The sequence below is a fragment of the Cecembia rubra genome, assembly GCF_003014575.1.
Classification (GTDB): Bacteria; Bacteroidota; Bacteroidia; order Cytophagales; family Cyclobacteriaceae; genus Cecembia_A; species Cecembia_A rubra.
The window spans coordinates 1-57,671 of the sequence record NZ_PYGF01000004.1 but is presented as its reverse complement, the minus strand read 5'-3'; the positions used below and the strand labels follow the sequence as shown (position 1 = coordinate 57,671).

At 39.8% G+C, this 57,671-nt stretch carries 54 protein-coding genes and 1 pseudogene (1 of these 55 running past the window's edge); 33 read left to right on the top strand and 22 right to left on the bottom strand.

What is annotated here, in order from left to right; all coding sequences use genetic code 11:
* A protein-coding gene (locus tag CLV48_RS08935; RefSeq protein ID WP_106566938.1) for a zinc dependent phospholipase C family protein crosses the window boundary here: on the bottom strand, positions 1-212 show its 5' portion. 805 nt of this gene lie to the left of the window's left edge; the window shows 212 of its 1,017 coding nt (coding positions 1-212); the start codon lies at positions 210-212; its stop codon lies beyond the left edge, outside the window.
* Positions 213-417: 205 nt separating this feature from the next.
* On the opposite strand from CLV48_RS08935, the gene rpsT reads away from it, so the two are divergent.
* The 3 genes from rpsT to CLV48_RS08920 all read left to right on the top strand — a co-directional run bounded on the left by rpsT (position 418) and on the right by CLV48_RS08920 (position 2,138).
* On the top strand, positions 418-672 hold the full coding sequence (gene rpsT, locus CLV48_RS08930) for a 30S ribosomal protein S20 (protein WP_106566937.1): 255 nt from the start codon (positions 418-420) through the stop codon (positions 670-672).
* A gap of 145 nt (positions 673-817) precedes the next feature.
* Positions 818-1,516: a RadC family protein gene (gene radC, locus CLV48_RS08925; protein WP_106566936.1), complete on the top strand. Its 699-nt coding sequence runs from the start codon at positions 818-820 to the stop codon at positions 1,514-1,516.
* Between the two features lie 4 nt (positions 1,517-1,520).
* On the top strand, positions 1,521-2,138 hold the full coding sequence (locus CLV48_RS08920; RefSeq protein ID WP_106566935.1) for a DUF1684 domain-containing protein: 618 nt from the start codon (positions 1,521-1,523) through the stop codon (positions 2,136-2,138).
* A 348-nt stretch (positions 2,139-2,486) separates the two neighbouring features.
* Here the strand turns inward: CLV48_RS08920 and CLV48_RS08915 are convergent, their stop codons facing one another.
* The 3 genes from CLV48_RS08915 to CLV48_RS08905 all read right to left on the bottom strand — a co-directional run bounded on the left by CLV48_RS08915 (position 2,487) and on the right by CLV48_RS08905 (position 5,315).
* Positions 2,487-3,041 carry a hypothetical protein gene (locus tag CLV48_RS08915; RefSeq protein WP_106566934.1) on the bottom strand — a complete coding sequence of 185 codons (555 nt, stop codon included), beginning with the start codon at positions 3,039-3,041 and terminating at the stop codon, positions 2,487-2,489.
* 37 nt (positions 3,042-3,078) lie between these two features.
* A complete protein-coding gene (locus CLV48_RS08910) occupies positions 3,079-4,326 on the bottom strand; it encodes a T9SS type A sorting domain-containing protein (RefSeq protein ID WP_170069002.1) in 1,248 nt (415 codons plus the stop codon).
* A gap of 407 nt (positions 4,327-4,733) precedes the next feature.
* Positions 4,734-5,315, bottom strand: coding sequence for a hypothetical protein (locus tag CLV48_RS08905; RefSeq protein WP_106566932.1), 582 nt, complete (start codon positions 5,313-5,315; stop codon positions 4,734-4,736).
* A gap of 300 nt (positions 5,316-5,615) precedes the next feature.
* Here CLV48_RS08905 and pheT point away from each other — a divergent pair, with 300 nt between their 5' ends.
* The 14 genes from pheT (at position 5,616) to CLV48_RS08835 (ending at position 20,489) form a co-directional block, all read left to right on the top strand.
* Positions 5,616-8,027: a phenylalanine--tRNA ligase subunit beta gene (pheT, locus tag CLV48_RS08900; RefSeq protein WP_106567160.1), complete on the top strand. Its 2,412-nt coding sequence runs from the start codon at positions 5,616-5,618 to the stop codon at positions 8,025-8,027.
* Between the two features lie 2 nt (positions 8,028-8,029).
* Positions 8,030-8,314, top strand: a complete 285-nt coding sequence (locus CLV48_RS08895) for a hypothetical protein (protein WP_106566931.1) — start codon at positions 8,030-8,032, stop codon at positions 8,312-8,314.
* Position 8,315: 1 nt separating this feature from the next.
* Positions 8,316-8,600 carry a cell division protein ZapA gene (locus CLV48_RS08890; RefSeq protein ID WP_106566930.1) on the top strand — a complete coding sequence of 95 codons (285 nt, stop codon included), beginning with the start codon at positions 8,316-8,318 and terminating at the stop codon, positions 8,598-8,600.
* Positions 8,601-8,666: 66 nt separating this feature from the next.
* Positions 8,667-10,232 (top strand): ribonuclease Y, encoded by a 1,566-nt coding sequence (rny, locus tag CLV48_RS08885; protein WP_106566929.1) that lies wholly within the window; start codon positions 8,667-8,669, stop codon positions 10,230-10,232.
* Between the two features lie 73 nt (positions 10,233-10,305).
* Positions 10,306-11,055: a zinc-dependent peptidase gene (locus CLV48_RS08880; protein ID WP_245889512.1), complete on the top strand. Its 750-nt coding sequence runs from the start codon at positions 10,306-10,308 to the stop codon at positions 11,053-11,055.
* Positions 11,056-11,269: 214 nt separating this feature from the next.
* Positions 11,270-11,905, top strand: coding sequence for a hypothetical protein (locus CLV48_RS08875; RefSeq protein ID WP_106566927.1), 636 nt, complete (start codon positions 11,270-11,272; stop codon positions 11,903-11,905).
* 62 nt (positions 11,906-11,967) lie between these two features.
* A complete protein-coding gene (locus CLV48_RS08870; protein ID WP_106566926.1) occupies positions 11,968-14,409 on the top strand; it encodes a heavy metal translocating P-type ATPase in 2,442 nt (813 codons plus the stop codon).
* Between the two features lie 2 nt (positions 14,410-14,411).
* Positions 14,412-14,594, top strand: a complete 183-nt coding sequence (ccoS, locus tag CLV48_RS08865; protein ID WP_106566925.1) for a cbb3-type cytochrome oxidase assembly protein CcoS — start codon at positions 14,412-14,414, stop codon at positions 14,592-14,594.
* 2 nt (positions 14,595-14,596) lie between these two features.
* Positions 14,597-16,729, top strand: coding sequence for a cytochrome-c oxidase, cbb3-type subunit I (gene ccoN, locus CLV48_RS08860; protein WP_106566924.1), 2,133 nt, complete (start codon positions 14,597-14,599; stop codon positions 16,727-16,729).
* A 12-nt stretch (positions 16,730-16,741) separates the two neighbouring features.
* Positions 16,742-16,933 carry a CcoQ/FixQ family Cbb3-type cytochrome c oxidase assembly chaperone gene (locus CLV48_RS08855; RefSeq protein ID WP_106566923.1) on the top strand — a complete coding sequence of 64 codons (192 nt, stop codon included), beginning with the start codon at positions 16,742-16,744 and terminating at the stop codon, positions 16,931-16,933.
* Positions 16,920-17,852, top strand: a complete 933-nt coding sequence (locus CLV48_RS08850) for a cbb3-type cytochrome c oxidase N-terminal domain-containing protein (RefSeq protein WP_106566922.1) — start codon at positions 16,920-16,922, stop codon at positions 17,850-17,852. The genes CLV48_RS08855 and CLV48_RS08850 overlap by 14 nt, the downstream gene beginning before the upstream one ends.
* Before the next feature lie 62 nt (positions 17,853-17,914).
* Positions 17,915-19,330 (top strand): cytochrome c oxidase accessory protein CcoG, encoded by a 1,416-nt coding sequence (ccoG, locus tag CLV48_RS08845; protein WP_106566921.1) that lies wholly within the window; start codon positions 17,915-17,917, stop codon positions 19,328-19,330.
* Positions 19,331-19,358: 28 nt separating this feature from the next.
* Positions 19,359-19,784: a FixH family protein gene (locus CLV48_RS08840; protein WP_106566920.1), complete on the top strand. Its 426-nt coding sequence runs from the start codon at positions 19,359-19,361 to the stop codon at positions 19,782-19,784.
* A complete protein-coding gene (locus CLV48_RS08835) occupies positions 19,785-20,489 on the top strand; it encodes a sulfite exporter TauE/SafE family protein (RefSeq protein WP_106566919.1) in 705 nt (234 codons plus the stop codon).
* Positions 20,490-20,591: 102 nt separating this feature from the next.
* Here CLV48_RS08835 and hemN read toward each other — a convergent pair whose 3' ends face one another.
* Positions 20,592-21,953, bottom strand: a complete 1,362-nt coding sequence (gene hemN / locus CLV48_RS08830) for an oxygen-independent coproporphyrinogen III oxidase (RefSeq protein ID WP_106566918.1) — start codon at positions 21,951-21,953, stop codon at positions 20,592-20,594.
* A 189-nt stretch (positions 21,954-22,142) separates the two neighbouring features.
* Here hemN and CLV48_RS08825 point away from each other — a divergent pair, with 189 nt between their 5' ends.
* A complete protein-coding gene (locus CLV48_RS08825; RefSeq protein ID WP_106566917.1) occupies positions 22,143-23,519 on the top strand; it encodes a Gfo/Idh/MocA family oxidoreductase in 1,377 nt (458 codons plus the stop codon).
* Between the two features lie 17 nt (positions 23,520-23,536).
* Here CLV48_RS08825 and CLV48_RS08820 read toward each other — a convergent pair whose 3' ends face one another.
* The 8 genes from CLV48_RS08820 to CLV48_RS08785 all read right to left on the bottom strand — a co-directional run bounded on the left by CLV48_RS08820 (position 23,537) and on the right by CLV48_RS08785 (position 31,502).
* The gene (locus CLV48_RS08820) at positions 23,537-25,168 is read right to left on the bottom strand and encodes a putative ABC exporter domain-containing protein (protein WP_106566916.1); all 1,632 of its coding nucleotides are present in this window, start codon (positions 25,166-25,168) and stop codon (positions 23,537-23,539) included.
* On the bottom strand, positions 25,161-25,877 hold the full coding sequence (locus CLV48_RS08815; RefSeq protein ID WP_106566915.1) for an ABC transporter ATP-binding protein: 717 nt from the start codon (positions 25,875-25,877) through the stop codon (positions 25,161-25,163). The genes CLV48_RS08820 and CLV48_RS08815 overlap by 8 nt, the downstream gene beginning before the upstream one ends.
* A 113-nt stretch (positions 25,878-25,990) precedes the next feature.
* On the bottom strand, positions 25,991-27,061 hold the full coding sequence (locus CLV48_RS08810; RefSeq protein WP_170069001.1) for a BF3164 family lipoprotein: 1,071 nt from the start codon (positions 27,059-27,061) through the stop codon (positions 25,991-25,993).
* Positions 27,062-27,119: 58 nt separating this feature from the next.
* Positions 27,120-27,323: a hypothetical protein gene (locus tag CLV48_RS08805; protein WP_106566913.1), complete on the bottom strand. Its 204-nt coding sequence runs from the start codon at positions 27,321-27,323 to the stop codon at positions 27,120-27,122.
* Positions 27,324-27,485: 162 nt separating this feature from the next.
* Positions 27,486-28,091, bottom strand: a complete 606-nt coding sequence (locus tag CLV48_RS08800) for a hypothetical protein (protein ID WP_146140083.1) — start codon at positions 28,089-28,091, stop codon at positions 27,486-27,488.
* A gap of 37 nt (positions 28,092-28,128) precedes the next feature.
* Positions 28,129-29,403, bottom strand: a complete 1,275-nt coding sequence (locus tag CLV48_RS08795; protein ID WP_106567159.1) for an LVIVD repeat-containing protein — start codon at positions 29,401-29,403, stop codon at positions 28,129-28,131.
* Between the two features lie 82 nt (positions 29,404-29,485).
* A complete protein-coding gene (locus CLV48_RS08790) occupies positions 29,486-29,905 on the bottom strand; it encodes a nucleotidyltransferase substrate binding protein (protein ID WP_106566911.1) in 420 nt (139 codons plus the stop codon).
* A gap of 145 nt (positions 29,906-30,050) precedes the next feature.
* Complete coding sequence (locus CLV48_RS08785) at positions 30,051-31,502, bottom strand: trypsin-like peptidase domain-containing protein (RefSeq protein ID WP_106566910.1); 1,452 nt, start codon at positions 31,500-31,502, stop codon at positions 30,051-30,053.
* A 192-nt stretch (positions 31,503-31,694) separates the two neighbouring features.
* Here CLV48_RS08785 and CLV48_RS08780 point away from each other — a divergent pair, with 192 nt between their 5' ends.
* From CLV48_RS08780 to hslU, 4 genes are all read left to right on the top strand, one after another.
* Entirely contained in the window at positions 31,695-32,861 is a 1,167-nt protein-coding gene (locus CLV48_RS08780; RefSeq protein ID WP_106567158.1) for a 1-deoxy-D-xylulose-5-phosphate reductoisomerase, read from the top strand.
* Positions 32,861-34,177: an RIP metalloprotease RseP gene (gene rseP / locus CLV48_RS08775; protein WP_106566909.1), complete on the top strand. Its 1,317-nt coding sequence runs from the start codon at positions 32,861-32,863 to the stop codon at positions 34,175-34,177. Before CLV48_RS08780 ends, rseP begins: the two co-directional genes overlap by 1 nt.
* A gap of 202 nt (positions 34,178-34,379) precedes the next feature.
* Positions 34,380-36,866, top strand: a complete 2,487-nt coding sequence (gene lon / locus CLV48_RS08770) for an endopeptidase La (protein ID WP_106566908.1) — start codon at positions 34,380-34,382, stop codon at positions 36,864-36,866.
* Positions 36,867-37,001: 135 nt separating this feature from the next.
* Positions 37,002-38,405: an ATP-dependent protease ATPase subunit HslU gene (gene hslU / locus CLV48_RS08765; protein WP_106567157.1), complete on the top strand. Its 1,404-nt coding sequence runs from the start codon at positions 37,002-37,004 to the stop codon at positions 38,403-38,405.
* A gap of 157 nt (positions 38,406-38,562) precedes the next feature.
* On the opposite strand, the gene CLV48_RS08760 is transcribed toward hslU, so the two are convergent.
* Complete coding sequence (locus CLV48_RS08760; RefSeq protein WP_106567156.1) at positions 38,563-39,309, bottom strand: NIPSNAP family protein; 747 nt, start codon at positions 39,307-39,309, stop codon at positions 38,563-38,565.
* A gap of 5 nt (positions 39,310-39,314) precedes the next feature.
* On the bottom strand, positions 39,315-39,701 hold the full coding sequence (locus CLV48_RS08755) for a transmembrane 220 family protein (RefSeq protein ID WP_106566907.1): 387 nt from the start codon (positions 39,699-39,701) through the stop codon (positions 39,315-39,317).
* A gap of 147 nt (positions 39,702-39,848) precedes the next feature.
* Here CLV48_RS08755 and CLV48_RS08750 point away from each other — a divergent pair, with 147 nt between their 5' ends.
* Complete coding sequence (locus CLV48_RS08750) at positions 39,849-40,253, top strand: hypothetical protein (protein ID WP_106566906.1); 405 nt, start codon at positions 39,849-39,851, stop codon at positions 40,251-40,253.
* A gap of 47 nt (positions 40,254-40,300) precedes the next feature.
* Here the strand turns inward: CLV48_RS08750 and rhaM are convergent, their stop codons facing one another.
* The 4 genes from rhaM to CLV48_RS08730 form a co-directional block, all read right to left on the bottom strand.
* On the bottom strand, positions 40,301-40,660 hold the full coding sequence (rhaM, locus tag CLV48_RS08745; RefSeq protein WP_245889511.1) for an L-rhamnose mutarotase: 360 nt from the start codon (positions 40,658-40,660) through the stop codon (positions 40,301-40,303).
* Between the two features lie 196 nt (positions 40,661-40,856).
* Positions 40,857-41,417, bottom strand: coding sequence for a LutC/YkgG family protein (locus tag CLV48_RS08740; protein WP_106566905.1), 561 nt, complete (start codon positions 41,415-41,417; stop codon positions 40,857-40,859).
* Positions 41,414-42,772, bottom strand: a complete 1,359-nt coding sequence (locus CLV48_RS08735; protein WP_106566904.1) for a lactate utilization protein B — start codon at positions 42,770-42,772, stop codon at positions 41,414-41,416. The genes CLV48_RS08740 and CLV48_RS08735 overlap by 4 nt, the downstream gene beginning before the upstream one ends.
* Positions 42,769-43,524, bottom strand: a complete 756-nt coding sequence (locus CLV48_RS08730; RefSeq protein ID WP_106566903.1) for a (Fe-S)-binding protein — start codon at positions 43,522-43,524, stop codon at positions 42,769-42,771. The genes CLV48_RS08735 and CLV48_RS08730 overlap by 4 nt, the downstream gene beginning before the upstream one ends.
* Positions 43,525-44,139: 615 nt before the next feature.
* Between CLV48_RS08730 and CLV48_RS20530 the strand changes: the two genes are divergently transcribed.
* The 3 genes from CLV48_RS20530 (at position 44,140) to CLV48_RS08715 (ending at position 45,488) form a co-directional block, all read left to right on the top strand.
* Entirely contained in the window at positions 44,140-44,280 is a 141-nt protein-coding gene (locus CLV48_RS20530) for a hypothetical protein (protein WP_170069000.1), read from the top strand.
* A 482-nt stretch (positions 44,281-44,762) separates the two neighbouring features.
* A complete protein-coding gene (locus tag CLV48_RS08720) occupies positions 44,763-45,071 on the top strand; it encodes a DUF3784 domain-containing protein (RefSeq protein WP_106566902.1) in 309 nt (102 codons plus the stop codon).
* A 39-nt stretch (positions 45,072-45,110) separates the two neighbouring features.
* A complete protein-coding gene (locus CLV48_RS08715) occupies positions 45,111-45,488 on the top strand; it encodes a hypothetical protein (protein WP_106566901.1) in 378 nt (125 codons plus the stop codon).
* Positions 45,489-45,634: 146 nt separating this feature from the next.
* Here the strand turns inward: CLV48_RS08715 and CLV48_RS08710 are convergent, their stop codons facing one another.
* Complete coding sequence (locus CLV48_RS08710; RefSeq protein WP_009185154.1) at positions 45,635-45,847, bottom strand: hypothetical protein; 213 nt, start codon at positions 45,845-45,847, stop codon at positions 45,635-45,637.
* A 115-nt stretch (positions 45,848-45,962) separates the two neighbouring features.
* Here CLV48_RS08710 and CLV48_RS08705 point away from each other — a divergent pair, with 115 nt between their 5' ends.
* The 3 genes from CLV48_RS08705 (at position 45,963) to CLV48_RS08695 (ending at position 50,607) form a co-directional block, all read left to right on the top strand.
* A complete protein-coding gene (locus tag CLV48_RS08705) occupies positions 45,963-47,132 on the top strand; it encodes an ATP-binding protein (protein WP_106566900.1) in 1,170 nt (389 codons plus the stop codon).
* A gap of 458 nt (positions 47,133-47,590) precedes the next feature.
* Positions 47,591-48,058, top strand: a complete 468-nt coding sequence (locus CLV48_RS08700) for a hypothetical protein (RefSeq protein WP_146140082.1) — start codon at positions 47,591-47,593, stop codon at positions 48,056-48,058.
* A 20-nt stretch (positions 48,059-48,078) separates the two neighbouring features.
* On the top strand, positions 48,079-50,607 hold the full coding sequence (locus tag CLV48_RS08695) for a S8 family serine peptidase (protein WP_106566898.1): 2,529 nt from the start codon (positions 48,079-48,081) through the stop codon (positions 50,605-50,607).
* 387 nt (positions 50,608-50,994) lie between these two features.
* Here the strand turns inward: CLV48_RS08695 and CLV48_RS08690 are convergent, their stop codons facing one another.
* Positions 50,995-51,141 (bottom strand): hypothetical protein, encoded by a 147-nt coding sequence (locus tag CLV48_RS08690; protein WP_242617422.1) that lies wholly within the window; start codon positions 51,139-51,141, stop codon positions 50,995-50,997.
* A 176-nt stretch (positions 51,142-51,317) separates the two neighbouring features.
* On the opposite strand from CLV48_RS08690, the gene CLV48_RS08685 reads away from it, so the two are divergent.
* From CLV48_RS08685 to CLV48_RS08670, 4 genes are all read left to right on the top strand, one after another.
* Positions 51,318-52,487, top strand: a complete 1,170-nt coding sequence (locus CLV48_RS08685; protein WP_106566897.1) for an ATP-binding protein — start codon at positions 51,318-51,320, stop codon at positions 52,485-52,487.
* A 618-nt stretch (positions 52,488-53,105) separates the two neighbouring features.
* A complete protein-coding gene (locus CLV48_RS08680; protein WP_170068999.1) occupies positions 53,106-55,508 on the top strand; it encodes an outer membrane beta-barrel family protein in 2,403 nt (800 codons plus the stop codon).
* 376 nt (positions 55,509-55,884) lie between these two features.
* Positions 55,885-57,243, top strand: coding sequence for a radical SAM/SPASM domain-containing protein (locus CLV48_RS08675; RefSeq protein ID WP_170068998.1), 1,359 nt, complete (start codon positions 55,885-55,887; stop codon positions 57,241-57,243).
* A complete protein-coding gene (locus CLV48_RS08670; protein ID WP_106566894.1) occupies positions 57,236-57,529 on the top strand; it encodes a hypothetical protein in 294 nt (97 codons plus the stop codon). The genes CLV48_RS08675 and CLV48_RS08670 overlap by 8 nt, the downstream gene beginning before the upstream one ends.
* A gap of 8 nt (positions 57,530-57,537) precedes the next feature.
* Here the strand turns inward: CLV48_RS08670 and CLV48_RS20905 are convergent.
* Positions 57,538-57,671 (bottom strand): annotated as a pseudogene (locus tag CLV48_RS20905) (IS256 family transposase); the annotation flags it as partial.

Below are 57,671 nucleotides of genomic sequence, written 5' to 3'. Positions count from 1 at the left end.
TCTGCTTCACCCAATACCGCATAACGCCGGCGGTCGGGATTGACAGCATTTTCGGTGATGTATTCAATATGGTGCTTGAAAAAGCCGATCATTTCCGGGGGGAGTGAATACACTGCCTGCCTATTGATTTTCCTATGGGCAAAAAATCCCCAGGCCTTGATTTCTACCGGAATAAAAAAGATCAGCAAAATGATGGATAAAAAGTTTCTCATGCATTAAAAATAATAAGCTTGCATCTAATTTTAAAACAAAATTATCTTACCTTTGTGCGCTTACGGCGGTAATCAAAAAATTATGAAGATTTCCGGACTAAACGAGGTTTTGTCAGGAATTCCTTTTGTGTTTCAAAATTAATGTATTACATTTGCACTCCATTTAGAATTGGGCGCGTAAATAAAGAATTTAAGTATATAAGATATGGCAAATCACAAATCGGCACTTAAAAGAATCCGTGCAAACGAAGCCAAGCGTTTGAGAAACAGATATCAGCACAAGACAACAAGAACCTTCATCAAAAGATTGAAGAGTACTACTGACAAAGCAGAAGCTCAGGAGTTGTTGAAGACTGTTACATCTATGATTGATAAGCTTGCTAAGAAGAATATCATTCATAAAAACAATGCAGCCAACAAGAAGTCAAAATTGACCAAATTGGTTAATTCATTGGCTTAATTTGAATATTATCCGATTAAGTAGTCCTGACCGTTAGGTCAGGACTTTTTTTGTTATTGGACATCTGGTATTTTTAGGTCTGACCTGATGTGCCCATATAATCAGGCTTTTCAATGGATTTTCAATTTTTATAACGCTGGTTTTTATGGAAGATTATCTTTCTATCAAAATTTCTCAGCTTGCCGAAGAAGATAGGCCAAGGGAAAAGTTGCTTTTGAAAGGGAAATCTGCACTTTCCGATGCAGAACTCTTGGCTATTTTGTTGGGATCGGGAACCAGATCCCTAAGTGCGCTTGACTTGGCAAGGCATATTCTTAACTCTGTGAATCATGATCTTTCCCAGCTCGCCAAAATGAGTGTCATGGATCTTAAGAAATTCAAAGGGATAGGGGAGGCAAAAGCGATTACAATTGTATCAGCGCTTGAAATGGGAAGAAGAAGAAAATTGATCAATGAGCTGCCTAAAAGATTCAAGATTGGGTCATCTGCAGATGTGTATCAATTCATGAAACCTGACCTGATGGATGAACCAATTGAGCATTTTTATATCCTGCTTTTGAACAGAAACAATCAGGTGATTAAAAAGCAGTTGATAAGCCATGGCGGAACTGCAGGCACAGTGGCAGATCCCAAGGTTATTTTTAAATATGCCATTGATGCCCTGGCCAATTCCATCATTTTGGTCCACAACCATCCTTCAGGAAATTTAAAACCTTCTGAACAGGACAAGCGTTTGACGAATAAGCTCAAATCTGCTGGGGATAGTTTGGATATTGCTGTGATTGATCATATCATTTTCACAGATGTTGCCTATTTTAGCTTTTCAGATGAAGGTTTGATATAGAATCATGCAAAAAAGAAACATTTTGATCATTGGGATCCTGTTGGTTATTGGTTTGGCCATCATGTATACCCTAACCGCTACCGATAATGAGGATGTCTATGTAGAAAACATCCAAAAAGAAAGGGACAGACAATACAAGTTTTTGCGTTTCAATATAGAGTCGCCTTTGGAAGAAGCGCAAAGGAAAGAACTCAAAGAACTTGATTACTATCCCATTGATATCAACTATCGGGTCAGGGCAAAAATGGTTCCGGTGGAAGACCGAAAAATGATAGAGCTGCCTATGACGGACGGTTCAGTGGAGAAATACTTAAAGCACTCTTTTGCAGAATTTGAACTCAATGGGCAAAAACAAAGGCTTTTATTGCTTCAGGCCGCCAAAGAATCAGACAAAAGGGTGTTCTTCCTTGCATTTGCGGATGGAACGAGTGGGGAGGAGACTTATGGCGGGGGAAGGTATATCAACTTGCGCCAGGACGGGAAAAATAGCATCAGTATAGATTTTAACCTGGCTTATAATCCCTATTGTGCGTACAATCCGGATTTTGCCTGTCCGCTACCCCCAAAAGAAAACATTCTGGAAATAGCGATCAGGGCAGGGGAGAAGGATTATAAGAAGTAGGTTAGAGGTGAGAGGCGAGAAGCGAGAAGTGGGGTTATTGTACCAGGTACCAGGTACCAAGTACAAAGTACCATGTACAGAGTAATATTGGATTTCGAATTGGGATTTGGGAACAATTGATATCCTGTGTCATTAAGCTAATTTTCTAATATGCTGATTTTAAAACCCTGAAAGGGGTTTAATCCCTTTAGGGTAATAGCCCGGGTGAAACCCGGTGGGTGAAGGTGATGTTAATTTTTGATCATCCCAACCCTAAAGGGGTTGAATTATTTGGGGAAAAGAACAAAAAGTGTCAAGTAAAATCAGGACGTGATGCTCAAGGTAGTCCAAAGTCCAGTCAATTTCCCTTCAAAAACTTTTTCCCAAGCTGATCCCACCCCAAAGAGGAAAGAAAACAGGTGGAGGGCTTACATCCAAATTAAGATTGAAACCTGGTGTATAACCAATGCGGAAAAAGAATCCTCCTTCCGGTTTTTGGTACCGATATCCAAGCCTGAAGAAGATTAATGAATTAAAAGAAACATTTTCCTGAAGGGTATTGGTTTCATTATCAAGGCTTATGCTTTGTGCAGTGAACAAGGAAGTGCCTGTTCCTAGTTCAAGATGGTGGCTTGTTTTTCCCCAAAGAACGCTAGCTTCGATTGGAATGAGAGGCGTCCAGTGTGTAGTAGTAACTTGTTTGACATACGAGAAACCTGCACTTCCCGAAAATTTATATGCACCTTTTTGATTAAAAATGCGGCTATAATTGATGCTGTATAAAAATCCGTTTCCACCAAGTTCCGCATAAATTGAATTCTTGGCTGTAATTACATCAGCCTTTTCCTGTGCTGATACTTGGTTTATGACACCACATGTAAAAAGTAGAATTAACAGTAGCGAGATTTTATTTGAGATTCTCATGATAGAAATGGTTTTATGACTAATAGAAATCTATAGGTTAGTTTATTTTAATCTGTTTTCTTAAAATTTCATTGCCAAAGTGAATATGAAGAAAATAGGTGCCTGGTTTAAAATTATATGTTTCCATTCGGATTTTTCCTGATTTGGAAATTTCTTCTTTTACTATTTTTTGGTCTATGTCAAAAATTTCTATTAAAAACTCAGGTAAATTTTCAGCTTTTAAATCCTTGAATTCAATGTCTGATTTAATTACATCAGACCAGTCATATTCCACATTTAATTCTCCATCCGAAGGATTGGGATATATTTTGAAATTCTCCGCCATCATAAAGTTGCAGTTCATACCAGGGAAAGTTGTGATTCCTGTCAATTGGGAAGGACCACACCCGTTATTTACTGATACCCGTACAGGACCGTAAGAATTGTTATTTGATGGAACAAAAAGTCGAATCGTATTCTGGGAGGTGTTTTGAACTATCCACCCCGAAGGATAAGTCCAACTGTATGAATAATTACTTTGGTGTCCCTGTGGAACGTTAGCTGTGTAAGTATAAGCATTACCATTACATATCTGAACTGCACCTTGTACCTGAACTACCGAGGAATTAAACGGGCCAATTGTGATACTATAGTTTCTTGGGTCACTAAGAAATGAATTATTAGGAGGAGGTGCTGTACTTTGGGGTTTGGGTATAGTTGCTTGGATTGAAATGTTATAGGTGCCGTTTGGAGTATTTGCCGGAGGAGTAATTTCTGCCGTATTACCATGTCCAAAAAATGTATCTCCACCTCCGTTAATGCTCCAACCGGCTGGCGCAGTCCAATAGTACTCATAATGGTAAACACAAGCTGGGTCACTCATGTCAAGTCCAGGATAGCTTTCAAATGACAAAGTTTGGCCAGGGCTGCAAATTAAATTTGGGCCTGTTATTGGATTTGGCATTTTAACTGAAGAATTAACATTAATTGTTCCAGTAACAGTTCCAAATATACTACAGCCTGAACCAGTGAATTGTACTGTGTATTGGCCAACATCTAAGAAATTATAATTAAAACTATTACCATTACCACCAGCAATAGCAAATCCATCATCTATAACCCACCATTGCCACATAAAACAATTAACCACAGACCCAAACTGTCGAAATTCAGCACTGTAATGGTGTCCACTTGGACCACCGGGAATAGGTGAGGTATTGTTGGGGCAAACTTCAGTCGGACCACTAATAATAACACCGTTTTGAGCAAATGAAGTAAAAATAAAAACCATACAAAAGTTAATCATAAAAAATACCTTTAAAAGGTTAAGATATAACTTTATAAGGTTGAACCCTTTCATAATATGAATATTTGAATTTTAAACAAGTATAAAGAATAAAAATTTAAAATGCAAGTACTTTTAGTTGATTTTGGAGTTAATTTTCATCGATACGCTTTTCTTAAAGAAAAAATAATATTTAGTGGTGAATACATTTTAAAAAATGAATTACCGTTTGGAATTTTATCGAGATAAAAGATTTTAAGACATTAAGAATGGCACATTTAATTTATAGTTTAAAACATTAGGTTATCTTGTTTGTTTTTATTTTAATTTTTGCTTTTTAAATTTTTCAGGTCATGAGAGCCAACTGGTACACACCAAGGAATTTAGGAACGCGGGTAAGTAGAATTAATTCACAAAGATCTTATCCCTCAAAAACTTTTTCCCAAGCTGACGCCTATACTGAATGGAATAAATCGAACCTGTTCTTCTGCAAATTCGAAACTCGTAATATCAACCCTGGGGGTATATCCTGCCCTGAAAAAAAATCCTCCTTCAGGTTTTTGATATCTATAGCCAATCCTCATGATTACAGATGTGTACCAATATTCTACTTCTCGTACATTTGTCGGAGGAAATTCAGGATCAAACAAATATTTGCGGTCTTGAAACACAAAACAACCTGTCCCTAATTCCAAATGATGCCGTGATTTTCCCCAGAAAGCCGAGAATTCGACAGGGATCAAAGGTGACCATGAATTAGGATAAAATGGCTCAAAGCCTTCAATAGGAATAATTGAAAAACCTACGCTTCCCGAAAGTTTCAATCTGTCTTTCTGGTATAAAATTCTGCCATAATTCACTGCATATAAACCTGCATTTCCCAAAAATTCCGCATAAACTACATTCTTGGCTGTAATCATCTCAGCCTCCTTTTGGGCAGCTACCTGGTTTAAAAAACCGGATATTACAAGCAAAATAAAAAGCAGCGAGATTTTTTTTGATCTTGACATAGTGGATTAGGTTATGTTGGAATTAATTAACAATACCAGTGCAGTCAATTCGCAAAAGATATAACTAAAAATTAAAAAAAACAAGAGTTTTTAGTTTTTACCACGGCTTTTTACATTTTTCGGGCATCCACTTCTTACCTAAGGCAATTCTCTTAAATTTGTGCCTTATTCTGAACTGAAGTTATTCCGTGAAATCGAGCTTAAGGTGAAGCTCAAACAGATGGAGGATTAATGTGGCGAGATTCTCCCGAATTGAGTTCGGGACAGGCAATCTGGCCTTTAAAAAACAATTATAATCAGATGAAAATATCAATCAATAGATTAAAGCATTTTATTCACCTCGACCAGTCTCCTGAACAAATAGCGGCCATGCTTACAGGAAGTGGATTGGAGGTTGAAGGCATTGAAATTTTTGAATCCATCAAAGGGGGATTGGAAGGAGTGGTGATTGGAGAAGTGCTGACCTGTGAGAGACATCCCAATGCGGACAAACTCAGTGTCACTACAGTGGATATCGGAGACCAGATAGTCCCAATCGTGTGTGGGGCTCCCAATGTGGCCAAAGGCCAGAAAGTGGTGGTAGCCAAAGAAGGCTGTACCTTATATCCCATTTCAGGCGAACCCTTTGAAATAAAGAAAGCAAAAATCCGGGGAGAAGTTTCCCAGGGAATGATCTGTGCTGAGGATGAAATAGGCATTGGTGAAAGCCATGCAGGTATCATGGTATTGGATACGGGCCTTCCTAATGGTACTCCTGCTTCTGAATACTTCGACGTTGTCAGAGATCATGTGCTGGAAATCGGTCTGACGCCAAACAGGGCAGATGCCGCTTCCCATTTGGGTGTGGCCCGTGACCTGAAAGCCCTATTGAAAAGAGAAATCTGTATCCCATCAGTAGATGGGTTCAAGCCCGACAATAATTCCCGGGTAATTCCTGTAACAGTGGAGAATGCTGCCGACTGTCCAAGGTATGCGGGATTGACCATTTCCAATGTAAAAATTGCCCCCTCTCCAGAATGGCTACAGAATTACATCAAAGCGCTGGATTTAGAGCCTATCAATAATGTTGTTGATATCACCAACTTTATCCTTCATGACTTAGGGCAGCCTTTGCATGCATTTGATGCCGATAAAATCATTGGAGGAAAAATCATTGTCAAGAAACTCCCGAAAGACAGCAAGTTTGTTACTTTGGACGAAAAAGAAAGAAAGCTTTCCGGAGATGAACTGATGATCTGTGATGAAAAAGGAGGGCTTTGTATAGCTGGTATTTTTGGTGGGAAAGGTTCAGGGGTTTCTGATGCCACTACTTCCATTTTCTTGGAGTCTGCTTATTTTTCTCCTGATGTCATCCGTAAAGGGTCTCAATTTCATGGACTAAAAACCGATGCCTCCTTCCGTTTTGAAAGGGGAACAGACCCGAATATGCCGGTTTATGCTCTGAAAAGGGCGGCCATGCTGATCAAGGAAATTGCCGGAGGGGAGATATCTTCCGATATCATTGATGTGTATCCCAATCCCGTGGCTGATCGGGATATAGAGGTGAGTTTTGCCAATATCAAGAGATTGATCGGGAAAGAGTTGCCCAAAGAGCTGATCAAGGAGATTCTGGAAAACCTTGAGATCAAATGTCTGGAGGAAACAGCAACACATCTGAAAGTATCTGTGAAACCATACAGGGTGGATGTGGAAAGAGAGGCGGATGTGATTGAGGAGATTTTGAGAATCTACGGATTTGACAATGTAGAGCTTTCCGAAAACCTTAAGGCGGATTACCTGGCAGAGCATCCGATTAAGGATTTCAACAAGATCCAATACAGGTTGAGCGAATTGCTTTCCTCTTTGGGTTATTATGAAATCATCACCAATTCCCTCACCAAACCTGTTTATGCTGAAAAATCAGGTTTCTTGGATGCCGGAAAAAACGTAGAAATTTACAACAAACTTTCTGAAGATCTAGGTGTGATGCGTCAGACTTTGTTGTTCTCTGGATTGGAGGTATTGGCTTATAATATTAACCGAAGACAAAAAGACCTTAAAATATTCGAATTCGGAACCGTTTATTCCAAAGATCAGGAAGGATACCAGGAAGGAAAGCGATTGGCTTTGTTCCTGACTGGAGATGCCGGTTCAGAAAGCTGGAGGCAAGCTTCCAAGCCAGTGTCATTTCCGGATTTGTTTGCTGTGGTGGAACTGATTTTGGAAAAATTGGGAATTGACAATCCAGAGGTGGAAATTGTACATTCAGCTCCCTTTGATTATGCCTTGAAGTTAAGCATTGGAACCAAAGAACTTGGTCAGATAGGTTTGCTTCAAGAAGAAATTGCCAGGTTGGCTGAAGTGAAGCAAGAAGTACTTTATGCTGAATTGGATTGGGATTTGCTGACGAAAAAGGCAAAAGGCTTGAAAAAGTACGGAGAAATTTCCAAATTCCCGGAGGTAAGAAGAGATCTGTCATTGGTCATAGACAAGTCTGTGGCATTCGATCAGATCAAAAAAGTAGCCATCAAAGCAGGCGGGAAATTATTGCAGCGTATCGGGGTATTTGATGTGTATCAAGGGGATAAAATAGAAGCGGGTAAAAAAGCCTATGCTTTAAGTTTTTACTTGCAGGATACCGAACAGACCCTGACTGACAAAGTGATAGACAAAGCCATGAGCAGATTGATCCAAAGCTTTGAAAATGAAGTAGGTGCCTTTATCAGAAAATAAAAATGATTCACGAAGAACTCCAGCATTTGGAAAAGCTTGTCTCCCAAGTGGAGAAAAAGTTAAATCAACTTGAACAGGACAATCATGCCCTGAAAGAAGAGGTATTTGTGCTTCGCAACAAGCTGGAAGAAAAAGAGAGAATGTTGGAGGATTTTAAAAATCAAATTAAAATAGCTAAACTTGTAAATAGCTTACCGGTGGAAGATGCAGAATCTGCCGAATTGAGGGAAAAGATCAATAATTATATAAAGGAAATCGATAATATCATCGCCTACTTGTCTGAATAAAATGGAAACACTTTCTATTAGGTTAAAAATCGGCGACAGGGAATATCCCATGAAGGTGAAGACTGAGGATGAAGCCAAAATCAGACATGCAGGCAAATTGATTAATGAAAAAATCAAAAGATATAGAGAGGAGTTTGGTTTGGATGATAAGCAGGACTTATTGGCTATGGTAGCCTTCGATTGTATGATCGAGTCCATGGAACAGGACAAAATCAACGCAGAAGACAGCGAATTGGCCCATTCTAAAGTCATGCAGATCAATGAACAGCTCCGTTCACTTTTATAATTAACCCATCACTCATTTCGAGGGCTTTTTTCTTTTCCGGTAGGTAGAAATATATATCATATACCTATGGGAGATTCATTGTACATTATTATTTCAGGTGTAATAGGACTTGGAATAGGGGCCCTTTTAGCCGGCCTGTTTATCAAAAATAACAGTAAAAAAATTGAGGCTGATGCCAAAGAGAAAGCTAAAAGCATCATCCGGGAAGCAGAGATCAATGCAGAGGCATTGAAGAAAGACAGGATACTGGAAGCCAAAGAAAAGTACCTAAAATTGAAATCTGAGTTTGAGGAGGAGGTAAACAAGAAGAAGAATATCATCATTACCAACGAGAACAAAATCAAACAAAGGGAACAGTCACTTTCTAAGGAGATCGAAGTTATAAAAAGAAAAGAGGCTGAACTTGACAGTAAAAAAGAAAACCTAAGTGCGCAGCTTCATGCCGTTCAGGTGAAAAAAGAAGAACTGGATAAAGTAACCAATCAGCGTATTTCGGATCTTGAAAAGATTGCCGGTCTCACTAAGGATGAAGCCAAAGAGCAACTGGTGGAAATGCTGAAAGATGAAGCTACGACCAAGGCCTCTTCTCAGATAAAGGACATATTGGATCAGGCTAAGCTTACGGCAACCAAACAGGCCAAAAAGATTGTGCTTGACACCATACAGAGAACGGCTACTGAACATGCCATAGAGAACTGTGTGTCGGTATTCAATATCGAGTCTGATGATATCAAAGGAAAAATCATCGGTAGGGAAGGAAGAAATATCCGTGCATTGGAAGCAGCTACAGGAGTGGAAATCATCGTGGATGATACCCCGGAAGCGATCATCATTTCAGGCTTTGATCCTGTTAGAAGAGAGATTGCGAGATTGTCTCTTCACCGACTGGTACAGGATGGAAGGATTCACCCGGCCAGGATTGAAGAGGTAGTAGCAAAGACCGAGAAGAATATTGAAGAGGAAATCGTTGAGATCGGTGAAAGGACCTGTATTGATCTTGGAATTCATGGGCTTCACCCCGAATTGATCAGAATGGTAGGAAGAATGAGGTTCAGATCTTCATATGGTCAGAATTTGTTGCAGCACTCCAGAGAGGTAGCCAAGCTTTGTGCTACCATGGCAGCAGAGTTGGGACTGAATGCAAAATTAGCCAAAAGAGCCGGTCTGCTTCATGACATCGGTAAAGTTTGGCCTGAAGAGGCTGAATTGCCACATGCGATTTTGGGTATGGAGCTTGCCAAAAAGTACAAGGAGCATCCAGAAGTAGTGAATGCCATTGGTGCCCACCATGATGAAATCGAAATGACCTCTATGATTTCACCAATCATTCAGGCCTGCGATGCCATTTCCGGCTCCAGACCTGGAGCAAGGAGGGAAATCATGGACAGCTATATCAAGCGTCTGAAGGAATTGGAAGACCTTGCGCTGAGTTTTGATGGGGTGAACAAATGTTTTGCGATGCAGGCAGGCCGCGAATTGAGGGTGCTGGTAGATGCAGACAATGTGGATGATCAGACTGCAAGCAAATTGTCTTTTGATATTTCCCAAAAAATAGAAAAAGAGATGCAATACCCTGGACAGATCAAAATCACTGTGATCAGGGAAATGAGAGCGGTGAATTACGCCAAGTAATTTTACATTCATAGATTTACCTTAAGGTGCTGCAGTATTGTGGCACCTTTTTTCTTGTCTTGATATGTTTTTCATGTTTCAACTGTTTAAAAACTTTCCGGGTCTCATTCAGGAGATCAAATTGCTGTTTGGCACAAAGCCACTGGAAAAAGAAGACATTGATCTCCTGAACCGTTTTTTTCCTTATTACGAAAAATTGAAGCCAAAGCATAAGGATGAGTTCAAAGAAAGATTAGCCTATTTTATTGCCTCCAAGAAATTTATTCCAAGAGGTGAATTGAAAGCAATCAGCAGAGAAATGGAACTGTTAATTGGAGCCACCGCAGTAATGGTGACTTTTGGATTCCGGAATCTTAAGCTTAAAAATTTCTCGAAAATTCTCCTTTATCCTGACAACTACTATTCCACGATCAACAAAACCTACCATCAAGGAGAGGTCAATCCAAGGCTCGGAATAATTGTAATTTCATGGAGAAGTTTTGTGGAAGGATTTATGGAGCCCAACAATGGGATTAATCTGGGGGTCCATGAAATGGCGCATGCACTCAAACTGGAAAACCAGATACAAAATGAGGAAAGCAATTTTTTCAATGTAAGTGCATGGCGGAACTATGAGAAATTGGCCAAAAATGAAATGATTAAGTTAAAGGAAAGCCAAACCTCAATTTTCCGTCAATCAGCTTCAAAAAACATTCATGAGTTTTTTGCAGTGTCCTTGGAGTCATTTTTTGAGATTCCGCAAAGGCTAAAAGATTATGATGAGGAACTTTACAAAAGCATGGTTTATCTCCTGCAGCAGGATCCATTAGTCTTGTCAAATTGAGGTTCCAATTTTTTCAGTCTATCCATAAAGGTTTGGGCAAAGTCCCGATTTATCTCATGGTTTTAGTCCCCATTCCTCAACGTTATGCATTTCAGTTATTAATTTTATTTATTGTTACCATTTAAAAAACATGATAAATATCATGTTTGCTCCCACCCTACGTCACCTCATAAAAAATAGCCCTGAATTAGTTTTGTAGTAAATATTTGAAGCTATGCAGGGAAAAGTCGAAAACTTGGTCAAGTTTGCCTTGCCGGAAGAAATCATTCATCCGCATTATTGCAGGCAATTACCTCCCGGATTTCCGGCTCATCTGAGCATCGGAGGAAAAGGAATCATGTGCCATCCGACGGATGAACCAAGTTTGTACACGGCCCACCTGCCTGAAGTTTTGGATTGGCTGCATGGACTGGAAAAGCCAATTGGTCTAGAAGAGGAACCATGTGAAATTCCAGTTTTGCTTTTTGACAAGGAAATGTCAACCGAAAGCTTACTCTTTCATTATGATGGGACGCCTCGATCAGCCAGATTGATAAGGAATTTTGTCGAATTGTTTCAGGACAATATCAAAGAAAGCAAAGCAACCATCATCTCCCCCTCCTTCATTCCCAAATCAAAGCTAAGAGAAGAACAGGAAATTGTCCAATTGCTTGCCCAATCCACCGCAGAGACTTCTTTCATAAAATTCAATTTTACCAGAATCGGTGATTTTTGGTCCTATGCTGTCAAGCATAAGTGTACCCTTCTTGTAACTACCAAATATTACCAGGCCGATTTGGCAAAAGTACTTTTTCACTTCTACCGTGGAGGGATGTGGTATGACCGTTTATCTTTTTATCTATCGTATTAAGTCACCCGAGAATATGATTTCTGTCATGTTTTTTCCCTTTGAAGCTCAGTAACTTGTACCAAATGCCAAACCTACCAAATATATTGCCCGATAAGCAAACCTCAATCTGTTACCATTGTGGGGAGGATTGTAAGGATGAAATCCTTCATTATGATGATAAGGATTTTTGTTGTACCGGCTGCCAGCTGGTCTATGAGGTATTAAGTGAAAATAACCTTTGTAATTACTATGATATAGCTGACAACCCAGGCATAAGCCAAAAGGCAGTATCAGGCAGAGAAAACCGGTTCGATTATTTGGATGACGAAGATGTCATCAATAAATTGATTGATTTCCAAAATGGTGGAGAGACGCATATCACTTTTACTATTCCTTTCATCCATTGCGCATCTTGTATCTGGCTGCTTGAAAACCTCCATAAACTCAACCCAGGAGTGATTTCAGGGAGGGTTGATTTCATCAAAAAGAAAGTGCAGGTAAAATTTTTGCAGCATAAAATATCCTTAAAGGAATTGGTCCAACTGCTTTCAAGGATTGGATATGAACCTTTGATCAACCTCGCAGATACAGAGAAAAAGCAGGTCAAAGGTACCGACAAGAAATTGATAAGCAAGCTGGCGGTTGCCGGATTTTGCTTTGGTAACATGATGCTTTTCAGCCTTCCTGAGTATTTTTCAGAGGCGGAATTATTGGGTGAAGGTTTCAAAAAGACCTTTAACTATCTCAATGTATTTCTGGCATTGCCTGTGTTTTTTTATTCAGCCACAGATTACTACCGCTCGGCCTGGCTATCCATCCAAAATAAGGCCGTGAACATGGATGTGCCGATTGCTATTGGTATCGTCACCCTTTTTACCTACAGCTTATATGATATTTTCATTTTAGGCAATGAGGGATATATGGATACTTTAGGGGGCTTGCTTTTCTTTTTATTGATAGGCAAGTATTACCAGCAGAAAACCTATGACACCCTTTCATTTGACAGGGATTACAAATCCTATTTTCCGATTGCTGTTACAAGGGTAGTCAAAGATGAAGAAGAAGTGATTCCTTTGATGAAGCTGCATGTGGGCGATATAATCCGGGTGAGGGATTCGGAACTCATTCCTGCAGATTGCATCCTATTGGAAGGGGAAGCTTATATCGATTATTCTTTTGTGACAGGAGAAGAAGTTCCTGTTTCCAGGAAAAAGGGAGAACTCATCTATGCAGGAGGAAGGCAAAAAGGCAAGGCACTTACCTTGGCGGTTCAGAAGTCCCCTTCTCAAGGTTACCTGACTGACCTTTGGAACAATGAGTCTTTTGACAAGGAGAAAGCACAGGGGCTTGAATCTTTGGCCAATAGGATTTCAGGGAAATTCACCTTTATCGTATTATTTATCGCTTTGGCATCCCTTATTTTCTGGGTTTGGACAGGTCAGGCTTCCATGGGGGTATTGGCATTTACCTCGGTATTGATTATCACCTGCCCTTGTGCCTTGGCCATGTCCACTCCATTTACCTTGGGCAATACCCTAAGGGTTTTTGGACAAGGCAAACTCTATCTAAAAAATGCCCATGTCATAGAGAAATTGGCCAAAATAGATACGGTTATTTTTGACAAGACAGGAACACTTACCGCACCTTCACAGGCCACTGTAGATTATGTAGGAGAATCACTTTCAAATGAATCTAAGTCATTGGTCAAGGCCATGGTCAACCAATCCAATCATGCGCTGAGTAACCGGATCAATGCCTGGTTGGAAGGAGTAAGAGCTGTCAGTTTGCAGGAAGATGTGGAGGAAATTACCGGTAAAGGACTAAAGACAAGATACAAATCCCAGGAGATTAAGTTGGGGTCTGCGGAATTTGTCGGTGCAGATCAAAGAAACTTACCAGATGGAGGCAACATCGTGTTTTTTGCAGTGGATGAAACGGTATTGGGATACTTCTTTATACAGAGCGGTCTTCGTCAAGGTGTGGACCAGGTTATTTCTTCTATCCATCAAGAAAAAGAAGTCTACTTGCTTTCCGGGGATCAGGACCATGAAAGGCATAACCTGCAAAAAGTTTTTGGCCGTGGTGTACAGATGGTTTTCAACCAAAGTCCGAAAGATAAACTGTCCTTTGTGAAAAGGCTGAATCATGAAGGAAGGCAAACCCTCATGGTGGGAGACGGGCTCAATGATGCGGGGGCCTTGAGAGAAAGTAAGGTCGGGATTGCCATCACGGACAGAGTGACGAATTTCTCACCTGCTTCGGATGCTATCATGGATGCGGGCATGATCAATAAGCTTTCCGATTTTCTGGATTTCACCAAAACAAGCAGAAATATCATCAAGGCGAGTTTCGGGCTCAGCTTCACTTACAATATAGTCGGGGTTTACTTCGCTGTTCAGGGATTGGTGAGCCCTCTATTCTGTGCCATTCTGATGCCTATCAGCAGTATTTCAGTGGTGGTTTTCACCACTTTGACCATAAATTATCTGGCCTACAAAAGAGGCTTAAAACCAAAAATCTGGTAAACATGGAAGTGATATTCATATTGATAGCCATCAGTCTGATCCTAGCGGGAACTTTCCTCTTTCTCTTCTTCAGGGCCATGAAAGGAGGGCAGTTTGAGGACAGTCACACGCCTGCAATTAGAATCCTATTTGATAACGAACAAAAAACCAAAGAAAAAAAAGTACCATCAACTAAATCGAAGTAAGTATGTCAGGAACAACACTGGAACAGTTCAATTACGACAATAAGATCGTAAAGTACTTCGGGGTCGCCACCTTAGCCTGGGGCCTCGTCGGCATGTTGGTAGGTGTGATAGCAGCCACCCAGCTCTTTCTACCTGAGGCCAACTTGGGAAATCCCTACACCACTTTCGGCAGAATCAGGCCGCTGCACACCAATGCGGTTATTTTTGCCTTTGTAGGGAATGCCATCTTTGCAGGGATTTATTATTCCATGCCGAGGCTGTTGAAGGCTCCTATGTGGAGCAAGGCCTTAAGCTGGATCAATTTCTGGGGATGGCAATTGATTATTCTTTTGGCAGCGATAACACTGCCTTTAGGAATCACAACATCTAAAGAGTATGCAGAATTGGAATGGCCAATTGATATACTGATCGCCTTGGTTTGGGTGGCATTTGGTGCCAATATGATCGGTACACTGATCAAAAGAAGGGAAAAGCACATGTATGTAGCCATTTGGTTCTATCTGGCATCCTTCGTGACGGTAGCTGTTTTGCATATTTTCAACTCTTTGGCATTGCCGGTTTCTTTCCTGAAAAGTTATTCGGCTTATGCGGGTGTACAGGATGCCTTGGTACAATGGTGGTATGGTCACAATGCGGTGGCATTCTTCCTGACGACGCCATTTTTGGGGCTAATGTATTATTATTTGCCAAAGGCAGCCAATAGACCGGTTTATTCTTATAAGCTTTCTATCATTCACTTCTGGTCCCTGATTTTCTTGTATATCTGGGCCGGACCTCACCATTTGTTGTATACTGCACTTCCAGAGTGGGCTCAGGTATTAGGTGTTGTCTTTTCAGTGATGCTGATCGCTCCTTCTTGGGGTGGTATGGTCAATGGTTTGTTGACCCTGAGAGGTGCTTGGGATAAGGTAAGGGTTGATCCGGTTTTGAAATTCATGGTGGTGGCTGTCACTGCTTATGGTATGGCCACATTTGAAGGGCCAATGCTTTCATTGAAAAATGTCAATGCCATTGCCCACTATACGGACTGGATCGTAGCGCATGTACACATCGGTGGTTTGGGTTGGAACGGTTTCTTCACCTTTGCCATGTTGTATTGGTTGTGGCCAAGAATGTGGAAAACCAACCTTTACTCCACCAAATTGGCTACCACACACTTCTGGATGGGCACTTTAGGGATTATATTTTATGCACTTCCCATGTATGTTGCCGCATTGACACAGTCCTTAATGTGGAAAGAATTCAGTGAAGCCGGTAGATTGGCTTATCCGAACTTCCTGGAGACAGTGATTCAGATTGTACCTATGTACATGCTAAGGGCATTTGGCGGTTTGTTGTATCTATCAGGGGCCATTTTGATGGTGTATAACCTGGTAAAAACTGCTAAGCAAGGATCCTTCCAGGCAGAAGAGGCTGATGAAGCAGCCGCTTTGGTGCCTCACAAAGAGGAAAAAGGCGAATTCTGGCATAGGGCATGGGAGAGAAAACCTGTTTTCTTTACCATTATGGCCACAGTAGCAATTTTGATTGGTGGTGCCATTGAAATCATTCCTACAATATTGGTCAAATCCAATGTTCCTACCATTTCCAGCGTACAGCCTTATACTCCATTGGAACTTCAGGGAAGGGATCTTTACATTTCCCATGGCTGTGTAGGATGCCACTCTCAGATGATCAGGCCTTTCCGTTCAGAAACAGAGCGGTATGGAGAATATTCCAAAGCAGGTGAATTCGTCTATGACAGACCATTCTTGTGGGGGTCTAAGCGTACAGGACCGGATTTGCACCGGGTGGGAGGTAAATACCCAGATAGCTGGCATTATCACCACATGGTAGATCCTAGGTCCATGTCTCCAGGTTCGTTGATGCCTCCTTATCCTTGGATGGCCACCAATATCATGGATCACAGTGACCTTCCAGCAAAAATCAGAACCCTGCAAAAATTGGGAGTGCCTTATCCGGAAGGTTATGATGAGCAGGCCAATGGAGATCTGATGGTACAAGCCGAACAGATTGTAGCCAACCTCAAGTCTTCAGGTGTGGAAGTCATGCCTGAGTCTGAAATAGTGGCGCTCATTGCTTATCTGCAGCGATTGGGAACCGATATCAAAAAAACTACTGCATCTAACCCTTAAACATTCGGAACCATGAAAAAAGAGATATTGAGTTCCATTGAGAACGTTGAAATTTACCCTATCATATCCCTTTTGATCTTTGTGATCTTTTTTATCGGGATGTTCATATGGGTTATCCGTGTAGATAAATCTTACATCAATCATATGAAGGATATGCCTTTCAATGATAAAACACAAAATTCCGGCGGCTATGAAAAAGTTTAAATCTTTAATATTGCTTATGGTAGGGATGGCTTCATCCCTGCCCACTTTTGCCCAAACAAGTGATATCAGTTGGGTAGCCAAATTGCAGGAAATGGATGGTAATCAGGTGACTTTGCTGGTAATTCTTGCAGTTATCTTGGGAGTCATTTTATTGCTTCTTATTCTGATGATTTACCTGATGTCCTTTATGGTTTCGGTATTTAAAATGCAGAATCCAGAATTGGCAGCCCAACCTACCTGGTGGGATGAATTTAAGTTGAAATACATCACGGGTAAAATGAAACCAGTAGGAGGCAAAGAGGAAAAAGACATGATGCTGGATCATAACTATGACGGGATCGTGGAACTGGATAACCATATGCCCCCATGGTTGGCCAATGTATTTTATATCACTATAGCTTTTGCGGTAGTTTACTTCACTTATTTCACTGTTCTTGGTTTGGGTAAAACCCAGCTTGAGGAATATGAAGAAGAACTTCGTATAGCTGCTATTGAGGCCGAAAAAAGATCTGCTTTGGCACTGAGTTCAATCGATGAAAATACGGTGGTTTTTGATAATTCTACTGCCGCGCTCAATTCAGGGAAAAGTATTTTCGAGGCCAACTGTGCTGCCTGTCATGCTGCAGATGGTGGGGGAGGTGTAGGGCCTAACCTGACAGATGAGTATTGGATTCACGGAGGGTCTATCAATGATGTGTTCAAAGTAGTGAAATATGGCGTGGTAGCCAAAGGAATGATCCCTTGGCAAGACCAGTTAAGTCCGGAGGAGATGCAGAATGTTTCCAGTTATATCCTGACTTTGGTTGGTACTACTCCAGCCAATCCTAAAGCACCGGAGGGTGAAAAATTTGAACCGGCAGCTGAGGAGCCCTTAGAGGCAATTGCGGAAGGGGAAAATGAAGCCGAGAGTGCAGACTGATTTAAATGTTTTTTAACAGGGGGAAGTTTGATTACTTTTCCCCTGTTATAAACTCAACAAAAATGAGTGTTAAAAATCCTCATCTGGATCCTGAAAAATTCCGCGATTCTCTCGCTACTGTAAGAGAGGATGGTAAGCGGAATTGGATCTATCCCAAAAAGGTAAGTGGAAAGTTTTACCGTTGGAGGACCTATCTGTCATGGGTATTATTGGCTATTCTCTTTATTGGTCCTTTTATAAAAGTGGGAGGAAGACCTTATATGTTGTTCAATATTTTTGAGCGCAAGTTCATCATATTTGGAGCAGCATTCTGGCCTCAGGATACGCATCTTTTGATTTTTCTACTTCTGATTTTCTTTGTTTTTGTGATCCTGTTCACGGCAGTCTTCGGTAGGGTGTTTTGTGGCTGGGCCTGCCCACAGACTTTGTTTATGGAGATGGTTTTCAGGAAAATAGAGTACTGGATCGAAGGGGATGCCAATCAACAGAGAAAATTGGATGCCATGCCCTGGAATGGAGAGAAGATCTGGAAGAAGGGATTGAAAATGTTCATTTTTGTCCTTATTTCTTTGCTTATTTCCCATACTGTCATGGCCTATCTGATAGGGATTGATCAGGTTAAGGTGATTGTCACTCAGCCTCCCTCAGAGCACTTGGCCGGATTTATAGGACTGATGGCATTTACAGGAATTTTTCTTTTCATTTTCTCATGGTTCAGGGAACAGGCATGTATAGTCGTATGTCCTTATGGTAGGCTTCAGGGTGTATTGCTGGATGCCAATTCCATCAATGTGACTTATGACCATGTAAGGGGAGAGCCAAGAGCCCCTATCAGAAAAAACCAAGTGGAAGAAAGTCCTAAAGGTGATTGCATTGATTGTGGACTGTGTGTACAGGTCTGCCCGACTGGTATTGATATCAGAAATGGGGTACAGATGGAATGTGTCAACTGCACAGCCTGTATCGATGTCTGTGATGAGGTGATGGATAAAGTGGAACGTCCCCGTGGACTAATCCGCTACGCTTCTGACAACAGTGTATTGCAGCGGACACAAAAACTGATAACTGGAAGAGTGAAACTGTATTCCTTCCTATTGCTGATTTTGGTGGGAGCTTTTGTGACTCTTATCGCTACCCGAGATGATCTGGGTGCTACAGTGACTAGGTTCAGAGGCATGACTTATCAGGCCAGGGACACAGGTGAGATCAGCAATTTGTATGAAGTAACCTTTATCAATAAAACTTTTGATCCACAAACTGTGACGCTGACTCCTCAGGATGAAAAATACAAAGTGGAGGTAGTAGGAGATCAAAATTGGACATTGCAAGGACAGACCAAATTCGAAGGCAGGTTCTTTATAGTTACTGAAGCGGGCAATATTAAAACCAACCAGGAAAATATTACCTTACTATTGACCCAAAACGGGGAAGTAATTGATAAAATCAAAACCAGCTTTGTGGGTCCAATTGCCAAATAATTAAATCAACAAAAAAAAAGAAAATTCTATGGATTGGGGAAAAGGAATAATATTGACACTTGTAGTCTTTGGGATCTTGATTATCTCAATGGTTACAATCTGTGTCAGACAAGATGATATACACTTGGTTACACAGAATTATTATGAAGAGGAAATCAAGTACCAAGATCAAATCCAAAAAATGATCAATGCAAGTCAATTGGATCATGAAGTGCTGATTTATGACAATCAACAAAAGATTGTAGATCTTCACCTTCCGGTAGGGGCTAAAGGCACTGTGCATTTTTTCAGACCTTCTGATGCCAGGTTGGATCAAAAGATAGAATTCGATATTTCTGATGCAGCTGTAAATTCTGTGGATGTTAAAAGTCTTAAACCGGGTTATTGGAGGGTGAAATTGACATGGGTTGAAAATGGCACTGCTTATTACCAGGAAAAGAAAATTACGATTTAAATGATCTGGACAGCCTTCCTTTTGGGTTTTTTGGGTTCTTTCCATTGCTTAGGCATGTGTGGCCCCATTGCTTTGGCAGTTTCTGCCAAAGACAATACCCCATTTTTAGCCAATAAAATCGTCTATAACTTAGGAAGGACACTCACTTATGCCTCTTTGGGAGCGGTGATTGGGTTGATCGGATTTACTTTCTCTCTAGCTGGAATACAACAGTGGATTTCCATATTAATGGGGGGCTTGATTTTTTTTATGGCTTTCTTTTACAAGCAATCGGAAAGATGGATTGCCCAAAAGGGATTTTTCGGAGGAGTTTACAAATTGAAAAATTCCCTCGGACAATATTTGAAAAAAGGTGGAACCCAGGCTTTTTTCGTCTCTGGTTTGTTGAATGGACTTTTACCTTGCGGTATGGTATACATTGCCTTGATAGCCTCTCTTGCCTTACAGAGTCCGATTGAAGGGGCATTGTACATGTTCTTTTTCGGCCTGGGTACCATTCCGATGTTAGTGGGGGTAATGATCACCGGCAAAATCCTATCTATTCCCATCCGAAACAAATTGACCAATGCCATGCCTTATTTGGCTATGTTTATTGGTATTCTTTTTATTGTCAGAGGGCTAGGTCTAGGAATACATTATCTAAGCCCAAAATTGCCTACCATTGAAAATGGCAAGGTAAACACCGAAATGACTGTTTGCGACTGATTTTTCAGAAGAATAATCTAGAATAATTAAAAAATGCTGCTCTTCCTAAAGGGCAGCATTTGAAAAATTGGGCTATCCGGGTAATTCTTTTGCAGATCAGGTTTAAATTGCTTTGCTAAACCCAAACTTTTGATTCTCTTTTTCCTGCATTCTTTGGTCGAAGGTCATGCAGATATTCCGGATGAATGGCATTCCTTCATTTTTTATTTTTATTCCGGTATGGTCAAAATCAATCAATCCTTCTTCCTTAAAGGTCTTCAATTTATCCCAGTTCTTTTTCCCGAGTTTGGAATAATAGCAGAAATCCCATTGGGCTTCCTGGTTGCAGATCAATTGAAGGATAAGATTCCTGTTTTTGATGTCATCAGGACTCATGATATGTCCTTTGCTGATGGCAAAATGTCCCAAACTGATCTGTTCTTTGTATAGGTCGATTTCTTTGGTGTTTTGGGCGTAGGCAAAATAGACATCGGAAATGGAACTGTTGCCTAAACCAATCAGAATCTTAGATGGAGAGGTGGTATAGCCCATGAAGTTCCTGTGCAGGGTTTTATTCTCCTTGGCCAGGTTGAGGGGGTCCTTAGGAAGGGCAAAATGGTCCATTCCAATTTCCAGATATCCCATGGATTGAAGGATTTCCTTTCCGCTCTCATAAAGCCTTCTTTTTTCAGCTTCATTGGGCAAATATTGCTCGAAACTTTTCTGTGCAGGGAAGGCTGATGGGAGATGGGCATAGCTGTAAAAGGCGATGCGGTCCGGTTTCAGGAGGGCCACTTTTTCAAAAGTATCCTGGATGGTTTCGAGATTTTGATGGGGCAGGCCATAAATCAGGTCAAAATTGACAGAGTCATAGCCGATTTCTCTGGCTACTTCGGTGGCTTCCTGCACCCTTTCAAATGGCTGAATCCTGTGAATGGCTTTTTGAACATCCAAATTGAAATCCTGTATACCATAGCTCACTCTTCTGAAGCCCAAATCAAAAAGGGTCTGAAGATGCTCTCTGGTGGTATTGTTGGGATGGCCTTCAAAACTGAACTCTGCCCCAGGCATCACAGATGAAGTCTCAAGAATGAAATCCAACATTTCCTTCAGAGATTGGGGTGAGAAGAAAGTCGGAGTGCCTCCCCCTAAATGGATACCAGCTAATTTAGGTTTAGTGTCCAACACACTGAGGTAAGCAGACCACTCGTTCATTATGCTGGTAATGTAGGGCGTCTCTACAGCATGGTTTTTGGTGATGCGTTTGTTGCAGCCACAATAGGTACACAAGCTTTCACAATAAGGAAGGTGGATATAAAGGGTAATTCCTTCCTCCTCCCCAAAATCCTCATAGGCTTTTTTGACCATACTCATCCAGCCTCTCTCGTTAAGGTCATCTGACCAAAGCGGTACTGTTGGATAAGAAGTATACCTTGGCGCAGGCACATTGTATTTTTTGATCAAATCAAGTTTTTTGGCTTCCATGCTTACTCATGTTTGATGCAAATTTCGTTCAAGCTAATGGCCTTTTTAATGACTACCATCTGTTTCCGAAACTGATAATCGTCATGTTTTTTAGTCTTTTTTGTGGACCAAATTCAATTGACACTGATATTGGGCTTAGATATATTCCAAAAATTCGATATTTTTAAAAAGTTTAAACCTGAATGACCTATGAAAAAGCTATCCATTGACAGATCCAGAAGGGATTTTATTTCGAAATCTGTGGCCTTAACAGCAGGCTCGATATTTTTAACGGGAATTGCAGAAGCTTTGCAGCTCCATGAACGTCCCAATCAAAAAATGAAAATAGCGATGGTGGGTTTGGGCATCCGTGGAGTCAATATGTTTGGCAGGGATGTGCAAAGGGTTTATCAGGAACAGATAGAATTTGTTGGTTTATGTGATCATAATGAAGGTAGATTAAGGTTCGGACAGCAATATATCGGAGTAAATTGTGCGCTTTATACGGATTTTGACAAAATGCTGCGGGAGCAAAAACCGGATGTGGTGATCGTCACTACCGTAGATAATACGCACCATACTTTTATCATCAGAGCCCTTGAGTTTGGAACCCATGTGATCACAGAAAAGCCCATGACCACAGATGAGGTCAAATGCCAGGCCATTTTGGATGCCGAGCGGAAATCCGGTAAAAAAGTAATCGTCACCTTTAATTACCGGTATTCTCCTCACCGCCAACGGTTATATGAAATCATCCGTAATGGGGAAATCGGAGAGGTGACCTCTGTGGATTTCCATTGGTACCTGGACACCTCCCATGGGGCGGATTACTTCAGGAGATGGCATGCTTACAGAGAAAAGGGAGGGACTTTGTTGGTGCATAAATCCACACATCATTTTGACCTGCTCAACTGGTGGCTGGATTCTGATCCTGAAGAGGTTTTTGCTTACGGGGATTTGGAATTTTATGGAAAGAATGGGCCTTTTAGACATTCCCACTGCCGGCCATGCCCTCACAAAAGCAATTGCGACTTTCACTGGGACATCACCAAAAATTCCCATTTGATGGATCTTTATGTCAAAAATGAGCAATATGATGGATACTTAAGGGATGGCTGTGTTTTCAGAGAGGACATAGACATTTATGATAAAATGGCCGTTCAGATACGGTACATGAACGGAGTGCAGGTGAGTTATTCCTTGACAAGCTATTCCCCTTATGAAGGATACCGGATTGCTTTCAATGGCACCAAGGGGCGTCTGGATGCCTGGATAAAAGAAAGTCAGCCCTGGGAGGAACCTGATCAGGATGAACTCCGACTGACAAGAAACTTTGGGAATACAGAAATCATTATCATTCCGCATGGTGGAGGGGGGCACGGGGGAGGAGACACACGGTTAAAAGATAAGCTGTTCAAAGATCCCTCTATGGCTGATCCGTATAGACAATCTGCAGGAACAAGAGATGGTGCCATGTCCATCTTGGTGGGAATAGCGGCAAGGAAAAGTATTGAAAGCGGCAAGCCGATTAAAGTAGCTGATCTAACAGCTATTAAGTTGGAAAAAACAGGTAGGGGGATGTTATAATCCATCCCCTGAATTTTTTAAGCTTCTTTGAACTCCACCCGGCTGATGATGTCCATGATCAAATGCAACATGATGGCCGTTACCAAGCTCATGCCTATACACATTCCCATAAGACCATAAACAAATTGCTTGCTGATAATAAAGGCGAAAATTCCTGACAGAAATGATGGAATTATCCCGAAAAAGAACACCCCCGAGATGATCAAAGGCTTGATCAATTTCCTGTCCCATGATTCTTCAAAACCCACATTGGTAACCAAGGCTATGGCAAAACCGGTGAGATAATACAACAAAAGCAATAAGGGAAAAATCAGGGATAAACCCCAATGGAGTTCAGCTATCAATACTGCAGGAACTATGGTCAGTAAGCCCAAAACAAGGGTTTGGTAAATATCAAGTTTGATCAGGTTCCAGAATTTACTACTCCAAGAGGCGGGGATTAATATGAAAAAAGGTTTTTTCATATCGCCCAGATTGGTTTTTCCCAGACCTGCTATAAAATAGATACTTACCAAAAATACCAGATATCCGTAAAGGAATTTATGCGTAAGCAGATCAAATCTTGATAGCAGGGCCAAAACCAAAGCAATCCCCGCAAAGATTAAAGTGTAAAGTCCTGCTAAGGGATGGTAATCCAGTCGCGACCCATTTACATAATTTCTCCAATACAAGGCCACGGCACCCTGACCAAAATTAGAGATTTCCAATTTCTTTTTGGTATTGAGCCCATAGGTGGCTTCAGATACCTCCTGACTTTTCACTTTTTCCTTGTTTTCTTCCTTAGACTTGGTACTTTCGAGCACATCCTCATAGTATTGACCTGAATGAATGATGACCAATTTGATAAGTAGGATGCTTAGCATGACATATGCCAAAGTGAAACCCGCCAATTTCAGGATGTCCCCGTTATCCAAAAAAAGCACCATTGCCCTGCTCCAGCCCACCAAAGGGAAAAAGTCAAACCAAGGGGAACCTACCCAAGCAAACATTCCTTCCCAGAATTTTTCGGCGCGTAAACCCGGGATCAAGATCATGACCCCAAGGAGTATGGAAAATATGACTAAGATTTTTTTGACAAGGGGATAAATATGGTACTTGGTGTTGAGTGTGTAAAGCAGGAATTTGATGGGGGAAAGAATGAAGATGAATAAACCTATACTCAGTGCCATGGCCAAAATTTTCAAAATGTTCAGGTCAAGGAACTGATTAACTGATGCGGTGATGTATATAAAAAATATAGCTGAACCTCCTAATGCGGGGATCAGGCTTCTCAACATGTAATAAAGTAGGATATTGGCCGGGGCTACAGGAGAGGTAAACAAAAGGTTGACATCGGCCATGCTGAAAAAACTGATGTTTTTCTTCGTGGCCTTGAACAATTGGAACATCAGGATAATTAAAGCTGCCACTGTAATCCCTCCTCTGATGCTGAAAACCTCAGCAGCAATTTCTGTCAGGATATTGGATACTTCTTCTATATCATCTGAACTGTTGTTTTGGCTGCTTTCAAAACCTTTGGTATAGAAAAACCCTATATAGCCAATTACAAAAAGGTAGGGCAGCAGCCTTGCCGGATTTCTGAAGATTAGCTTGATATTGTTCACCAGGATAAAAATATCCTTTCGGAGCAAAAGTCTGAACTCATTCATCTTTGGTCAATTCTAAAAATAGATCTTCTAAACTGGAATCATCACTTTCGCTTAATGTGGCTTTTAAATTTGCCAGCGTGTCATTGCCTATAATATTCCCGTCCTTCATGATCATAATACGGTCCGCAATGGTCTCTACGCTATCAATAAGGTGGGTGCTGACCAGGATTGTTTTTCCATTTTCCTTCAACTCTTTGAAGATTCTTTTGGTGTTCTTAATGGCTTTTGGATCCAGCCCGATCATGGGTTCGTCAAAAAATAAAAGCTCAGGATCAGGCAATAATGCACAGCAAATGGAGACTTTTTGGCGCATACCTTTGGAAAGGTCCCTGCCAAGCTTGTCCTGCTTGTCTGTCAATTCATAAATTTCCATCCATTCTTCAGCTTTCCTTTTCCAGTCTTCGACGGCATAAGCCTGAGCGATGAACTGCATGTGTTCCTTCACGGTGAGAAGGTCATACACATGTGGTGTTTCCGGGATGTAGGAGAACAATTTTTTGGCAGGGACAGAAAGGTGGTCATGTCCGCCTATGCGGATGCTTCCGGCTGTTTTTCTCAACAGACCAACGATACACTTCATTGTAGTGCTTTTTCCTGCTCCATTAGGCCCAAGAAGTCCTACGACTTCCCCTCCCTGCAATGAAAAACTGATGTCATTGACAGCATTCTGTTTGCCGTATCTTTTGACCAAACCTTCTACTTCTAACATGGATGATGTAAAAATTTAAACACCAATAATAAACTTTCTTGTTGGGGTTTAAGTTGCAAAAAGCGAAAAAAAGTATAGATAAATTTAAATCTTCTTATACAAACAGAATTTATCTAATATTCAAAAACTGCAATTCCCGGATCTTCATCATAAGTCACTGCATAAATCTTTCTCTCTTTTTCATCCACGGCAATACTGTAGATCCGTCTGTCCAGCTGATAGTAAGCTATGGGATTTCCTTGATAGTCCAATTCAAAAATTTGATTCGACATTTTGACCATGCTGTTTGGGGTGTTTCTGCTAAAGCCTAAGTAAACTAAGAATATAGAATTTTCTCCCAGGAAGATGTTATTGTATGCCAATGTGTTATTCCCATCAATATCTGCACCGATATTTCGTCCAGATCCAATTATCTCGTATTTCAAGGGTTCTGAAATCGGGCCGCTTACGCTAATTTTTTCCGAGGGAGAATCTATAGGGAGGATTTCCACAATGTCACTGTTGACCTGAGCGTGTACCAGTAGCTTCTTTTCTCTGTTGTATGCTGTTTGGCCTTGGCGAATATCTCCTAATATAAACCCTGTAGCTTCATCTGCTTCTTGGTCCTTGGACCATGGATCCAATTTTCTCTGTAAAACGTTGGCAGTGTCAAAAATTGCAAAAGCGTGACTGTCATTCATCAGTCGACTTACAAAGGTATCAGGAGTCAACCAGTTCCAAGAAACCGAGAAAAAAGACTGCTCGCCCTTTTTGAAAGAACGGATGGAAGTCGTAAGGGTATCGTTAAGGCTATATTCATGGATTTTTTTTTCGTTAAGGTCATATACCCAGAAGGTATCATCCCGCCATCCCTGATCAAAACTTCTGATACTGATGATTTCACCCGGTCCATATCCCTGCTTACCTTTTGGATAAAGGTACTTCATACTGTCTTTTTGGATGATATGGATCAGCTTTCTGTCATGCCCTGTTCCTCCCCGGTAATTTTCGCTGAGGATCAGTTTGTCATTTTTGATGGTAATCAATGTCGCAGTCAGTATTTCCTCAAAATTGTATTTTTTGCTCTGCAGTTTTTGTTGGATAGGAAACGAATCTAAGGTGAAATTTTTTTCAAAAGGGTTTTCACTTTTTTCGGTGCACCCAAGAAATAAGATAAAAGCAAGAATTTTTAATTGATTTTTCATAAACACTTCATTTACAAAAAGCAATGCCATCAAACGATGGCATTGCTTTTTGTTAAACTTAAGAGCAAGTATCTACACCGATTCTTTTTACATCTTGATTCCATGCATTGCCGAGCATATCCATACAATAATGCTCAAAATTTACCTGACAACATATCCATCTCGTGCCATCACCTGGATCAACCGATGACTGAGCTTTTGATTCTAATTGAAAGGAAATCATTGACCCTACAAAGGCCAGTGCAAAACCTATTTTTTTCATCTTAATTAGGGTTAAATTGAATAAATGGTTTTGGCCAAAACCAAAAGCTAAACTAAGCTTTCGGTTCAAAATTATTATTATTATTATTTCCAAATGATATCCAAAATAATATTTTTTTGTTAAAACGGGGATTAAATAGTTGAAATATAATTAATTCAAGAATTAAAAAAATACTCCCAGTTTTCCCGTCAGGCTATTGAAAATATAGGCCTCTTCTCTGAGGGAAGAGAAACCGGGAGGTAGGCCAGGGATAGATATTCCATCGCTTTTGCTTCCTTCAAAATAATAGGCCTGCTGCCTTCTGTAAGCCAGGGAAATGGAATAGTCCCGTTTCCCGGACTTGGTTTTCAATCGGATTCCGGCCAGAGGGCTCAATAATAATCCTCCTTCATACCACAATTCCGAGAATTCGTTTTTTTCCCTTCTATTCAAAAAAGCAGCGGCATGCCCAATGTCCAATCCTGCATAGGGTACCACTTTTTTGTCATGGTCCAGAAAGCCCCTCCATCCAAAAGCAATAGGAACAAGGTTTATTCCGGGATAAGTGTCAAGCCCAACTGAAATTCCGACTGCATGGTGTTTGTCAACTTTCACTCCCAAATAATTTTGGATGGAGAGATTGGTTCTATTGTCCAGGCTATTGTCCCAGTTTTGGACCCTGCCCAGCATCGGTCCGACTTCCAGATGATGAATAAATGCCCGTTCTTGGGCATTTGCTTTGCCCAGAAAGAAAAAAGCCAAGACAAGAACCGGTAAATTTATTTTCATGCCCATTTTTCCAAGATTAGAAAGTCCATTCAATTGCCTAAACCACAATGGGATTTTTAACCTGTATACAGCTCAATGGCTTAAGTGAATGAGGGGTGGAATAATCAAACTGACATACTCCTTCCGGCCCAATGATGATGAGGGATTTGGGGCCAGGAATGATGTCCACAGAAGGCATGCTTTTCAGGAATTCCAATTGGTTTTGGTCCACTCTCAAAACATCAGCCACATTAAAACTTTTCAGACCATGCCTGCCCTCAGCCAGGTAAAGGTAATCCCCTGTAAGTGCAAGACCATGAGGATTGAGCATGGGATAGGCTTTGACCAGTTTGGGAAGATAGGGGTTTCTGATATCCACCACCTGAAGTTCATCTACTCCCATCCTGCAGAACATTCCCCTCCTTAAGGTCACAAAGGCATATTCTTCATTGACTACTACTGGGTCACAGGCTGTAATATGTTGATACACTGCCATCTCTTTTGGTAAGCCTGGGTTACTGGCATCATAGATATGCATGCCTGTATTAGATCCTATGAAAAGTTTTTGCTGAAAGGGAAAAATAGTCTCAATACCCCATCCCAAGTGAATATTTTTAAGGTGCTTGGGTTGAGTTGGGTCCAAAACTTCAAAAACGCGGAGGCTTTGCTCATCCACCGCATAAAGGTGTCCGCTCATTAAAGTAAATCTTGCCATAGACCCTCCTTGTCCATAGCTTTGGGATTCTCCACCTCTTGAACCTGAAAATGCCACATCTGCATTGGCCAACATCCAAGGTCTCCCCCAGCCCCACATAAAATCTGATTCTGCTGTCAATAAAGTGTCTTTAAATGTCCGAATGGTACTTTTTTCAATATCCACCAGCATGTGTTCAAAGACATTTTCTACCCTTTTTACCAAATTGATATTTCTTATGTCTTTAATGTCAAAGGCCAATAGATCCACATAGCTGTCAGCGTAAAGAATGTCCGAATTGATGGCCAGGTCCACATTTCCCGGAATATTGATAAAGTTGATCTGAAGTGGAGAAGTAGGATTGCTGTTGTCCACTATGTGAATTCCTTTTTGGGGTTCATTGATAAAAAGGTAATCCCCATAAAGGTAAATCTTTCCGGGATTGTCCAATGGTTTTGATGGTTCTATGATGATGTCCTTCTCCCTTATGCTGTTCATTTCCAAAAATACAGGAATCATGGCCCTATAGGTGTAGGTGCTTTTGACCTCATCTTGGCAGGATGGCAGCGTCACAAACATTGTTGCTGCAATTAGAAAGAATACAGGCCAGCTGAAAATCAACTCTAAACGCTTCTTCATGGCAATTTTGGTTTGGTTGATGAAAGTATTTGCCACAAGACGCAGGGGAAGTATGAAATGCTACAAAGTCTTGGAATATTTTTTAAATTCCTTCCAGATTTTCTTTCATATGCCGTTCGAAGTTATTGAACAGCAGTAGGTATTTATGGATTATATGCTGGGTTAGTTCTTTCTCTTCGATCTCTGCATAGATAGGATCATATTTGATTCTTTCTATGATCATGTCCAGCCATCCTTTTCCATCATCAATAAGGTCTTCGTTAAATGCTTCTATTGTGGCATCCCTTGGGCCCGAAAATGCAGGCCGTCCCATTTTTTTAAAGTATTCTTCAATAGTCTTTAGGGCGAGTTCATGGGTGATCTCAAAAGACCTGATGATTCGTTTTTGTGACTTTTCATTCAGATCTTGTTGCTTTCCAATCCTGATCAGCTCCTGTAATTCATCTAGAGATTCCTGGAAATCAAGGAAGCATTTTTCGCAGGTGATAGGAAGGGTTTTCATAGGATTTATTTTATTTCAATATAGGAAATTTTTCTACATTTTCTCATTGATTTAGCAAAAGAGGCCGGTATGTTTTTTATCTACCGGCCACTTTCAGATTGATTTGGCTGTAGTTTTGGTTTGTTATTTTTGGGGACATAAGGTTTTATCTTACACTGTAGGATTGCATAAAGGGTTGTCCGTTCGGTGTTACACCTTCCAGCATTAACCTCCCACTAAATTTTTCCAGAAATTTCCCAACTGACTCGGGATTACGTGCAGGCTCACCATTGATTTGTGTGATTACAAATCCATTGTTCAGGCCAAGTTCTCTAAGATATCCGCGGGTCATGCCTGTTATTTTTATACCATGGCTTATACCCAAACGGTCCCTTTCTATAGCATTAACTGCCTCTAGCCTGGCACCTAATAGGTTGGAACTGTAAAACTCCCTTCTCAGTACTCCTGTACCACCTTCCAGGTTTTGAAGGGTTAGTTGGGCCGTTCGGTTTTCTCCGTTTCTTTTGTATTCTATCCTTATTCTGTCACCAGGGTAGTAATAAGAAAGAATTTCCTCAAAACTTCCCTTACCTGTGAGTCCAAATCCTTCAATCCTGGTAATTACGTCATTTTTCTGTAATCCAGCTTTTTCTCCGGCTCCATTTCTGATGACATGGGTCACTATTACTCCATCTAGGGAGTTGGTTTTCATTTCCTCTGCTAATTCAGGCGTAATTTCTACCACATCAATTCCCGGAATGGCTTTTTGTACTTCTCCGAATTTGATCAGATCATTGGAAATCTTCATAGCGATATCAACGGGAACAGCAAAACCATAACCTGTGTAAGAACCTGTTCTGGATAATATAGCAGTGTTGATACCTACCAATTCCCCCCTGATATTTACCAAAGCTCCTCCGGAATTGCCCGGATTGATGGGGGCATCTGTCTGAATAAAGGATTCCAGAGGGAATTCCCCGCCAAGAATATTGATCTGTCTTTCTTTGGCTGAAACGATTCCAGCTGTAACAGTAGATGTAAGGTTGAAGGGGTTGCCCACTGCTATCACCCATTCCCCTATTCTCAGATCTCTGCTGCTTCCGATTTTTATGGCGGGTAGGTTGTCCATGTCTATTTTCAAGACTGCCAAGTCTGTATTTTTGTCAGTTCCGATCAATCTTGCCTGGTAAGTACGTCTTTGGTGCACTACTTCAATGGTTTCTGCTCTGTCAATGACATGGTTGTTGGTAACAATGTAGCCATCTTTGCTGATGATTACCCCCGAACCTGTACTTACCCGCTGTGTCGGTCCTGTCCCAAAAAAATAATCGAAAATACTGTACCTCCTTTGGTCAGTTCCGGAAAAGTTTTTGATAAAAACAACGGACGGGGTACTTTTCTCAGAAGCTTCAACAAAGGAAATAGGGGTGTTGAAATCCCTTATATTGTTGTTGTCTGACTCATATTTTACCTGGTATCTGGGTTTTTCATTGCTGTTTTCTAACATCAATGTTCCTTGTACTGGTTTTTCCTGAAATTGCTGGAAGGCCCATGAGCCCGCTAAACCCGCACAAAAAGCCAACAAGATAATTTTTGCGTTTTTCATCATATCCTGCATAACGAAATATCGGTTTTTTGGGTTAAACCTTAAGATAAATTATTTAAGCGATCAAATTACCGATAATTGTGCCAAATTCGCCATGTCATCAAAAAGACATAAAAATTACAAGGAAGAAAGAATTTCCTTGTAATTTTGTCAGATTGTATGGGTGAGGAAAAACGTTTATTCCCCAAAACAGTATTTTATTTCATGTCAGAAAAGAAACATGTAGCCATTCTTGGCTCTACAGGAAGCATAGGAACCCAGACTTTGGAAGTGATTAAGTCACATCCTGATAAATTTGAGGTGGAAGTGCTGACTGCCCAAAATAATGCGGACTTATTGATCCAACAGGCATTGGAATTTAGGCCCAATTGCGTAGTGATAGTCAATGAACTTCATTATCAGAAAGTTAAAGATGCTTTGCTCCATACGGAAATAAAAGTATATGCAGGAGAGAAAGCCCTTGCCCAAGTTGTTGAAATGGACACCATTGATGTTGTTTTGACTGCATTGGTGGGATATTCAGGACTATTGCCTACCATCAAAGCAGTGCAGGCAGGGAAGCAGATTGCACTTGCCAATAAAGAAACCTTAGTGGTAGCAGGGGAATTGATTACCCAATTGGCAAGGGAAAATGGGGTAAATATCTATCCGGTGGACTCTGAGCACTCTGCCATTTTCCAGTGTTTGGTGGGAGAGTTCCATAATCCTATTGAGAAACTTATCTTAACCGCTTCGGGAGGGCCATTCAGGGGAAAGACAAGGGAGTTTTTAAAGTATGTAACCAAAGAGCAGGCTTTGAAACATCCCAATTGGGATATGGGAGCGAAGATCACGATTGATTCTGCATCTCTAATGAACAAAGGACTGGAAGTCATCGAGGCAAAGTGGTTGTTTGGAGTAAGTCAGGAAAAGATAGAAGTAATAGTCCATCCCCAGTCAATTATCCATTCTCTTATTCAATTTGAGGATGGATCGATTAAGGCCCAACTTGGGCTTCCAGATATGAGGATTCCTATTCAGTTTGCCTTGACTTATCCAGAAAGATTGAAGGCTGATTTCCCAAGATTTGATTTTGCGAAATATCCCAGTCTGACATTTGAACAACCTGACGTAGATACTTTCCGTAACTTAAATTTGGCTTTTCAGGCAATAAAACAGGGAGGAAATGCACCTTGTATATTAAATGCAGCAAATGAGGTTGCTGTGGCCGCATTTTTGCGGGATGAAATAGGATTTCTGGAAATGTCAGATTTGATAGAAGAAACCCTTCAAAAGTCCTGCTTTATTGAGCATCCAAATTTGGAGGAATATATAGAAACGGACAAAATGTCCAGAATCATTACAGAGCAATTAATTAAGAGTAAAGTATAATGGATACACTGATTATGGTGGCCCAGTTGATTCTGGGTTTGTCGATTTTGGTCGGCTTGCATGAGTTGGGACACCTACTGACTGCCAAAATGTTTGGTATGCGTGTAGAAAAGTTTTCTATAGGGTTTCCCCCAAAAATAGCAGGGTTTAAATGGGGTGAAACAGAGTATTCCATAGGGGCAGTTCCATTAGGGGGATTTGTAAAAATCTCCGGCATGGTGGATGAATCTATGGATACTGAGCAGCTTGCTTCAGAGCCCCAGCCTTGGGAATTCAGGTCTAAGCCTGCATGGCAGCGTTTAATCGTGATGCTGGGAGGTATTATAGTCAATGTCATTACCGGTATTGTGATCTTTGTAGTCCTGGTTTACCAAAAAGGTGAAACTTATTATTCCAGAGATCAGATCATCGAACATGGTATAGTGGCCTATGATATTGGCAAAATGATTGGTTTCCAGGATGGGGATAAGATTTTAGATATCAATGGTCAGCCATATAGAAGCATCAATGACCTGAGTTCTGGTGAAGCGTTACTCAGTAGTGATGGTTTTTACACTGTAGAGCGCAATGGTGAAATCATTCAGATTGATATTCCAAGAGGCTTTATCAATTCTTTTTCTTCAGAAGAAAGTATGTTGCGTTTTATCAATATCCGCACTCCTTTTGAAGTAGGGGACGTAATGCCTAATTCCATAGCTGCCAAAATTGGAATCCAGCCGAATGATAAAATTATTGAGGTGAACGGAAATCCTGTCAATTACTTCAATGAACTACAGGAAGCATTGGCAGAGGTAAAGGGAAAAGAAACATCCTTACTCATAAATAGAGCTGGACAACAATTGGAAAAAAGTGCTGAAATAAGTTCTGAAGGTACAATTGGAATTATAGTAAGTCCATTGGTAGAACCTGTAGTTCAGAAATATGGTATTGGAGAATCCTTGGTAAAGGGGACACAAAGGGCATTCGGCGTAGTTATTGTCAATGCCAAGGCTTTGGGTAAAATGTTTACCGGGGAAGTTTCGGCCAAGAATGTCTCTGGACCTATAGGAATGGCAAAAATTTATGGTTCTAAATGGGATTGGGTTAAATTCTGGAGCATTACCGGGCTGATATCTATGATCCTTGCCTTTATGAATCTGTTACCTATTCCGGCATTGGATGGGGGGCATGTGATGTTTCTGCTTTATGAAATGGTTTCTGGCCAAGCCCCTTCTGATAGGTTTTTGGAAAATGCCCAAAAAGTCGGAATGGTATTGCTCTTGGCCCTGATGGTATTTGCAATCGGTAATGATATCTTAAAAATTTTCACTTCCTGAATATTTCATGGGTAAATTCTGATTACCAAATTGGAGGCAGTAAGAAGTTGCACTTTCGGGTTGTGGAAGAACCAAATCCTGCCAATTTGTACCATATTAAACATTGGCATATACATTGATTTTATTAGAAGAACCTTCTTAAATTGAGGGTTCTTCTTTATTTTGATATTAACATGACATTTCGACTGTCATATTGTCCTTTATGAATCATTTCGCAAACCAATTATTTCAATCACTCATGACGGGAGATTACGCTGCTGAAGGGGATCTGATCCAACTGATTACAGATGATGAAGATGAAAGTCTCTCCCAACAAGAAAACTATTCTGAAGAAATTCCCATACTTTCAGTGCGCAATACAGTACTTTTCCCTGGCGTTGTAATTCCCATTACAGTAGGAAGACAGCGTTCCATTAAGTTAGTAAAAAAGGCCCAGAAAGGGGATAAATTGATAGGGGTATGTGCACAGGTCAATCATCAGAATGATGATCCCTCTTGGGAAGACATCTATCATGTGGGTACTTTGGCAAAAATTATTAAAATGATTGTATTGCCTGATGGCAATACCACGATCATTATCCAAGGTAAAAAACGCTTCGAGATTACAGAAACCCTTTCAGAGGACCCTTACTTTATGGCAAAAGTCAGGTACTTGGAAGAAAATTTCCCCAAGAATTCCAAGAAAATCCAGGCTTTGGAGGAGTCTCTCAAAGAAGCCGCTTTGAAAATTCTGCATCTCAATCCTGAAATCCCCAGGGAAGCACAGGTGGCGTTGGACAACATTGACAATACGCCCTTTCTGACCCATTTCCTTTCTTCCAATATCAATGCACCTGTAGAAGCCAAGCAAAGGTTATTGGAAATCAATGATGGGGTAGAGCGAGCAACTTTACTGTTGGAATTCATGATGAAGGATATTCAGATGTTGGAAATCAAAAGTGAAATCCAAAAGAAAGTCCATACAGATATCGACCAGCAGCAAAGGGATTATTTCCTTCGTCAGCAAATGAAGGTCTTACAGACCGAACTCGGTGAAGAAGGTCCTGAAAAGGAGGTAGAGGAACTCAGGGCTAAAGGTGCCAAGAAAAAATGGCCTGAAGCTGTATCTAAACATTTTGAAAAAGAGCTGGATAAAATCCTCCGAATCAATCCTTCTGCGGCAGAATATCCCATAGCGCTGAATTATGCTGAGACTTTGGTGGAATTGCCATGGAATGAGTTTACTTTAGATAACTTTGATCTGAAGCGGGCTAAAGACATTCTGGATAAGGACCACCATGGACTAGAAAAGGTAAAAGAAAGGATCATAGAATATTTGGCTGTACTTAAGCTTAAAAATGATTTGAAAGGTCCTATCCTTTGTCTATATGGACCTCCTGGAGTCGGTAAAACTTCTCTGGGAAAATCTATTGCCACTGCCTTGGGAAGGAAATATATCAGAATGTCCCTGGGAGGTGTCCATGATGAGGCAGAAATCCGTGGTCACAGAAAAACTTATGTAGGTGCGATGCCCGGAAAAATCATCCAGAACATGAAGAAAGTGAAAACTTCAAATCCTGTTTATGTTTTGGATGAAATAGACAAGCTGAGCTCAGATTTCAGGGGGGATCCATCTTCGGCTTTTCTGGAAGTTCTTGATCCTGAGCAAAACAGTACCTTCGTGGATAACTATCTGGAGGTGGAATATGATCTTTCCAAAGTATTGTTCATTGCTACTGCCAATTCCCTTGATACCATTCAACCTGCCTTAAGGGACAGAATGGAGATCATTGAAGTTACCGGCTATACCCTTGAAGAAAAAATGGAAATTGCTAAAAAGCATCTCATTCCAAAACAAAGGAAGGAACATGGAGTCAAAGCCAATCAAGTTTCATTTGAAAAATCAGCTATTGTAAAAATCATTGAGGATTATACCCGCGAATCCGGAGTAAGGAGTTTGGAAAGGGCTATTGGGAAAGTCATACGGAATGTGGCCAAATCCATCGCAATGGAGGAGGAATATGAGAAAAAAATTACCCCAAAAGTGGTGCGGAAAGTACTTGGTGGTGAAATTTTCGATAAGGAAATCTACCAAGAAAACAGCATAGCCGGTGTAGTGACAGGGCTTGCTTGGACTTCTGTAGGTGGTGAGATCTTATTCGTGGAAGCCTCCCTCAGTAAAGGAAAAGGGAAATTGACACTTTCCGGACAATTAGGAGATGTAATGAAAGAGTCAGCTGTGACTGCCCTTTCTTATCTTAAATCAAAAGCTGACAAGCTGGGCATAGATTACCGCATCTTTGACAATTATGATTTACATGTGCACGTGCCTGCAGGAGCTGTTCCTAAGGATGGTCCTTCAGCAGGAATTACCATGCTTACAGCTATGGCTTCCATTTTTACCCAAAGAAAAGTGAAGGCCAAAATAGCCATGACTGGAGAGATAACCCTTAGGGGTAAGGTGATGCCTGTAGGTGGAATCAAAGAAAAGATCCTAGCTGCCAAAAGGGCAGGGATTAAAGAGATTATCCTTTGTGAAAAAAATAAGAGGGATATTGAAGAAATCGACGAGGAGTATATCAAGGGTGTCACGTTCCATTTTGTAGATAAAGTTGAGGAGGTGCTTGATATTGCACTTCTCAGATCCAAAGTGGAGGATCCTATGTTGTTTACTTTTCCTAAGGAATCCAGAGAGGAATACAAAGATTAAAATAGGGTTTTGGGCCGGGGAAATCCGGTCCAAAATTTCTTAATGGATCAGCTTTTTTGAATAAAAAAGTTCTAAAGCTAAGTTAGACCTTTGGAAAGCAATCCCAAGGGTATCAAGCAAGTAAATCTTCAAGAAATGAGAAACGATATCAATCATTTGACCCCAAAGCAGATTGTAGCTGAATTGGATAAATATATCATTGGACAGCATGACGCCAAAAGAAATGTGGCTATTGCACTCAGGAATAGGATACGCAGGATGAATGTGAAGTCTGATATCCAAAAGGATATTGTACCCAATAACATTTTGATGATAGGGTCCACAGGTGTGGGTAAGACGGAAATTGCCCGTAGATTGGCTAAAATAGCCAATGCCCCATTTACCAAAGTTGAAGCCTCAAAGTTTACTGAAGTGGGGTATGTCGGCAGGGATGTAGAGAGCATGGTCCGTGACTTGGTGGAGCAATCTGTCCATTTGGTAAGGGAACAGAAAAATGAATCCGTTAAAGAAAAGGCAGCTGAAGCAGTGGAAGAAATTATCCTGGATATCTTAATTCCTCCTGTAAAATCAGCAGGTTTTACACGTCCCGGAACTTCAGTTTCAACTGAATTCAACCCAGATCAGGCATCAGAAGATGAATTGAATGAAAGGACAAGGGATCGCTTCCGCGAAAAACTAAAAAATGGTGAGCTTGAGGACAGGAAAATTGAAATCAATGTCAAGCAATCTCCGCCTGTAGGTGTAGGAATGATAGGTGGGGGCATGATAGATGATGCGAGTATGGCAGGGCTTCAGGATATGATCAGTGGAATGATGCCCAAAAGAACAAAGAAGCGAAAGGTTAGCATTGCTGAGGCCAGGAAGATCCTCATGGAAGAGGAGACTGGAAAGCTTATTGATTTTGATGAAGTAAAAGAGGAAGCGATCCGCTTGGCAGAAAATAACGGAATTATTTTTATCGATGAAATTGACAAAATTGCCTCAAAATCAGGGAAGGGCAGTGGAGGTCCCGATGTAAGCAGGGAAGGGGTTCAGCGTGATCTTCTCCCAATTGTAGAGGGGAGTAGTGTAAATACAAAATATGGTATTATCAATACAGATCATGTTCTGTTCATAGCTGCGGGAGCTTTCCATGTCAGCAAACCATCTGACCTGATACCCGAACTTCAAGGTAGGTTTCCTATCAGGGTAGAGCTGAATTCACTGACAGAAGAAGATTTCTTCAGGATTTTAAAAGAACCCAAAAACGCTTTAACCAAACAGTATCAAGCCTTGTTTGAGGCGGAAGAAGTGTATTTAGATTTCAATGAGGAAGCCATTAGGGAGATTGCCAAATTGGCCTTTAAGATCAACGAGGAAGTGGAAAATATCGGGGCAAGAAGGCTACATACGGTCATGAGTCATTTGTTGAATGATTTCCTTTTTGAAGTTCCAGATACCATTGAAGCCAACTCTAAAATAATGATTACCAAAGAAATGGTTCAGGATAGATTGAGCTCATTGGTGAAGAATAGGGATTTGTCGCAGTATATATTGTAGAAGCGAGAGACGAGAAGCGAGAGTTTAGAGACGAGAGGCAAGAGATAAGAATTTCAAAAGTTGGATTTCGTAAGTTAAAGTGATTTTGAAACCGGTACTTTTGAAGAAAATTAAAAAATTCCCTGAGGATGCAAAGAGGTGCAAACTCAGGGAATTTTTATTTTAAAGGGGAAAAGGGAAGTGTTTGTAGGTAAACAGAAGTGATTTTTTGTACAATAGGCCCCATTTCTTCAGATCTGTCCCTTACCATGATCCACACTGGGTCTTCACGGAAACTATCAAAGGATTTTTTGGCGGCTTTTTCGCTTTTATGTGCCAATAAATAAACCAATTTAGCCTGTGATCCATCTTTTTCTACAGTATGCCAATACATGACATTTGTCATGCCGTGTTTTTGGAAAAGTTCTCTGGTGTAATCCCTAAACCGGGCATTGATATTGTCCAGTTTTCCAGGATGCATGTAGTAAGTCCGAAGTTCAAATATTCTTTTTCCTTCATTTTGCCAGCGGATGATTTCCGGGTTCAGTTCAGGGGCAATCTCCATAAATACCTGATCGACTTTGGCTACTAATGGGCCATTGGCTTCAGATGCTTTATATGCAGCCTGCCATTCCGGATCATTGGCAAATTTATTCCATAAGACGTCCCTAGAGGTCTGATCCGGATAAGCCAGAATGAAAGTAAGGGTATTGTTGTTTTCGTCTGTAGGAATAAAATAAGCGATATTTTCGATCCCATTCTTTTCAAACAGTTTCAAGGTATGATCCTGAAACCGCTTAATGAGGTCATTTCTTTTCCCTTCATGGGTGGTATATGTACGCATTTCAAAATACCGGGTATCTTGTCCTAATGAAAACTCACAGACAAGTAAAAGAAAAGGTAAGAAAAGAATTATCTTTTTCATTGTTTTCAAGAGTTTTTCAATGTTTGAGTTTTTTTCCATCCGACAAAAGCCGAAACAGTCATAATAATTGCAATAATCAAAAGTCCGAATGTTTCTCTGGCTTCTTCTGATTCCTGGGTTTTCATGCTTAAGTCTTTTTGTTCGAGTTCAAAGTTTATCCACTCACTGACAGATTCTGGGTAGAAATAGATAGCACCCACAATACAGGCAATAATGACGATAGACAATGGAATAAGGGGATGCTTGCCTTTTACAGCAAGGGCAGAGAATAGCGCTGCTGTAAGGTACACAGGGACCCAAATTTCAGGGTCGGGATCATTCAATTGCCAATAGGCAAAGAGAAGAAAGGCAAAAAACCAGAAGATGAAGAAGTACTTTGAGAAGGTTTTCATAGGCTATTGGGTTAATTGCATGAAAGTAGGGAATAATTGGAGGATTGGCAAGAATGAATTTTTAAAAGGGAGGCAATCTAGGATCACCAACGAGGTTTTCCATTTTATTGTTAAATTTGGGTTAAATCTGAAACAGAAACTTTGATTATGGCGGGTTACCAACCTGAGATTATTACCATTCCCGAAGTAAAAATTGATGAAGAGGTTATCTCTAAAGCCAAAGAGGCCATAGAGGTAGAAAGACAGGTCATTGTACATGTGACCATGAGGACTTCCTTCACTTGGTGGCAGCTCCGGATTTGGCCAAGTACTTTCCTAGTTCCCCGTGGGATTGGTCCCGAGTCCAAACTCTTAAATGCTGAGAATATTCCATTTTATCCCCAATGGTTGCACGTTTTCGGAAATACACACAGATTTACCCTCATTTTTGAAGGTCTTCCAGAAGATTGTGAGGTTTTTGATCTGATAGAGAGAATTCCCCAAGAAGGGGGCTTTGAGTATTTTGGCATCAGAAGAAACCGCTCTGATGTATATCATATAGAGCTGGAATAACTCATGCTACAACCTGATAATGAAGAACAATGGTTGTCTGTGGTACTTTAAAGCTTAAAAACTTCCTTTAACTCTTGACTAACAGGGGCATTATCGGGATGGGTTTCCATAATATCAGCCATATAGGCCCACCATTTTTGCACGAGAGGATTTTTGCCCAATTCTTGAGAATTTTTTTCACCATCCAGCTTTTGAAAGGCAAACAAAGTCTGTGTTTCTCTGTCCAGAAATATATGGTACTCTAAGATTCCTGAATCAAAAAGCAGTTGTTTGAGTTCTGGCCAAATGGCATCATGTCTTCTCTGGTATTCTTCCTCCATTCCTGGAAGGAGGTTCATTTTAAAAGCAAAAGTTTTTATGGGCATTATGGATTTTTTTTGTTCCAGTTTTCTTAATGTTTTCGACATGAGCTTTGGACTTTGCCTGCATTTTCCAATGAAACATTTAAAAAAATCTAGTTGAAAATTCACATTTGTAGCGTTTGGGAATGTAGTACAGCAAAGAATTTATTGGTCATATTTCAAGCATTTTTTTACGCTCAGTCCTGAAATCTGCCTTCCGACTTCTCACTTGATCTAGCCTCTCGCTTCTAATTTCTCGTCTCTACCTTAAAACCACTCTCAAACTCTTCGCCCCATGAGCTCCGATCACCAAAGACTGCTCAATGTCAGCAGTTTTGGAAGGCCCGGCAATAAAGAGGCCGAAACCTGAAGGCTGATCTCCAATTCTTTGATAAGCTTCGTGCATATTGGAAACCAGTGATTTTTCCTCCAATACAATCACCAAATGCTCGGTGATAAAGGGCAAAGCCCGTAAGCCCAAGTTTTCATCGGTCAACCAAATGGCACCGTTTTCCGCGACCCCAAATTGACCTTGAATGATAGCTACTTCCAACTCATTTAATTCATGGGCGTCAGAAGGTAAAGGCTGAGTCGAAAGGCTCTCCATTCCCTTGGCCAGGTTGAGAATCTTTTCAAAACGGTTGATGGCTATAAAATCCTTTAATTCGGACTCAGTGATGACTTCCCCCTTATTGGCCTGAATGGATAGCATAAAGGCTACTTTATGATCCATAGGAAATTCAAATGCAGGTATTTCAGGAAGCAATCTGCTTTCTCTCGGTATGGCTTTGATTTTGGCCAAAATGTTTTCTCTGCCGCTCATGACCTGTTCTTTTTGTACCAATCTTTGAAAGTTTCTTTCGGTGTTTCGGGCAGGTCTCTTTGCTTACCCCAGGTGTTCAGACCTGAATAAGTAATGCTGTCAGGCAGGATTTTCAAGGCGCCCCGCATCATGGCTCCGGTTATTTTATAAGCAAAAGGGACTGCAAAAATCCCATTGGCAATTTTCATGGAAATGCTTTTCGCATTGGTCCCTTGGGCTTTGGTGATTTCCTGCCTCCATTCGTAGAGTTGCTCATGGATATTGATCTTTACCGGACAGACATCCGTGCAGGAACCACAAAGGGTAGAGGCAAAGGGTAACGAACTGTGTTTCTTTAAATCAAGGCCTGGAGATAGAATGGAACCTATGGGGCCGGGAACTACCGAGCCATAACTGTAGCCACCACTTCTCCTATAAATGGGACAGGTGTTCATACAGGCACCACAACGGATACATTTCAAAGAGTTTTTGAATTTCTCCCTTGCTAATTGATCCGTACGGCCATTATCTACCAAAACAATATGGATCTCCTTACCCTGAGCTGGGGAGCGGAAGTGTGAATTGTAATTGGTAATGGGTTGACCTGTAGCAGACCGTGCTAACAGCCTGAGGAATACCCCCAAATCCTTTCTTCTGGGAATGATTTTTTCGATGCCCATACAGGCGATGTGTACATCGGCCAAATGCACGCCCATATCGGCATTGCCCTCATTCGTGCAGACCACAAATTCCCCTGTTTCCGCAACACCAAAATTCACTCCGGTAATGGCTACTTTGGCGCCCAAAAACTTTTCCCTCAAATGTAAACGGGCTGCATGGGTGAGGTAAGCTGGATCTTCATTGCCTTTTTCGGTATGCAGTTTTTCATGGAAAAGCTCAGAGATATCCCTTTTCTTCAAGTGAATCGCAGGCAGCACGATATGGCTGGGCGGTTGATTGAGGAACTGTACAATCCGCTCTCCCAAATCCGTATCCACCACTTCCACTCCGCTATTTTCCAAGAAGGGGTTAAGATGACATTCCTCGGTGAGGATGGATTTGCTTTTGACAATGGCTTTGCACTGATGCTTTTGGAGGATACTGAGTACAATTTGGTTGTGTTCTTCTGCATCCTTGGCCCAGTGTACTTGTATACCATTGGCAGTCGCTTTTTCTTCAAATTGCACAAGGTATTCGTATAGATTGGCCAGCACATTGTCTTTGATCTGGGAAGCCAATTCCCTCAATTCTTCCCATTCCGGAATGGTCTTGCTAATGGTGTCCCGCTTGTCCCTGACAAACCAAAGTGTTTCGTCATGCCATTTGGCTTTGGCAGCGTCCTGTAAAAATTCCGATGCTTTGGCTGGATGGCTCATGAGATGGCTTGGTTTAGGATTTCAGCTATATGCATAAATTTCAAGGTCTGTTGATTCCTCTTGGCAATGCCCTCTAGGTGCATGATACAGGACATATCTCCGCCGGTGAGGATTTCCACACCGTGTGTCAAATGATCCTGCAAGCGGTCTTTGCCCATCTGAACCGACAAGGCTTCTTCTGTAACAGCAAAAGTTCCCCCAAATCCGCAGCATTCATCTGTCCTTGTCAATTCCACCCATTCAAGACCTTCTATTTGATCTAGCAACTGCTTGGCTTTGCTGAAAAAGGGTTCGTTTCGCTCTGAGCTAGAGCCCAGCCTCAAACCCCTTTGCCCATGGCAGGAAGCATGGTAGCCCACTTTATGGGGGAAGGACCCTTTGAGATTTTCCACTTTTAACACATCGGTAAGAAATTCAGTCAATTCGAAGATCTTATTATGGAGGCTTTCTTGCTCTTTTTCCATTCCGGCGATCGCCGGTGCATGATCTTTGATGTGCAATACACAACTCCCGGAAGGGGCAACGATGTAGTCATAATCCCCGAATATTTCTACAAAGTGCTTGGTAGTCCCAACAGTATCCCTCTCATATCCTGTATTGGCCATGGGCTGTCCACAGCAGGTCTGTCCAATGGGATAGCTGACCTGACAACCCAGTTTCTCCAATAATTCCAAAGTGGCAATGGCTACGTTGGGGTAGAACTGATCCACGTAACAGGGAATAAAGAGAGCTATATTTTTATTTTGAATCATAAGTTGATGCTACTGCAAGACGGATATTTGTAGATATTAAGATATGGGTTGATATTGATTTGCCCAATTCAATATCTATTAAATATCCAAAAAAGTGATGATTGAAATATCCTGTGGTGTAGGGTTTTTAATGGTTGAAGTTAAAATTTCACTAAAAGAGGTTCGATAAAGAATGTTTACCATTACTTCTAGATGGATTTTCTCCAACCATTTTTCATTCGTAAACACAAATACATTTTTTCAAAGGAAAAATTGATCATTTAAACACTTTTTCAAGGGAAAAAATGTGTAGGCTACATTTTTCCAAAGGAAAATGACCCTAAATCAATCTGATTAAAGGTGTTAATTACCTTAAGATAACTCTTTATTCCATCTTGTTGTGGAGTTCACTAAAAATTTCTTGAATCAAAACTATAAACTTGGTATATTGTCTAAACATTCGTCAGAAGGTAAAACTATGATACATTCACTCTTATATCTGATGCCCCTTTTTTGGTTTCTGCAAACTGAGCATCCCTTGGAAGGGAAATGGAAAATGTATAGAAGCGAATCATATGAAAATATCCTGACTTCAAAAAGCAGGTGGATGTTCAAAAAGGAATAAACAATTAAAGCATGGGGGATTTATTCTATTTTGTCAAACCCGCAGCCTATGTATCAGGTGCACAGGAAGAAGCCAATCCTGGTGATTGGTTTGGTGAAGTTGAAGTGAGTGTGATCAAGCTCCCAAAAACCCTTCAAAGTTTTGTCTGCTGACCAAGCTGTTTGGTGCTCAGGATAGCTTTGGAAAAAAGATGCAGGAAATCTGACTTTCTGATCTTTCCATTTGAATTCATAGGCATATAGCATGCCATCAGTTTCTTCCAGGTAATCTATTTCAGCTTTGTCATGCGTTCTCCAAATCGAAAAATTAGGCCTAAAATTTAGAATACAATCGAAAAAATAGGCCTAAAATTTCGATTTACACTATAGTTTTTATTTGGACTCAAATCAATTAGTCGGATTTTTGATCCATGCCCAAATCAATGCTGGTTAATTTCTGCGCTTCCTTTTTTTAAGAAAATCGGATTAATTGCCTATATTTCAAACTAATGTTTCTACATTTCGTTTTTTGGGATTTAATTAAACTTCTCTTAGGTTAAAAAATCTCAATTGGTTGAATGATACAGAGGCAAAAGAATCAACTTGATTAAACTTTGTGCCTTTGAGTCTTTGTGGCAGTCTAAATCAAATTTATTATGGTCAGCGTTTATATAGGAGTATTTTTTATTGCGATAGGTATTTTGGTGAAGAAATTCCCCAATCTAATGGCCGGATACAATCAACTGTCCCAAAAAGAAAAGGCAAACGCCATTGCCAATGGTTTGCCCACTTTCGGATGTGCAGTTTTTGTAGTGATGGGATTGGTCTCTATATCAGGGTATTTTCTGGGGATATGGTTGGATCAACCTGGAATAGGTGACGGCCTAGGCTTAATGGTAACCTTGATAGGGGTGGTAGTTTTGATTGTATTTGGCAATAGCTTTACCAGAGAGCGGGTAAAATAAAATTGCTTTAGCTTTTAGTTAACATAAATACAACGCATAATGGGGAGCATATTTGAAAAACCAAGAATATTGATTTTCATGCTGATTGGATGTTTCTGCTTAGGGAGTTGTGCGATAGAGGAGCCCGTTGATGAACAGTTTTCTGCTTGTGGAACTTCCGATGCCTTAAGGGAGCTTCCCTGGTTAAAAGAACAATTTGAGCTGATCAAAAGCGCACCTAGCGGGATCATTTTGTACCAATACAATTCCAGGGAAGTAATCGAGATACAGTCTTCCTTGATGAGTTCTACCAATCAATCGCAGTATTACTGTGATGGAACTAAACTGAATTTTGATGGTCCGGAAGTATATCAGGATTTTTTGACGAACCGGGTTGAGGTAAAAATTCTTCATGGCATCAATTTGTGGGGAAAATAGCCTAGCAGGTTGGGATTTACTGGATTAAGATATTTTTTAGGGGGATAGCTACTCCTAATCGCAATTTTTATATAAAATCAGCGATCATAATCGCAGAATTCATATGATTTCTGCGATTATATGCCTTTGCCCGACATTTTTAAAGTTTAACTCACCAACATCCCCGCCCCCAGCGCCGTCCCCAGAGCAAAATCCGTGGTTTCAATACTGATTCCGGGCAGTTTATCCTTGAGTATCTCCACAAAAATGGGATTAGCAGTGAAACCTCCGTAGATATAGTTTTCCTTTGGGTAGTGAAATTTAGGTTTCAAGGAAGGAGGCAAGGAGAAATACCTCCTAAGCTTAGTTTTCTGATCCATCAGGATAACTGCTAATTTGAAAATAGGGAAGAAATCCTTTTGGATACGGCATCCTTTACCCTGAAATATAAAAATAGAAATTTTAATTTTCAGGGTAAATAATTAATTTTACTTCATGATTAAACGAATGATAACTGAGGAGTTGCTCGGGCTTATTTCATTTTTCCCGGCAGTGGGACTCCTAGGCCCTCGGCAGGTTGGAAAAACCACTTTGTCAAAATTGCTGGCAGATAAAATCAAGAAAGAAATACTGTATCTGGATTTAGAGCTTCCGTCTGATTTAGCAAAGCTAGAGGAACCGGAGTTATTTCTTCAACAATTCAAGAATCATTGTATTGTTATTGATGAGGTGCAGCGCAAACCCGATTTGTTTCCGGTCCTAAGGGCATTGATAGACCAGCATCGCTTGCCGGGAAGGTTTATGTTACTCGGGTCGGCTTCGCCTGAACTTATCCGTGACAGTTCTGAATCTTTAGCCGGTAGAATTTCTTATAAGGAGTTAAGTCCTTTCAATCTTACTGAGGTTTTGGACTTGTTCCAAATGGACCAACACTGGTTCAGAGGTGGTTTTCCAGATGCTTTGCTTGCACCTACTGATACTTTAAGTAAAAACTGGGTCAGGAGTTTTATACAAAGTTATGTGGAACGGGAACTACCCATGCTTGGCCTACAAGTATCACCTGTACAGATCCGGCGGTTTTGGTCTATGCTGGCACATCTTCAAGGCGCATTGTGGAATGCAAGTACCCTCGCAAACTCCTTGGGCGTAACCGCTCCTACCGTAAAACGATACCTTGATTTTATGGAGCAGGCATACCTTGTGAGAAAGTTGCCTGCCTTTCACAATAATGCCAAAAAGCGACTGGTCAAAGCCCCTAAAGTATATATTCGCGACAGTGGGATTTTGCATCACCTTGCCGGTATTTTGGATATGGAACAACTGCTGGGACACCCATTGCTGGGAGCATCTTGGGAAGGTTATGTCATAGAACAGATCAGTCAGGTAATCAGTCCGGACATTGAAATGTTTTTTTACAGGACTCATGAAGGAACGGAGTGTGATCTGGTGCTTAGAAGGGGAGCGAGAACTTTGACATGTATTGAAATAAAATATACCTCTGCCCCCAAAGTAAGTAAAGGCTACCGCATCGCAGTAGAAGATTTAGGTTCTTTAAAAAACTTTATCATTACCCCTGCATCTTCCGATTACCTTGCTGATGGCCAAATTCGTGTTTGCAACCTCAAGATTTTTTTAGCTAAGTACTTGCCGATTATAGAAACTTGAAAGGGCCTTTTATATTTTAGTCTGCCTCTCAAAATTTACCATTTCGAGTACAGATCACAGGAATTTTTAATTCATTCTTTTGCCGTAGAATATTAGGACTGAAAATCCTATTCATCTAAATCCGGTTACGAACCGCAGGAAAAGCAGGCTTTATTTTCTAACCGGTTAAAATTACACTTCAATTTTTTTCAAAAACTATAAAAAAAGTTTTTTATTCCAGAAAACCAACTAATACTTATCAATTAGTTGTTTTTAGGGGGGGGTAACCTAAGTTTTTAGAACAATGTTTGGTTTTTGGGTCCTAGAAAGGCAGAGCTAAGTGCAAAAAACTGATTAAGAGTGGTTTATGTGTTAGCAATATTCAAAAATAAGTTTTAATATTATTGAAGAATCATGTATGTTTTATTCAATAATTTATGAGAAATATAATTTTATTCGCAATTAAAATTTCCCGGAATGTGAGGAGATATTTCTCCCTAGCTTTGATATTGATAGGCCAGAGTGGATGTTTGGAAAAGGAAGAATTTGAAACTTTTGAACTTGAAGGTTCTATTGTAGGGTTTAACTATTGTTCTTTTCATCAAAACGGAAGAGTTGGATACGTTATTATTTCAAATGATCTGGCAGATACCATAGCCACTTATAGCTTGTCTCCCTCACGGCTTCGTCTGCCTGCCCCTGTGGGTACAAATTCCAATAGACCGATTTTCACAATTCCGGAGGAAGCTTTCTACCATGAAGGTGTAGTTCGCTCAGCTGAAATGTTGTCCCAGACATTTCCTATAAAAGTGAAGTACCGGAGAGCTACCCAAAAGGAAAAGGATGGGAGTATTAGGGGTTGTCTTACAGCAGATACAACCGCAAGTTTTGCACCGGGCATTTGGTTGGATAAATTGGTAGTTGTACAAAGTGCTTCAATAAATTAGTTCAATCTTAAATAAATTTTATGAAACAAGTTTTAACTGGATTTCTAATCATAGCTTTAATCGGACTATTAGCTTTGAGCTTTCAGCAAAAGTCAGTTCAGTCATTTTATTATGCCTTTGATGAAAAAATTGAACTTATACATTCAAAGGATAAATTGATAGTTTTATTCATGAAAGATTCTATTTTGAATAAAGAGAGATTGATGACTGAGTATCCTATTCTGAATAGTTATGCTTTCGTGATAAGGGATAACAATACTGTTATTGTTCACAATCTTAAAGCTGAAACAAAAAAAAATTTGATAGAATCTATAAAAACCAATCAAGATATAATAGTCAATCCAGTATATGAAACAGCAGAAGGAGCGGAATTAGGATTTACAGATAAGTTTATAGTTGAATTAAAGCCAGGATTTTCTAAAAGAGAATTAGAAAAATTGAATATAAAAAATAATGTCAAGGTATTTAAGGAAACCGAAGATTTTTTTGTTTTAAGAGTCTCCAAAGATGTGGATGTATTAGAAATTGCAAACTCTTATTTTGAAACTGGGAAGTTTATTTTTAGTCACCCGGACTTTTATATGAATATTGAATTAAATCAAGTTTCTAATGACCCCTATTTTACGAACCAATTTTATCTACACAATACCGGGCAAGTAATTGCTGACGGTCGCTTTGGTACACCGGATGCAGATATAGATGCTCCAGAGGCTTGGACCGTTACCACCGGCAGTTCAAATATAACAGTTGCCGTTATTGATACTGGAGTTTCTCCCAACCATGTTGATTTACCAAATTCCAGGCAGGTCCGTTTGAATGGTAGTAATTTTACAAATCATGGCACAAAAAATAACCCTTCGCCAGGTGGAACCTATAGAGGTGCGGCACATGGTGATGCTGTCTCTGGAATTATTGCTGCAACGCGGAATAATGGTATTGGAATTACAGGAGTTGCACCTGGAGTAAAAATAATGCCAATCCGGATTATTAATGGTGATGGTTTTATTACTTCAAATGCAAATTTGGCTGATGCAATAGATTTTGCCCGGATAAATAATGCAGATGTAATTAATTGTAGCTGGACTTTTCCAGGATTTACTAATCCTAATCATGTCCCAGCAATTGTTCGTGCAATAGAAAGGGCAACTATTTCTGGTAGAAATGGACTTGGAAGTGTCGTGGTCTTTGGTGCAGGTAATAATGCAAATCATGTAAATAATTTACCAGGTACAATTACATTTCCTGCAAATGTGACCGTGCCAGGTGTATTTGCTGTAGGTGCTTCTGACAGGTACGACATGCAGGCGAACTACAGTCCATCATCTAATTTTACTACCTCTGAGAATCAGTTTATAGATATTGTTGCACCTTCAAGTAGGGCCATACATACACAAATCCCAGGTGAGACAAATGAAGTTTTTACTATTGACATGCCTGGTAATCCAGGCTATAATCCTGTAAAATCTAATCAAAGCTTAGGTCCTCTTGCACCTACCGGTTCCTTATTACCTTCTACAGGTCCAAATCATCTTGATTTCACGGGTAGGTTTGGTGGTACTTCGGCTGCAGCACCACAAGTAGCAGGTGCTGCGGCCCTTGTTTTGTCTGTAAACCCTGGATTGACCCAAATGGACGTCTTTAACATTCTTACCCAGACCGCTGATAAAGTAGGTGGATATACCTATAACCACAATGGGCGAAGCACCCAATTGGGATTTGGAAGGTTGAATGTCTGTAGGGCTGTAACAGCTGCAGCGGTAATCAACGGACCATCACTGATTTGTTCAACTGGACAATTTTTTATGGGTAGTTCCTTGCCTACTGGTTCTATATTAAATGCATGGCAATCTTCCAATCCATCTGGTCTTTCCATCAATAGTTCTACCGGATCAGCCACACGTCTCAACAATTATAATGGACCAATAACAATCACTGCCAATATCACCAATGGTTGTGGTACAGCCTCTGCTTCAAGAACTATCTGGGTCGGTACCCCCCATATTACCAATATGAGGGTCAACAACCAGCCTGTTTGGCCAAGCCAAAATGTACCATTATGTCCGGGAAACCACTTTCTTAATGTCACTCCTGTCGGTGGAAATGTAGGAACTGCCACCTGGACAGTTCCTTCGGGTGTTACTCATTGGATCGGAAACAATACGATGGACTTTACTTTTCCGTCTCATATGTCATCCATTACAATCTCCGCAAGGGCTTCCAATTTTTGTGGACAAGGTGCCAACTACAATTTCTTCCTAACGAGACAGACATGGGGGTGCCCAAGCTCTTTTGCTATGGTAGCTTACCCTAATCCTACCAGTGATATCTTAAATATAGAAATGATGCCTGTCACAGCAGATGTTTCTAAGGAAGATGCACCAGCTATTGAGTCCGCCCTCCTACTGAATTCAGAAGGTAGGGAAATGGCCAAAGGTTACAGGGAAGGTTCAAAAATTGTTTTCGATGTCAGAAGCCTGAAAAAGGGTATTTACTTTATCCATGTAACAGTGGACGGGGAAATCATAAGAGAACAGATTCTGATTGAGTAATGAACCTTTATGAAAAGAATAGGGGAGAGCTTCTCAAGCTTCCCCCTTTTTATTTTCACTAAAATATTGTGTTTTAATCTACCTTTATCCATAAAAATACAATTCTGAACCGTTTCACTCCCGGTGTCCTCGTTTCTATTTCTATTTTTTTCAACCCTATAACGAATCACATTCCGCTCTCGGGATATTCGCTTTGATTTCAATTATATTTCCATCAATATCCCCTAATCCTACTTTCTCAAATTATTCATTGAAGGAAGAAACCTGCCAGGTTTATGGGCTTTAATCGCAAAGGGTAACAATTTAAAGGTTAAAAAACCTGGCAGGTTTGACTCCTTCCACAACATGACAAAGTAGGACTAATATCTATTCAAATAAATTTAAAGATTAACCATTCACCAACATCCCCGCCCCCAGCGCCGTCCCCAATGCAAATTCCGTGGTCTCGATCGTTACTCTCTGCAATTTTTCCCTTAGCATCCCTACAAAAATGGGATTGGCGTTGAAGCCCTCGTCGAAATAGAGTTTTTTCACTTGGGGGCTTACTTTTTTAGAAGGAAGATAGAGATCTCCGAAGTTTAGGTGTCTGATCCATCAGGATACTTGCTAAATTGAAAATATGGAAGAAAACCTTACAGGTACAGTATCAATTACCCTGAAATTTAAAAATATTATTTTTAAATTTCAGGGTAAAGAATTAAATTTACTTCATGATTAAACGAATGATAACCGAGGAGTTGCTCGGACTTATTTCATTTTTCCCGGCAGTAGGACTCCTTGGTCCCCGACAAGTAGGCAAAACCACTTTGTCAAAACTGTTGGCAGATAAAATCAATAAAGAAATACTGTATCTGGATTTAGAGCTTCCGTCTGATTTAGCAAAGCTGGAAGAACCGGAGTTATTTCTTCAACAATTCAAAGATCATTGTATAGTTATTGATGAGGTGCAGCGCAAACCCGATTTGTACCCTGTGCTAAGGGCATTGATAGACCAACATCGCGTGCCGGGAAGGTTCATGTTGCTCGGGTCTGCTTCGCCGGAACTTATCCGTGACAGTTCTGAATCTTTAGCCGGCAGAATTTCTTATAAGGAGTTAAGTCCTTTCAACCTTACTGAGGTTTTGGACTTGCCTCAAATGGACCAACACTGGTTCAGAGGTGGTTTTCCCGATGCTTTACTTGCACCTACTGATACTTTAAGTAAAAACTGGATCAGGAGTTTTATACAAAGTTATGTGGAACGGGAACTTCCCATGCTTGGACTACAAGTATCTCCTGTACTGATCCGGCGGTTTTGGTCTATGCTGGCACATCTTCAAGGCGCATTGTGGAACGCCAGTACCCTCGCAAACTCCTTGGGCGTAACCGCTCCTACCGTAAAACGATACCTTGATTTTATGGAGCAGGCATACCTTGTCAGAAAGTTGCCTGCCTATCACAATAATGCCAAAAAGCGACTGGTAAAAGCTCCTAAAGTATATATTCGCGATAGTGGGATTCTACATCACCTTGCCGGTATCTTGGATATGGAGCAGCTACTTGGACACCCACTTCTGGGGGCATCTTGGGAAGGTTATGCTATCGAACAAATCAGTCAGGTAATCAGTCCTGACATTGAAATGTTTTTTTATAGGACTCACGAGGGAACGGAGTGCGATTTGGTGCTTAGAAGGGGAGCGAGAACTTTGGCTTGTATTGAAATAAAATTTACTTCTGCCCCCAAAGTAAGTAAAGGCTACCGCATCGCAGTAGAAGATTTAGGTTCTTTAAAAAACTTCATCATTACCCCTGCATCTTCCGATTACCTTGCTGATGGCCAAATTCGTGTTTGCAACCTCAAGATTTTTTTAGCAAAGTACTTGCCGATTATAGAAACTTGAAAGGGCCTTTTATATTTTAGTCTGCCTCTCAAAATTTAACATACCGAGTACAGACACATGAATTGTAATTCATTCTTTTGCCGTAGAATATTAGGACTGAAAATCCTATTCATCTAAATCCGGTAACGAACAGCAAGAAAAGCAAGCTTTATTTTCTATCCGGTTAAAAATGCACTCCAAATTTTTTTCAAAAACTATGAAAAAAGTTTTTAATTCCAGAAAATCAACTAATGCTTATCAATTAGTTTGTTTTCGGGGGGGGTAACCTAAGGTTTTAGAATAATGTTTTGTTTTTGGGGATCTTAAATATGTAAATCTCTATAATTCAGGTGGTTGGATTGGAACAACTGGTTTGAAATTTATTTTTTATCGTTTAATTTTAAAATTCTTCTGTCAAATTATTCTTTCTGTCAAATTAATGGAAACTAAAAATAAGTTGAAAGATCTAATTTATTTACCAGACAAAAATCTATTTGGATTGATTGGGATTTCTTATTTAAACAAGAAAAATCAAATGAGTTGGGAAATTTTAATAGAAAAGAACAATTGATAAAACTTACCTTTTCTATTTCTTTTATTATGATAAGTTTTAATAATGGAATAAAGTTTTTAATCAAAATGAACACAAAAATAATAAAACATGCGTCTTTCATATCAGTACAATTTATTTGCCTATTTCTCCCTTCATATATATTTGGGCAAAAAATAATTAAAGGTCAAGTCCTGGAAGAAACTGATACACCTCTACCTTACGCATTGATTTTTTTTAAGTCCGGAAATAAAATTTTATCATCAACTTCAGCTGATTCCCTTGGTTTATTTGAAATGCCAATTAAATTTGTCAATAACTCCTATTTGCAGGCTTCATACGCAGGAGATACCTCGGCAAAAGTCAATATTGATTCCGCTACATATTTTTATAGATTAATTATTAATCATAAACAACTTGAAGAAGTAACTGTAAATACTTCTAGTCCCTTTATCGAAAAGAAAGTAGATAGAACAGTTTTTCACATAGGGAATAGACCTTCTTTTCAATTTAAATCAATAATTGAAATATTAAATAATATTCCTCGCGTTACAGTCATTCAGAATGAAATTATTATCAGGGGAAAGGGCAGTGCTCAAATATTAATAAATGATCGACCGGTGAATCTTCGCGGAAGGGATTTGATTGATTACCTAAGAATATTTCAAAGTGATATTTCAAGTATAGAGATTATCCCAAACCCTCCTGCCAAATATGACGCAGAAGGAGGGGGAGGATTGATTAATATTGTGCTAAAGAAAAGTAATGCTAGAGGATATTCTGGTCATATTCAATCAGCAATTCTTAAAAACACTTATTCGCAAACTCAAAATAATGGTGTCATTCGAATTAGAAATAAGAATTGGGGTGTGACAATAGGGGTGAACTTTTCAACCGGAGCCTATTTAGCAACTGAGAGAGAAGAAATTTTTTTTCTTGACCGACCTATCTCTTGGTTGGATGATGCTAATAATACTATTAGGTTGAGGAATTGGTTACCTAATATTGGATGGGAGTATAATATTAGTTCAAATAGCAAAATAGTTGGTAATTATTCCTTTCAGAGAAGTAATTTTAAAACAGATATAAACCAAATTTTGAATTATTCCCAACTTAGCTTAATTGACTCTATTGGAATTACTACAGGAAGTGAAAGAAATATTAGTCAAACCCATCTAGTGGGTCTTTCTTATGAAAAAAACCTAAAATCAGCCAATTCTAAATTCATTTATTCTATTGATTTTGTCAGAAGAAATAATGATCAGGCTGCAATGGCAACTACAATTTCTTATTTTTCCGATAAGAAAACTCCCACTGGGAACTGGCAAGGATTTTCAACTAGTGGAATATCAGCAAGACAAATTTTTAGTAATTCAGCGGATTGGTATTTATCCAAGCCAAATTTAAACCTGGATTTGGAATTAGGTATGAAGTTTTCTTCTATTACCAATACAAGCAAAATAGGTTATGACCAGACAGAAAATGGAAAATCTATATTCGGTAATGAAATTATAACCCGAAATATTTTTAATTATGATGAGTTAATACCTGCTGCTTACTTTTCAATCAATCACTCGAAAGGAAAATTAGCGTCCAAAATAGGTCTTCGATATGAAGGTACTATTATGATTAGTGAGTCTGAGGATACAGGTGAATTCTCTCAAAATCGTTTTAACAATATTTTTCCAAGTGTTTTTTTTAAATACAACCTAGGTTCCGAATCAAGTATTGATTTTTCTTATGCAAGACGAGTTAATCGTCCTAGAATTTGGGATATAAATCCATATAGGTGGTATCAAAATATATTAATGTATTCCGTTGGAAATCCATTTTTAATTCCAAGTATTCAAGATAATATAGAATTTAATACTACTGTAAAAAATACTGTATTTATCAACCTTTTTTACAACAATGAGAAAAATCCAATAATCACACTTCCATTTCAAATGGACAATCAGGTTATAGAGAACAGAAAAGTTAATAATGGTCTTAACAAAAATTATGGCGTCAACCTCGACTGGGATTGGAGCTTTGTAGATTGGCTCGAAAGTAATTTTAGTATTGGCTTAAGTGGATATACTTTTCAAACCAATAACTTTAATTTCCTGACCAAAAGAAGACCATTGGTTTTTGATTTTTCAACCATTCATGATTTCGAGTTTTCCAACAGCTTCTTTGGAAGCCTTAATTTTATGGGGACTTTACCAGGTGGTGCATTTGAAGTTCTTACCCAAAATGGGAGCTTTAAGCTGGATATTTCACTTAAAAAATTATTTTACAATAACAGAATAGAGTTAAACCTTAATATTGAGGATATTTTCAGGAGCAGTCAGCCTATATACAATCTTATAACAGATACTTTTATCAGTAATTCTTTTTCATACTATGATTTTCAATCAATATTAATTGGGGTCAGGTATAGGTTTGGAAATGAATTTCGAATAGCAGGGAAGAAAAACACAATAAGTAATGAACAAATGAGAATAAGATGATTAAAAGATAACGCATTTCAGACTAAAAAACTTGGTTCGTTAAGTAGCAAATAACCTAAAACTATGCTACAATATCGTTTAACTTAAATAATTTATCAATGTTAAAAGAAAAGCTTCAAAAACTCGCTGAATTATCAAGTAATGTTAATTCGCAGATTGAAATTATCTCTGATGAAAGTGCAGAGAAGTTATTAGGTGGGTGTAATAATCTCCAAAGTTGCAAAACATTTACTGGAAGTTGTCCGAATTTAGATTCGTGTAAAAGGTTTAATGAACAAACATAATAGTTTTTAAAACATTAATCTTCAATTGATTGAGCTGGTGCATGCAAATGCACCAGCATTTCAAAAGTTATAATCAAACAAAAGTAAAAACTATGAATCTTATTTTATCTAAATACCACCTCACAACGGACCTATTGGATGAATTTGGTTTTATTGGTAAAAGAATAATTTTTTCAACAAGATCAGCTACATCCATAATGATAGATGAATTTACTTATCAAAATCTTCAGGAATCAAAATTAAACCAAATAGACGTTAAAACATTAAAAACGTTGATTGAAAAAGAAATACTAATCCCGGAAGAAGAAGATGAGTTCAAATATATTGTTGATGTTAATACTAATTTTAAATTAGATGAAAATTTTTTATCTCTAACAATTCAACCATCTGCGAATTGTCAACTCGGTTGCCATTACTGTGGTCAAGTTCATACTAAAAATTATGCAAATGATGCGGTAATTGAAAAATATGAAGAGCGAGTTGACCATCTTTTAAATAAGGGTAAAAAATATGATGGACTTTCAATAACTTGGTATGGTGGGGAACCATTGACAGGATATAATGCAATAAAGAAGGCTTCTCAAAAATTTATCAGCCTGTGTAAATCCAAAGGGATGGGGTATTTATCAGATATGATAACGAATGGACTTAGTCTTAAACCTTCATTATTTGAAGACCTTGTTGAGAATTGTTTGGTTACAAATTATCAAATAACCATAGACGGAGATGCAGCATATCACGACAAACGCAGGCATACCAAATCTGGTGGTCCTACTTTCGACATTATTATGCAAAATATAGTAGATGTAACAAATACAAAAACTTATAATGATAAGAACTGCAATATTACTATCAGAGTAAACATTGATAAGACAAATTATAATTCAGTTAATAGTTTAATTGATATAATAAAAGAAAAGGAGTTACAAAATAAAATAAGTATTTATTTCACTCCTGTTGTTGATTTTGGTGGAAATGATGCAGGAAAAGAAAGCCTAAAAATGAATGATTTTGCGAACAAAGAAATTGAATGGCTGCTAAAATGTTATGAATATAATATTCCTATTTCTGTCCTTCCAAAACGGACTTATTCTGTTTGTATGGTAGAAAAGGAAGATTCAGAAGTTCTCGATGCTTTTGGCAATATTTACGCATGTTGGGAATTCCCTTATTCTCCCGTTTATGCAAAAGGGGAGAGTTTAATTGGGAATCTATTTTCTCCATCAGAGACATATAATAGGAATGCGACACTAAGAAATTGGAATGAAGTGCTTGAATCTGGAAAAACATGGTGTAAAACATGTGTCCATTTGCCGGTCTGTGGTGGCGGATGTCCAAAATCATGGCATGAGGGGACTCCTGCATGCCCCCCATTTAAATCAAATTTCAAGGATAAGCTACTTCTTGATTATTATATAAAAAAGACAAAATCATTACCTGCAAATGAATAATTTTAAACAAAAAGAAAAAATTCTTATTTTGCTTCATGAACTTTATAAGAAAAAAAAGCCAATCAATAATGGTTTTCATATTTTTTATAAACTTCTCGATTCTGCAAAAGATTTCTTATCAGATGCAGAAATTAGGTATCTATTATGGGTGTTTGTAACCAATGAAAAAGCCTTAAATGAGGCAAGAAAAAAAAACATAAACAGCAGCAAATATCTTTATGATAAACTTTTTGAAAATCATAAAAAAAGACACTATCCCGATAAGTGTGTAAACTTTAAATTATGATTTTATGGTCAGGTTTCAAGAAGCCTGACCCTATCACCAAATATAAGCAGGAAACTGTTAAGGATAGTACCCCAGTCTCGAATGGGCATAGTCCATTTTTTCGATGCTTCCCTTGCAGCGAGGAAAACAGACTTCATAACAG

What these genes read in the sequence shown, in the direction of transcription:
- rpsT (WP_106566937.1), top strand. Translation starts at nt 418, where the DNA reads ATGGCAAATCACAAATCGGCACTTAAAAGAATCCGTGCAAACGAAGCC.
- radC (WP_106566936.1), top strand. Translation starts at nt 818, where the DNA reads ATGGAAGATTATCTTTCTATCAAAATTTCTCAGCTTGCCGAAGAAGAT.
- CLV48_RS08920 (WP_106566935.1), top strand. Translation starts at nt 1,521, where the DNA reads ATGCAAAAAAGAAACATTTTGATCATTGGGATCCTGTTGGTTATTGGT.
- CLV48_RS08915 (WP_106566934.1), bottom strand. Translation starts at nt 3,041, where the DNA reads ATGAGAATCTCAAATAAAATCTCGCTACTGTTAATTCTACTTTTTACA.
- CLV48_RS08910 (WP_170069002.1), bottom strand. Translation starts at nt 4,326, where the DNA reads ATGATTAACTTTTGTATGGTTTTTATTTTTACTTCATTTGCTCAAAAC.
- CLV48_RS08905 (WP_106566932.1), bottom strand. Translation starts at nt 5,315, where the DNA reads ATGTCAAGATCAAAAAAAATCTCGCTGCTTTTTATTTTGCTTGTAATA.
- pheT (WP_106567160.1), top strand. Translation starts at nt 5,616, where the DNA reads ATGAAAATATCAATCAATAGATTAAAGCATTTTATTCACCTCGACCAG.
- CLV48_RS08895 (WP_106566931.1), top strand. Translation starts at nt 8,030, where the DNA reads ATGATTCACGAAGAACTCCAGCATTTGGAAAAGCTTGTCTCCCAAGTG.
- CLV48_RS08890 (WP_106566930.1), top strand. Translation starts at nt 8,316, where the DNA reads ATGGAAACACTTTCTATTAGGTTAAAAATCGGCGACAGGGAATATCCC.
- rny (WP_106566929.1), top strand. Translation starts at nt 8,667, where the DNA reads ATGGGAGATTCATTGTACATTATTATTTCAGGTGTAATAGGACTTGGA.
- CLV48_RS08880 (WP_245889512.1), top strand. Translation starts at nt 10,306, where the DNA reads ATGTTTCAACTGTTTAAAAACTTTCCGGGTCTCATTCAGGAGATCAAA.
- CLV48_RS08875 (WP_106566927.1), top strand. Translation starts at nt 11,270, where the DNA reads ATGCAGGGAAAAGTCGAAAACTTGGTCAAGTTTGCCTTGCCGGAAGAA.
- CLV48_RS08870 (WP_106566926.1), top strand. Translation starts at nt 11,968, where the DNA reads ATGCCAAACCTACCAAATATATTGCCCGATAAGCAAACCTCAATCTGT.
- ccoS (WP_106566925.1), top strand. Translation starts at nt 14,412, where the DNA reads ATGGAAGTGATATTCATATTGATAGCCATCAGTCTGATCCTAGCGGGA.
- ccoN (WP_106566924.1), top strand. Translation starts at nt 14,597, where the DNA reads ATGTCAGGAACAACACTGGAACAGTTCAATTACGACAATAAGATCGTA.
- CLV48_RS08855 (WP_106566923.1), top strand. Translation starts at nt 16,742, where the DNA reads ATGAAAAAAGAGATATTGAGTTCCATTGAGAACGTTGAAATTTACCCT.
- CLV48_RS08850 (WP_106566922.1), top strand. Translation starts at nt 16,920, where the DNA reads ATGAAAAAGTTTAAATCTTTAATATTGCTTATGGTAGGGATGGCTTCA.
- ccoG (WP_106566921.1), top strand. Translation starts at nt 17,915, where the DNA reads ATGAGTGTTAAAAATCCTCATCTGGATCCTGAAAAATTCCGCGATTCT.
- CLV48_RS08840 (WP_106566920.1), top strand. Translation starts at nt 19,359, where the DNA reads ATGGATTGGGGAAAAGGAATAATATTGACACTTGTAGTCTTTGGGATC.
- CLV48_RS08835 (WP_106566919.1), top strand. Translation starts at nt 19,785, where the DNA reads ATGATCTGGACAGCCTTCCTTTTGGGTTTTTTGGGTTCTTTCCATTGC.
- hemN (WP_106566918.1), bottom strand. Translation starts at nt 21,953, where the DNA reads ATGGAAGCCAAAAAACTTGATTTGATCAAAAAATACAATGTGCCTGCG.
- CLV48_RS08825 (WP_106566917.1), top strand. Translation starts at nt 22,143, where the DNA reads ATGAAAAAGCTATCCATTGACAGATCCAGAAGGGATTTTATTTCGAAA.
- CLV48_RS08820 (WP_106566916.1), bottom strand. Translation starts at nt 25,168, where the DNA reads ATGAATGAGTTCAGACTTTTGCTCCGAAAGGATATTTTTATCCTGGTG.
- CLV48_RS08815 (WP_106566915.1), bottom strand. Translation starts at nt 25,877, where the DNA reads ATGTTAGAAGTAGAAGGTTTGGTCAAAAGATACGGCAAACAGAATGCT.
- CLV48_RS08810 (WP_170069001.1), bottom strand. Translation starts at nt 27,061, where the DNA reads ATGAAAAATCAATTAAAAATTCTTGCTTTTATCTTATTTCTTGGGTGC.
- CLV48_RS08805 (WP_106566913.1), bottom strand. Translation starts at nt 27,323, where the DNA reads ATGAAAAAAATAGGTTTTGCACTGGCCTTTGTAGGGTCAATGATTTCC.
- CLV48_RS08800 (WP_146140083.1), bottom strand. Translation starts at nt 28,091, where the DNA reads ATGAAAATAAATTTACCGGTTCTTGTCTTGGCTTTTTTCTTTCTGGGC.
- CLV48_RS08795 (WP_106567159.1), bottom strand. Translation starts at nt 29,403, where the DNA reads ATGAAGAAGCGTTTAGAGTTGATTTTCAGCTGGCCTGTATTCTTTCTA.
- CLV48_RS08790 (WP_106566911.1), bottom strand. Translation starts at nt 29,905, where the DNA reads ATGAAAACCCTTCCTATCACCTGCGAAAAATGCTTCCTTGATTTCCAG.
- CLV48_RS08785 (WP_106566910.1), bottom strand. Translation starts at nt 31,502, where the DNA reads ATGCAGGATATGATGAAAAACGCAAAAATTATCTTGTTGGCTTTTTGT.
- CLV48_RS08780 (WP_106567158.1), top strand. Translation starts at nt 31,695, where the DNA reads ATGTCAGAAAAGAAACATGTAGCCATTCTTGGCTCTACAGGAAGCATA.
- rseP (WP_106566909.1), top strand. Translation starts at nt 32,861, where the DNA reads ATGGATACACTGATTATGGTGGCCCAGTTGATTCTGGGTTTGTCGATT.
- lon (WP_106566908.1), top strand. Translation starts at nt 34,380, where the DNA reads ATGAATCATTTCGCAAACCAATTATTTCAATCACTCATGACGGGAGAT.
- hslU (WP_106567157.1), top strand. Translation starts at nt 37,002, where the DNA reads ATGAGAAACGATATCAATCATTTGACCCCAAAGCAGATTGTAGCTGAA.
- CLV48_RS08760 (WP_106567156.1), bottom strand. Translation starts at nt 39,309, where the DNA reads ATGAAAAAGATAATTCTTTTCTTACCTTTTCTTTTACTTGTCTGTGAG.
- CLV48_RS08755 (WP_106566907.1), bottom strand. Translation starts at nt 39,701, where the DNA reads ATGAAAACCTTCTCAAAGTACTTCTTCATCTTCTGGTTTTTTGCCTTT.
- CLV48_RS08750 (WP_106566906.1), top strand. Translation starts at nt 39,849, where the DNA reads ATGGCGGGTTACCAACCTGAGATTATTACCATTCCCGAAGTAAAAATT.
- rhaM (WP_245889511.1), bottom strand. Translation starts at nt 40,660, where the DNA reads ATGTCGAAAACATTAAGAAAACTGGAACAAAAAAAATCCATAATGCCC.
- CLV48_RS08740 (WP_106566905.1), bottom strand. Translation starts at nt 41,417, where the DNA reads ATGAGCGGCAGAGAAAACATTTTGGCCAAAATCAAAGCCATACCGAGA.
- CLV48_RS08735 (WP_106566904.1), bottom strand. Translation starts at nt 42,772, where the DNA reads ATGAGCCATCCAGCCAAAGCATCGGAATTTTTACAGGACGCTGCCAAA.
- CLV48_RS08730 (WP_106566903.1), bottom strand. Translation starts at nt 43,524, where the DNA reads ATGATTCAAAATAAAAATATAGCTCTCTTTATTCCCTGTTACGTGGAT.
- CLV48_RS20530 (WP_170069000.1), top strand. Translation starts at nt 44,140, where the DNA reads ATGGGGGATTTATTCTATTTTGTCAAACCCGCAGCCTATGTATCAGGT.
- CLV48_RS08720 (WP_106566902.1), top strand. Translation starts at nt 44,763, where the DNA reads ATGGTCAGCGTTTATATAGGAGTATTTTTTATTGCGATAGGTATTTTG.
- CLV48_RS08715 (WP_106566901.1), top strand. Translation starts at nt 45,111, where the DNA reads ATGGGGAGCATATTTGAAAAACCAAGAATATTGATTTTCATGCTGATT.
- CLV48_RS08710 (WP_009185154.1), bottom strand. Translation starts at nt 45,847, where the DNA reads ATGGATCAGAAAACTAAGCTTAGGAGGTATTTCTCCTTGCCTCCTTCC.
- CLV48_RS08705 (WP_106566900.1), top strand. Translation starts at nt 45,963, where the DNA reads ATGATTAAACGAATGATAACTGAGGAGTTGCTCGGGCTTATTTCATTT.
- CLV48_RS08695 (WP_106566898.1), top strand. Translation starts at nt 48,079, where the DNA reads ATGAAACAAGTTTTAACTGGATTTCTAATCATAGCTTTAATCGGACTA.
- CLV48_RS08685 (WP_106566897.1), top strand. Translation starts at nt 51,318, where the DNA reads ATGATTAAACGAATGATAACCGAGGAGTTGCTCGGACTTATTTCATTT.
- CLV48_RS08680 (WP_170068999.1), top strand. Translation starts at nt 53,106, where the DNA reads ATGAACACAAAAATAATAAAACATGCGTCTTTCATATCAGTACAATTT.
- CLV48_RS08675 (WP_170068998.1), top strand. Translation starts at nt 55,885, where the DNA reads ATGAATCTTATTTTATCTAAATACCACCTCACAACGGACCTATTGGAT.
- CLV48_RS08670 (WP_106566894.1), top strand. Translation starts at nt 57,236, where the DNA reads ATGAATAATTTTAAACAAAAAGAAAAAATTCTTATTTTGCTTCATGAA.